The following is a 47,290-nucleotide window of genomic DNA, read 5'->3' as shown; positions in this document are numbered from 1 at the left end:
GCGATACCCCCAGTTGCTGTTCTCGCGGGCGAGACGCACGACGAGACGGCGTATCGAGGCGTGGGTCCGCGGCCGACCAGGCCGCCGCCTGGTGATGCTCACGCGGGCGTGAAGACCTCTCACCAGGTCGCGATGCCAGCGCAGCACTGTCAGGGCTGACCAGCAACCGCAGGCGGCACAGAGTGGCACGGGGCAGCGGGGCGAGCAGGGCGGCGAGGAAGGCCCGATCCGTCGGGGCGAACCTCACCCGCTCGGTGCCGAGTTGCCGCTGCAGAACGATCAGCTGATGCCGCAGCGCGAGGATTTCCGCGTCCTTGTCGCGGTCGGACATCGGTAGCGAACGCAGCGCGGCGAAGGCGTGAGTGACGGTCAGATAGGCCAGGCGAAGCAGCACGACGACCGATCCTGCCGCAGACGGCGATCATCGCCGTCGGCGGGGTGACCTGCACGGACGTAATAATCGGCACACTCAACGTCGGCGGCGGCGAACTGCTCGAAAACGGACGACGGGACGACAGGGCAGGAGACGTGGAGGTCATGCCCACCGAAGCCGCATGCGGAGGCGGACCGGCCGCCCGTCGGGTCAGCCCGCGGCCGTGTCCTCCGGCGGAAGGCAGGTGAGTACGCCGGACATGAGGTCGACGTACTCCTCGGAGTCCCAGTCGGAGTAGATCTGCGAGCCGACGGCCGCGCCGTCGGAGAAGGCGACGACGAGGGTTGCGATGTCATCGGCCCGGTCCGCCGAAGCGCCCGGCTGGACCCGGCGCACCCAGGCGGAGATCATCCGCTTGACCTGGAGCCGGCAGTCGAGAAACGCCCGGCGGGTCTTGGCGTACGTGTCGGCCTTCTCGAGGAGGACCTGCATCCCGACACGCATGAAGTCGGGGACCATGCCGAGGGTCCGGTACGACGCGCCCACGACATTGCGGACGCCCTCCCCGAGGGTCGTCCCGTCCTCGGCCTCCCACCGGGGGACCGTCACGAGCCACTCGGCGAAGCTGTGCCGGATCACCTCCGCGAAGAGTCCGTCCTTGTCCTCGAAGTGCCAGTAGACCGAGCTGACAGGCAGGCCCGAGCGGCGGCACACAGCCGCTATCGTCGCGCCGGCCACCCCGTGGGTCTTCGCCAGCTCCGCGGCCGCCGTGAGGATACGGTCGGCAGATCGGGCGGTCGGGGCCGCCTCCGTTGACACCGACTCGGGCTCGGCCGCCGACTGTTGCGGGTTCATGCCGCCGCTCCTGTCCGCACGAGGTGCTCGGCGAGGCCCCGGGCGGCGAGGTCGACGACGCGCTTGACGTCGCGGCCGGAGGTCGAGCGGACATGCATGAAGAGACCGTCCATGAGCATCATGTGGAACCGGGCGAGGCGCCGCGGCAGAGACGGATCCTCCGTCACGGCCTCGGGCCGGAGGACCTGGACCCACCAATCCGCGATCGCGCTCTCGGTGTCCTGCCGTACCTCGGCGTAGAGGCGGCGCGCGGCCGGCTCCTTGAGTCGCTGCTGGAGCGTGAGCAGGAGCCCGAGGGACCAGAACTCCGGCGAGGTCGTGAGCGATACGGCGGCCCGCTGGAACCGCGCCGCGACCTCCTCGGCGACCGAGCCGCTCTCGACAGGGCCGGCCCAGGTCGGGGCGAGCGCCCGCCACTCCCGATAGGAGAAGTCGAGGGTCGCGGCGAGCAGCTTGTCCTTGCTCCCGAAGTGCCAGTAGATCGAGCTCGCGGGCAGCCCTGTCGCCTCGGTCACGGCGGCGACCGAGGTCCCGTCGTAGCCGCTGCGCGCCGCGATCTCGAGCGTCGCCTCGAGGATCGCGCGCCGGGACTCGTCACCCTGGCGGTGACGGCGGTCGGTCTTGCGTGGCACGGCTCTGCTCTCCCCCTGCTGCCGGGCCCGGGCCAGGAGCAGCCGGGCTGATTTCACTGTAGCAGCAACTCCGGAAGAGCTTGATCTCTTACCTGTCCGGACATTGGCCATTTCTCGTTGTGGTGCATGCGAAGTCTTGCGCTACAGCACCAGATTCTCTACTTTTCATTGTAGTGATCGCTACAGAGATATGGGTCAGTGAGGAGACGCCGTGACCGAGTCCCAGCAGACCGGCGAGCCGGGAACCGTCGACCCCGCGCACTACCGGGAGGTCATGGGGCACTATCCCACCGGTGTGGCCGTGGTGACCGGGACGACCGAGTCGGGGGAGCCGGTCGGCATGGTCGTCGGCACCTTCACGTCGGTTTCGCTCGACCCGCCGCTCGTCTCGTTCATGCCGAAGACGACGTCGGGGACCTTCGCCCTCATGCGCGACTCGGGGACCTTCTGCGTCAACGTCCTCGCGCACGACCAACTCGAGCTGTGCCGGACGATGGCCGTGCCGCGGCCGGGGAAGTTCGACGACGTCGCATGGTCCCCGTCGGCATACGGCGCGCCCGCCCTCGACGGTGCCGTCGCGCACATCCACTGCACCCTCGACCGGGTCGTCCCCGCCGGCGACCACCTCGTCGTACTGTGCCGTGTCCAGGACATGGCGGTGACCCGGCCCGCAACGCCGCTGCTCTTCTTCCAAGGCGGCTACGGCGGCTTCTCGCCGCGCGGCCTCGCGGCGCGCGGTGACGCCGAGCTCATCGAGGCGGTCCTGCTCGCCGACGTTGGGCGGACAGCGGTCGAGCGGCTCGCCCGGGAGCACCGGTGCGAGGCGGCCGTCCTCGTCGCGGTCAACGACCACGAGCTCACGACCGCGGTGAGCGCCTTCGGCGGCTGTGCCCGGCCGCAGGAGCAGCTCGGACAGAGGGTGCCGCTCATGCCCCCGCTCGGCGAGGCATACATCGCGTGGGCGCCCGAGGAGACGATCGGGGCGTGGCTGGGGCGCGCGTCCTCGCAGGAGCCGGAGGTCGCCGAGAAGTACCGCCGCCGCCTCAAGACGGTCCGCGAGCTCGGCTACGCGATGTCCAGGATCCAGCCCGAGGGCGGCCCGCAGTACGCCGAGCTCACCGACGCGATGCGGGAGTACGCCGGGGGTGAGCTGACGCCGGCCCGCGAGCGCGCCGTCCGGGCCGTGATCTCCAGTGCCTCCCCGTTCTACGAGACGTGCGAGATCGTCGACGGCGAGACCTACGACCTCGGCGCGATCATCGGACCTGTCCTCGGCCCGGACGGCTCGGTCGTGCTGTGCCTCCGGCTCGGCCAGTTGCCCCGCGGGGCCGACGCGCACCAGGTGCGCCGGTGGATCGCGTCACTCAAGGAGGCCGCGGCCAGGATCTCGCGCAGCCTCGAGACGAGGGCGGGCGACCAGTACGCCGCATGGCAGGCGACGACCGGCGACTACCTCATCTGAATCTGACTGCTCCCCTTCCTGAAGGTGAGGGGATTCCTGGCTCAGGCCACCTCCTGGAGCAGTGCTCCAGGAGGTGGCCTGAGCCCTCGGCGCCGGCCGGGTCCGGACCAGTCTTCCGGTACTTCTTCGAACGCGGCCTCTTCGACTCCTGGCAGCCCTCGGACACGAGCTGCCCCTTCTTCGGTCTGCGCCGGGCCGTCATCCGGTCGTCACGGCACAGCTTCTCCTCGGCCTTTCTGCCGTGTTGGGCATGCGGAAGACCGTGGTTGCCGGGCCCTCCTCGCAGCAGACGGGGCGAGCCTCAGGCGAGACCGGCGGCGAGGTCGTTGCCGACGATCCAGCCCATGCCCATTGCGGCGAGCAGCCCGTTGCCCGAGCTGTAGCCGGAGGAGTCCGGGCCCGCGAGGCCGACGGCCGTCCCGCCGCCCGCGCGCAGGCCGGCGACGGCCGAGCCGTCCTTCCGGAGCACCCGGCCGTGCGTGTCGATCGCGGCTCCGCCCTGGGTCGTGAGGACGCCGTGGGTCAGCCAGGCGTAGTGGAACGGAGCGACGAGGCGACGACGGCCGGGGAGCGGCTCGAGGGCGCGATCGAGGAGGAGCGCGTCCATGCGTACGTCCGCGGCCAGAGTCGCGAGGTCCGGAGCACTGCCGAGGGCCCTGGCCTTGGCCGAGTCGCGCATCATCTCCGAGTGCGAGGCGACGAGGTCGGCCTCGGCGTCCCAGACCATGAGGGCACGCTCGTTCGGCTGGGCGGCGACGTGCGGCGCGAGCCCCGAGTAGCCGTACGCCTGTTCGTCGACGAACCGCTCGGCGCCGGTGTTCACGAGGACGGCGCCGAGCCAGGGCAGGTTCGGGTTGACCCGGGTGCCGTGGATCGTGACCTGGCCGTGGCGCAGGCAGGCGCCCATATTGCGGAACTCGGCGCCGAGGTCGCGCAGCCACGCGACGGCGTCCCCGGTCGCGGTGCTCACACCGCCGTGGAACGGGTCGCCGAGTTCGGCGCAGAACTCGCGCATGAGCGCCCGGTTGCTGGCGAAGCCGTCCGTCGCGAGGACCGTCGTCCCCGCGGAGACGGTCACGTCGGCGCCGCTCTGACGGGCCGTCACCCCGATGACCCGGGCCTTTGGTCCCGAGCCCTCGACCCGCAGCCCGGTCACCGGCGCCTCGTCCAGGAGGGCGACGTTGGGGCGGCCGGCGAGGATCTGGCGGAGGTGACTGACGAGCGGGCCGCCACCGCGGCGCAGCGGGTCGGTGTGCAGGCGGGGCACGGAGATCCCGTGCCGGGTCATGTCGAGGCCGACCTCGAGCGGGTAGCCGAGGGCGTCGGCGATCCAGTGGACGTAGCGGGGTGCGACCGCGGTCAGCGCCTCGACGAGAGGGCGGTGCCGCTCGTCGCCGTTCTCGACGAGGATGTCCGCGGCGTGCCGGGCGGGTGAGTCCTCGATCCCCGCGGCGGCCTGGAAGCGGGTCCCCCCGGCGGCGAGGCTGCCGCTCGACACCTGCGCGTTGCAGCCCTCGCGGGTGCTCTTCTCGAGGACGGCGACGATCAGGTCGGGGTTCTCCGACGCGCGGAGCCCGGCCAGCAGGCCACAGGCCCCCGCCCCAGCGACGACGACGTCGACTTCGAAGTCCTCGGCCATGGTCATCGCCCGCCGGCCGGGACACGGCTCGTCCCATAGAAATCCCGCGCCCGGTCGACGAGTTCGCGCGGCGGCTGCTCGTGGTGGAAGCCGACGCGGGAGGCGACGAGCCCGGTGCTGTGGTACTGCCGCGCCCGCATCTCCGCCACCTGGAGGCAGGTCCCGAGGGAGTCGAGGACGGGCACGTCGTCGACACGGCTCACACCATGGTCGGCGAGGAAGACGTTGAGCGGCCCCTCCCCGGGCACGATGACGCTCGCGCCGGCCGCGATCGCCTCGCGGGCCGCTTCGGTGAACGCCGCGAGCAAACCGTCCGGGGACGCGTACGCGGCCATGACGTCGGTGAACTCCGCGGCGACCTGGCGGATCGGCCCGACGATCCGGTCCAGGCCGTAGACCCGCATGTTCCGGCGCAGCTGCGGTTCGAGGGCGCCGATGAAGTTGACGATCCCGACCGTGCCGCCGAGGGTCGCGGCGAGGAGGACCGAGGTCTGCCCGAGCGCCACGACGGGGATGTCGACGAGGCTGCGGCACTCCTCGTACGCCGTGTCCGGGATCGTCGCGATGAGGAACGCGTCGTAGCCCTCGTCCTGAGCGCTCAGGGCCGCGTGGACGAACTGCTCCTTGTGCAGCCCGGAAAGGTAGGCGTACCGGATGTGCGTCCCCGGATAGTCGCTCGGGTAGGTCCCGGGAGCCATCCCGTGCAGGACGACCTCCGTCCCCGGAGCGGCGACCGAGGCGAGGTGCCGCGCCAGGGCGTCCCGGTAGTGCGGTACGTCGTCGAGGACCGTGAAGGACTGGTGCCAGATCCGCATGTCAGACCGTCCTCGTGGCGGCGTGCGCGCCCGCGATCTTCCCGAACGTCGCACCGCGCAGGACCGAGGTCGAGCCGGTGTAGTTCGAGTAGTACAGGCCCGTCATCTCGCCGGCGGCGTAGAGGCCCGGGATGATCCGGCCGTCCTTGTTCACGACGCGCGAGGACGCGTCGGTCTTGAGCCCGCCGAAGGTGAAGACGTTCGCGGCCATGACGGGGTAGGCGACGAAGGGTCCCTGGGAGATGGGCCGGGCCCAGTTGGACTTCGGTGGTGTGACGCCGGTCGTTGCGAGTCCGTCGGGCCGGGTGGGGTCCCACTCACCGTCGGGGCAGGCCGCGTTGTACGCCGCGATCGTCTCGGCGAGGATGCCCGGGTCGACATCGATCGCCTTCGCGAGTGCGGTGATCGAGTCGCCCCGGACCGGCTTCTCCTCCGTGCGGATCGCGGTCTTCAGGTTCGGGATCGCCTGGCCGGCGGCGTCGAGGATCATCCACGCCATGCCCGTCGGCTGGGCGTGGATGTCACGGGTCGTCCGCTCGTACCACGCGTCGACCGGGCCTCGGGCCTCGTCGACGAACCGACGTCCCTCGACGTTGACGAGGACACCGTAGGTGAATGCCATGATCGCCGCCTCCGGGTCGCCGGAGCGCGGGTCGACCGGCTCGGCGTGGAAGAGGCTGAAGTTGCCGGCTGTCGCTGCGCCGACGGCGATCGCCATCTCGATGCCCTCGCCCTTGTTGTAGTTGCCGCCACGGGCGACCGGCCGGCAGGTCATGCCCTTGTCGCCGTGGTAGCGGGCCATCATCTCGGCGTTGCCCTCGTAGCCGCCGCAGGCGAGGACGACCTGGCCCGAGAAGACGGCCCTGGCCGCGGTGGCGTCGGTTGCGACGAGGCCGGTCACCTCGCCGGAGTCGGTGACGACGAGGTCGCGGGCGGTCGTCTCGTAGAACCGGTCGACGCCGAGCTCGACGGCCTTGCGGCCGAGGGTCTCGACGAGCGCGAGCCCGCCGCCGACCGGGGCGAGGCGGGTCGTCGAGACGGTGAGGAAGAGCGTCGGCAGTTCGGCGAAGGAAATGCCGTGGCCCTCGAGCCAGCGCAGCGTCGGTCCCGCGTTGTCGGCGAACGCGGCGACGTAGTCGAGATCGACGACGGGGTGGGCGCGCAGGAGCGGGTTGCGGCGCTTCCAGTCCAGACCCGAGTCGGCGGTGATGCCCGGGTCCGGGTGGCCCATGAAGTCGTCGACGATCGCCTCGGCGAGGCCGTCGGCGACCTCGTCGAGCGACTTCATCCGCAGATACGCCTCGGTGTAGCGGGTGTTGCCGCCGCTCTCCTTCTCGGTCGCGCGGTCGAGGAGCGCGACGCGCGCCCCGGACTCCCGGGCGCTGATCGCGGCGCTGAGCCCGGCGATGCCGCTCCCGGCGACGACGACGTCGTACGCCTTTTCCAACATGCTCATGCCCAATTCCCGATGATGTCGTCGGCCGAGGAGACCGTGCCGAAGAGTGGAAGGGTCGCAGTGACGGCGTGCTCGTGCAGGGCGGGCGCCGGGGCCGCACACATGTCCTCGACGACCGTGACCTGCAGGCCGGAGTCGGAAGCGTGCCGGGCGGCGGACTCGACGACGAGATGCGTCGCGATACCACCGAGGACGACGTGCCCGACGCCCTCGGCCGCGAGCACGTCGCGAAGCGGCGTCCCGATGAACGGGTTGACGCAGCCCTTGTCGACGACCGGCTCACCGTCGGCCGGCGCGAGCTCGTCGACGATCCGCGCCTCCGGCGAGTCGCCGAGCATCGTGCGGTTCGCGGGATAGCCGGCGAAGCGTGCAAGGCGGTTCGTGCGCAGGCCGTACGTCGTCTCGAAGGCGAGCCGGACGTGGAAGACGGGGATCCCCGCGGACCGGGCGGCGTCGAGGACCCGGCGCGCCGTCTTGAGGACGCCGCGCTCGTGGACGGCTGCGGCGAGCGGGGGTGCGAGGCAGAGGTCTCCCTCCTCGGCGAGGGCGACCTGGTAGTCGAGCAGGAGCAGTGCGGTGCGGGTCATCGAGCGATCCTCGGGTCGGTTGCGGAGGGACGGGGCGGTGGCTGGGGAAGCGGCGGTCACCATGCGGACCAGCCGCCGTCGGCGTAGAGGACCTGGCCGGTCACATAGGCCGAGGCGTCGGAGGCGAGGAAGACAACCGGTCCGGCGAGGTCGGTAGCGGGATTGCCGAGCCGGCCGAGCATGGTGCGCTGCTCGAACCACGTGAGCCGGTCCGGGGTCTGCGCCAGCGGCGCGGTCATCGCGGTCGGGTAGAAGACGGCCGGGGCGAGGGCGTTGACGGTGACTCCGGAGCGTCCCAGCTCGGCGGCGAGGGAGCGCGTCACGTTGACGACGCCGGCCTTGCTCGCGTAGTAGGCGCTCTCGGGAACGGGGCCGACGCGCTCGGCGTAGACGGTGGTGAGGTTGACGATCCGGCCGCCGCCGGCCGCGGCGAGCCGGGGGCCGAACTCGCGGCCGACAAGCCAGGTGCCGGTCAGGTTGACCCGGACGACGCGCTCGAACTCCTCCAGGGTGGTCTGCTCGACCTCCTTGCGGAGCATGACGCCGGCGGCGTTGACGACAACGTCGATCCGGCCGTGCGCGGCGACGACGGCGTCCGCGAGGGCGTGGACGGACGCCTCGGAGGTGACGTCGACGGCGTGACACGAGGCGCCGCCGCAGCTCCGGGCGGTCTCGGCGAGTCCGCCCCGCTGCGCCTCCAGGTCAGCGAGGGCGACGGTCGCCCCGTGGCCGAAGAGCCCACGGGCGGCGGCGGCACCGAGCCCCCCGGCCGCGGCCCCGATGACGAGCGCGACCTTCCCCGTCAGGTCGAACAGGGTGCTCACCACTCCAGCTCGCTCTCCTCGGCCGCCGCAGACGCGCCCGCGACCCGGCCGAAGACCGCGGACTTCCCGATCGAGGTGCCGGTCATGTAACCGGCCCCGTGGAAGCCGCCGACGAGCTCGCCGGCGGCGTAGAGGCGAGGGATCGGCTCGCCGAAGACGTCGAGGACCCGCATCGTCGGGTCGACCGTGACGCCGCAGTACGTCGCGAGGACGACCGTTCCCGACAACTGGGCGTAGAAGGGCGGGGTCTCGATGCGGCGGCGCTCACCGACACCGCCGACGAGGTGGACCCGGCCGAACAGGTCCGGCTCGCCACGCGCGATCCGGTCGTTGTACTCCGCGACCGTCGCCTCGAGGACGCCGGGCTCGGTCCCGAGCCTGACGGCGAGTTCCTCGATCGTGCCGGCCGTCTCGAGCATCCCGGCCCGCAGACGGTCGCCGAAATCGTAGATCGGGACCTCGTCGTTCGAATCGGCCATCGTCCTCGCGTCGAAGACCTGCCAGGTCCGGGCCGTCGGCTGGGCGAGGCTCGCATCACCGAGCGCCTTGTAGGGGATCGACTCGTCGACAAAGCGATGCCCAGCGCGATTGACGGCGATCGCACCCTTGTAGACGGCGAGGATCCCCGTGCCGTCCTCGCCCGGATGCGGCTCGTGGTAGATCCCGTACGTCCCCTTGACGTACGGCAGGTCACGCATGCCCGCGCCGAGCTGCCACGCCATGAGCAGGCCGTCGCCGCGGTTCTCGCCGCCGCCCGCGAGGAGCGCCTCCTTCATGAGCGGCGCAAAGCGGGCCAGCATGTCCCGGTCGCGGGAGAAGCCGCCGGTCGCCAGGACCACGGCGTCGGCCCGGACCTCGCGCCGCCCGCTGCCGCGCTCCACCTCGACGCCGACGACCCGGCCGTCCTCCCTGAGGAGCCGTCGCACGCCGGCGCCGGTCACCAGGCGCGCGCCGAGCCGGCCGGCAGCCGTGAAGAGCGCCCGGAGCATCGCGGTGGTGTCGCTCGGGTGCGACCTCGGCACGCTCTGCCCGGAGGCCGCGTGGATGTCGCCGTAGCGGACGCCGAACCCCTTGAGCCAGCGGTACGTGTCGAGTTGGCGCTCGCAGTACAGGTCGACGAGAGCGGGGTCGTTGACGCGCCCGCCCGTGGTGAGGATGTCCTCGCGCAGGAGGTCGACCGAATCGGTGATGCCCTGCTCGGCCTGCTCGTCGGTCCCTGCGAACGCCGACAGCCCGGCCGACCGCACGGTCGACCCGCCGACGGTGTCCGCCTTCTCGAGGAGGACGGCGTACGCCCCCGCCTGTGCGGCCGAGAGAAGGGCGGCCGCACCCGCGAGGCCTCCGCCGAGGACGAGGACACCGACCCGGTCGGGCAGCTCCGTCTCGACCGGCAGGCCCTCCGCCGGGAGACCGGGTTCGGGGCTCACGGGCGGACCCCGGCGGCGTCGAAGTGGGCCTCGGCGGCACTGAACTGGGGGAGATGGAACAGGTCCTGGCGTTCCTGCCAGGTCGCGATGCGGTCGGTGTACGTCGCCGTCCGACCGTTCTCGCGAAGGTGGGCGAGCGCCTCGGCGCCGGCGCGGATCACCGCGCGCAGGAGGAAGTTCGCGTAGAGGACGACGCGGAAGCCGAGACCGGCGTACTCGTCGAGGGTGAGCTGGGGTGTCTTGCCGCCCTCGACGACGTTCACGACGAGGGGGACGCCGGCGAGTTCGCGACCGACCCGCTCGAGCTCCTCGACGGTGCGCGGCGCCTCGACGAAGAGGACGTCGGCGCCGGCGTCGGCGTAGCGGGACGCGCGCCGGATCGCCTCGTCGATGCCGAGGACGCTGCGCGCGTCGGTCCGCGCGACGATGATGGTCGCCGGGTCCTCGAGTGCCTGCCGGACGGCGACGAGCTTGGCCGCCATGTGCTCGGCGGGGATGAGGGCGTGGCTGTCGAAGTGCCCGCACCGCTTGGGCATCTCCTGGTCCTCGAGCTGGATCGCGGCCGCGCCGGCCCGCTCGAGCATCCGTACCGCGCGCATCGCCGCGACCGGCCCGCCGAAGCCCGTGTCGCCGTCGACGACGACCGGCAGTGCCGTGGCGGACGCGACCCGGTCGACGTGGGCGGCGACCTCACCGAGTGAGACGAGGCCGATGTCCGGCACGCCGAACTGGGCGTTCGCGAGGCCGGCACCCGTGGCGTACGCGGCCTCGAAGCCGGCCGACTCGACGAGGCGGGCCCCGAGCGCGTCAGTGACCCCGGGCAGCACGAGCGGACCGGCCGAGGGGTCGGTGAGGAGGGACCGGAGCCGGGCGCGCCGTGCCGCCGGGGCCGGCGCGGGGCCGACCCCGGTCAGCGCGCCCGCGTCCGGGAAGGGCGCAGTGCTGTTGGCCATGTCCGGATCAGTCCTTCACGCCGGCGGGCGGCTCGGGGAGCGGGTGCATGATGCCCGGCGGGCGGCCCTGGCCGTCCGGGTGCTGTTCGTGGCCCCAGACCGCCGTGCGGTCGTAGACCTTCGGCACCCACGTCTCCTCGTCGACCTCGAGACCGCCGAAGCCGTACTCGACGTGGAACGAGCTCGGCGTCGAGTGGTAGAAGCTGAACTGCTGGTCGTTCGTGTGCCGGCCGAGGGTCAGCGTGATCGGGACTCCCATCTCCTTGGCGATCTCGTAGCCGGTGCCGACGTCGTCGAGCGAGCCGACCTGGATCATGAGGTGGTTCAGACCCGCGACACCCGGAGGGCACTGTCCGAGCGCGAGCGTGTGGTGGCGCGCGTTGCAGTGGTAGAAGCGGGCGTTGAGCCGGCCGGGGACGATGATCTTGTCCGAGAGGCGGAAGCCGAGCCGGGTGAAGAAGCGATGGCCCTCCTCGATGTCCGGCATGAGCAGGAGGACGTGTCCGAGGCCCTGCTGGCCGGTCACGAAACCGGAGATCGCGCGGCCGGGGCGGAACGTCGCCCGCTGGGCCGTACGGCCCCACGTGACCTCGTGGCGGAAGCCCCACGGGTCGGTGAAGAAGAGGATCCGGTTGACGTCACGGGCCGCGGCGAGCTCCGCGTCGCCGCGCTGGGCGCTGATGCCGGCGTCGGCGAGGGCCTTCTCGACCGCGTCCAGGTCCTCCTCCCAGTCGACGCCCCAGCCGATGTAGAGGGTCTCGTCGTGGTCGGCCGGGTGGATCTGGATGCGCCAGGGCGCGTCGTCGAACTTGATGCGGACGGCCCCGTCGGGGCCGGGGTCGGCGACCATCGCGCCCCACATGCCGGTGGCCATCCGGGGCCACTCGTCCTTGTTCGGGGAGCCGACGCCGACGTAGGCGAGAGAGGTGATCATCCTTGGTCTCCTGGCGGTTTCGTGGTGGTCGGGTCAGGCGAAGGGCGGGGGCGGCGGGAGCTCCCCGCCGAGGTCGTCGGCGGCCCAGGCGACGCTCACGGCTTCGGTGAGGTTGCAGATGTGGCTAAGGCCGGACTGCAGGTCGCGCCAGTACCGCTCGTTCGGCAGGCGCAGGTGGATGCCCTGGGCGCCGGAGAGCTTGTAGAGGCGGTCGACGGCGTCGGTCGCGCGGCGGACGGCGCGGACCCCGTTGCGGCGGGCGGTGAGCCGCTGGGTCCAGCTCATCTCGCCGCCCTTCTCGACGAAGTCGAAGAGCTCACGCATGTCGCACAGGAGATGGGCCCTGGACGCGGCGACGTCGGCGGCGGCCTCGGCGTAGGCGTTCAGCTGGATCGGGTCCTTGCTCGCGACGCGGCCGTCGGCGGAGACACGCTGGACCATGTAGTCCCGGTAGACGTCGAGGGCGCCCTGGGCGATGCCGATGGTCGCGCTGTTGATCGCGGCGGAGAAGACCACGGGGAACTTCAGCCTGTAGAGCGTCTTGCCGGGCCGGCGGTCCTCGTAGGCCCCGTCGTGCATCGCCATTCCCTCGACGACGCGGTAGTCGGGGACGAAGACGTCATGCATCTCGACGTCCTTGGAGCCGGTGCCCTTCAGGCCCAGGGTGTTCCACGTGTCCTCGATGACCGTGTAGTCCTCGCGCGGGATCACGAAGTGGCGGATGTCCGGCGGCGTACCGGGGTTGCCGTCCTCGTCGACGACCATCCCGCCGAGGATGACCCATCCGGCGTGGTCGGTGCCGGTCGAGTAGGGCCAGCGGCCGGAGAAGAGGAAGCCGCCGTCGACCGGCTTCGCCCGGCCGAAAGGCGCGTAGGGCGACGCGGTCCACGTGTCCGGGTCCTCGCCCCAGATCTCCTCCTGGAGGCGGTGGTCCATCATCGCGATCTCCCACGGGTGAACCCCGACCACGCCGGAGACCCAGCCCGCGGAGGGCGAGGCCGCGGCCACGGCCATCGCGGCCTCCATGAAGTCGACCGGGTGTGCCTCCTCACCGCCGAACTCGACCGGCTGGTACATCCGGATGATGCCGGTGTCGCGGAGGGTCGCGGCCAGCTTGTCGGTCAGCCTGCCGAGTTCGTCGCTCGGGACGGACTCCTCCTTGAGGACCGGTATCGCGGCCTCGATCTTGTTCTTCACATCGCTCATCTGCGTATGACCTTCCTGGGGCGTGCGCCGGGTTGCCGTCGCGCGGGATTTCGGGACTGTCAGTGCTGGGTGACGAACCCGGTCACGAGCCGGTTGAACTCGTCGGCGTGCTCGACCTGCGCCCAGTGGCCGCACTGGTTGAGCAGGACCAGCCGCGAGTTCCGGATCCGCGCGAGGAGGGTCAGGGAGTTCTCGAAGTGGACGACCCGGTCGTCGCGGCCGTGGACGAGCAGGGTCGGGATGTCCATCGAGTCGAGGGCGTCGAGCGAGAACCACTGGGCGATCGCGCCGCCGCGGGCGAAGCCGTCGAGGTAGTTCGCGAGGTGCTCCGGGTGCTCGGCGGCGCCGGCGGCGCGCTCGGCCGCGAGCTCGTCGGTCGCGAAGCGCGCGTTGTCGAAGGTCATGACCTCGGTCAGCCGCTTCATCGACTCCGTGGACGGGTCGCGGTAGGCGGCGACGAGGACCTTCATGCCCTCGGACAGCCCGCCGCCCGGCGTGAGGAGCTTGGGCTGGGGGCCGGAGCCGGGCCCCATCGTGACGACGTGGCTGACACGCTCGGGGTACTCGGTCGCGAGGCGGAGGGTCGTGATGCCGCCCATGGAGTTGCCGACGAACGCGGCCTTCTCGATGTCGAGCGCGTCGAGGAGCTGGACGGCGGCTTTCGCATGGTCGCGCTCCTCCTTGGTGACCGGGTCGGACTCGCCCCAGCCGGGCATGTCGGGCGCGATCACGCGGAAGTGCGCGGACAGCGGCTCGAGGTTCGTCTTGAAGTTGCTCCAGCCCGTCGCGCCCGGTCCGGAGCCGTGGAGGAGGACGACTGCGGGGGCGTCCTGAGAGCCCGCCTCGTTGTAATGGATGTTCCAGTCCTCGGTCTTCACGGACCGGCTGGTGTCCTCGTACGTCAGCGCCATTGCTCAAGTACTCCTGATATCAAGTGTGGTGACGGTCATTCAGGTTCGGGGAGTGTCGCCGCCGGGGGAGGCGGGGCGGCGTTCGCCTCGGGGGATCGGGGCTGATCAGTACTGCGCGGTGGGCGGTATCTCGCCGCCGAAGTGGTCCAGGCCCCAGGCGAGATAGCAGGGTTCGCGGCTGTTGCACACGTGCGTCGCCGCGACCTGGAGGTCTCGCCAGTAGCGCTCGAGCGGCGACGCCTTCTGGATCGACGAAGAACCCATGAGCCGGTAGAGCTCGTTGACCGAGCCGATCGCGCGGTCGGTCGCCCGGACCTGGTCGCGTCGGAAACGGAGCCGGTCCTTGACGGTGATGTCGCCGCCGGAGCCGACCGTGTCGTAGAACCCGGCGATGATCGCCCGGACGTGCGCGATCCCGGCCTCCACATCGGCGTGCGCCTTCGCGAGCGCGTCGAGGACGAAGGGGTCCACCTTCGAGACGCTGCCCTGGGCGGAGACCCGGCCCTCGATGTGCTTCTCGGCGACCGCGACGGCTCCGCGGGCGATCGAGAAGGTGCCCGCGCTGATCGCGAAGGGGAACATGACCCCGAACCGCATGGCGTACAGGGGCGCGCCCGGCCGCCACCGGTCGCTGTACGTGTTGTCCCGGACCTCGACGCCGTCGAGGACGCGGTGGTCGGGGACGAACGCGTCGGTCATCCGGACGTCCTTGGAGCCGGTGCCGGACAGGCCCATGACGTTCCACGAGTCGGGGACGATCTCGTAGTCCGACCGCGGCAGGATGAAGTGGCGCATCGTCGGCGGCGTCGTCGGCCTGCCGGATTCGTCGGCGAGCAGGCCGCCGAGGATGACCCACTCGCAGTGATCCGTGCCGGTGCTGAAGGGCCAGCTCCCGCTGAACCGGTAGCCGCCCTCCACCGGCACCGCCCGCCCGAAGGGGGCGTACGGCGAGGCGACCCAGATGTCGGGGTCCTCCCCGTAGACCTCTTTCTGGAGCCGCGGGGAGGCGATCGAGATCTCCCACGGATGGATGCCGACGACGCCGGCGATCCAGCCGGCCGCCGGGTGCTGCTCGCCGACGGCGAGGACCCAGTCGAGGAAGTCGTTCGGGTGGGCCTCCAAGCCGCCCAGGTCCTTGGCCTGCAGGAGGCGGATCCCGCCCGAGGCCCGGAGGATCTCGGCGGTGCGGTCGGTGATCCGGCCGAGTCGGTCGCTGGGTTCGGCCTCGGCGCGCAGCGCGTCCGCGTGCTCGAGAATGTACGCCGTTGCCGGGTGCATGGTCGGGGTTCCTTTCGGCGTGGGGGAGTTCTATTCGGTCGTCCGGTCGCGGACGACCTTCGCGAGGGTGACCGCGACGACGAGACCGGCGCCGTAGAAGACGTTCTGGATCCAGCCGGAGAAGCCGAGCAGCTGGAGGCCGAAGATGCCGGTCGTGAGGAAGTAGATGGCGATCATCGTGCCGATCGGGTTGAACATGCCCGGCTGAACGACGGCCGTGCCGAGGAAGACCGCGGCGAGCGCAGGCAGCAGGTACGTGGCCGACGACGAGGAGTCGAAGCCGCCGACGGTCGCGACGAGCATGACCCCCGCGAGGCCGGCCATGAGCGCGCCCGCGAGGTACGCACCGATCCGGATCCGGCGTACGGGGATGCCCGCGAGCCGGGCGACCTCGGGGCTCGCGCCGACGAAGATCATGCCGCGGCCGAGCGGCGTCCAGCCGAGGATGTAGGCGAGGAGTGCCGCCAGGAGGATGCCGTAGTAGAACGAGATCGGCATGCCCAGGACCTCATGCAGTGCGAAGGCGCTCAGCGACGGGCTCGAAACCGAGACGATCGTCGACCCGGAGATGGCCTGGGCGACTCCCATCAGCAGCGTGCCCATGCCGAGGGTGACGACGAAGCTGGGCACCCCGATGACCACGACGAAGAACGCGTTGACCGCGCCGGCGACGAGACAGACGAGGAGTGCGAAGAGACACGCACCCCAGACGTTCCAGCCATGACTCGTCACGAGGACCGGGATGAGGGTCGCGGCGATGCCCATGACCGAGGCGATCGAGAGGTCGAACTCCCCGACGACGAGGGTGATCATCGCCGACATCGCGAGGAAGACGAGGACCTGTTGGGAGCCGAAGATCGAGGAGATCGTCGCGGTGGAGCCGAACCTGTGGGGCATGAGGATGTAGTAGACGAGTGCCATGAGCGCCCACACGACGACGAGGGCGTACCTGCTCGCCATCGTCCCGAGCCAGGGCATCCGGCCGCGGCCCGTCGTCGCGGCGCCGCCTGCTGTCGCGGCCGACCGGTCGACGACCGGTTCCTGGTCGGCTTCAGCTGCGAGGACGGAGTCGGCACGTCCCGTGGAGTCCGACATGGTCACCTCCCCTCGGTCCCTGTGGACCGGTCGTCTCGTACGTCGGCGGTGGGGCCGGTGGGTGCCGGCCCGGTGGGTGCGGGCTCGTCGTAGACGGCCTCGAGCACGTCGTCCGGCTCATGGGTGCGCAGGGTCTGCACCCGTCCGTCCCGGCCGACGACGAGGATCCGGTCGCAGGCGTCGACGAGGTCGGTCGGCTCGATGCTCACGAGGAGTACGCCGAGGCCACGGGACGCGGCTTCACGGATCGAGCGGAGGATGTCGGCCCGGGCGCCGACGTCCACGGCCTGGGTCGGCTCGTGCAGGACGATGACGTCCGGTGCGACCGAGAGCCACTTCGCGAGGAGGACCTTCTGCTGGTTGCCCCCGGAGAGCTCGCGGGTCAGGGTCTGCGACGAGCGGGTGCGGATGTCGAGCCGGGTGATCGCCTCGGCCGCCGTGGAGTCCTGCCAGCGGCGGCCGACGAACCAGGACCTGCCGCGGTGCCTGATGTTGGGGATGGCGATGTTGTCGCGGATGCTCAGTTCGAGGGCGAGCCCCTCGACGATGCGCTTCTCGGGGACGAGCGCGACACCGGCCTTGAGGCATTCGCTCACGTCGGCCCGGCTCAGATCGACCGTCCGCCGGCCGGTGGTGAGGGTGCCGGCCCTCGCGTGCTCGACACCGGCGACCAGGCGGGGCACCGACTCGAACCCGGTGCCCGGCAGCCCGGTCAGGCCGACGACCTCCCCGCGCCGGATCTCCAGCGCGAGGTCCCCGAGGCCCCGGGCGGTGAGCCCGGAGACCGTCGCGACGACCGGGACGCCGGTGAAGTCGCGTTCCTCGCGCGCCACGGCATCGACGGTGCGACCGAGCATGTGCCTGGCGAGGTCGTGCTCGGCGAGGCCATTGATCGCGAGTGTCCCCGCCGCTACCTTGCCGTCCCTGAGGACGGTGACCCGGTCGGCGAATCGGAGTACCTCCTCCAGGTTGTGACTGACCATCAGGATCGACGTTCCCTCGGCGACGACCCGCCGGAGCAGGCCGTGGAACCGGTCGAGCTCCTCGCGGGGCAGGGCCCGGGTCGCCTCGTCCAGGACGACGAGGCCGCGCCCCGGCTTGAGGTCGCGCAGCGCCCGTGCGATCGCGACCTCCGCCCGGCGCGTCGGGGAGAGGGACGCGACCGGCGCGGTGGGGTCGATCGGCACCCGGAGGCGGTCGAGGACCGTGCGCGCTATGTTTTCCTGGGCACGCCAGTTGATCCTCCGTGTCGTCCTCGAGTGCTCGTAGCCGCCGACGCCGATGTTCTCCGCGACGGTGAGGTGATCGAGGAGCCCGAGGTCCTGGTGGACGACGGACACCCCGGCCGCGCTCGCCTCGCTCCACCGCACGGGCAGGCTCAGCCCGGTCCCGTCGATACTGATCGAGCCGCCCGGATCCGGCGCGTGGTAGCCGGTCAGGATCTTGACGAGGGTGGACTTGCCGCACCCGTTCTGACCCACGAGGGCGTGGATCTCACCGGGCGCGATGGCGAGGCCTGCGTCCTCGAGAGCGTGGGAGCCGCCGTACGTCTTCGACAGCCCGCGCGCCTCGAGCCGGAGTTCGGTCCCCATCGGTTACTTCAGTCCCCAGGCGCTGAGGAACGTGTCGCGGTAGCCGCTGCCGCCGAACCAGTCGTCGGTGAGGTACTTCTTTGGTGTCAGGGTCAGTTGGCCGACGTTGTCCTTGGTGAAGTCGCGGGTCACGAGCTGGTCGCCCTTGGACACCTCGTCACCGGCGAGGAGTTGCATCATCGCGTGGGCGAAGCGCCACCCCTCGTAGAGGACCGGGGTGCCGAGGTCGGAGGCCTGCCGGCCGTCCTTGACCCGTTGGAGCCCGGCGAGGTCGGAGCTCGAGGAGAAGACCTTGACCTTGCCCGCCTTGCCCGCACTCTGGATGCCCTGGAGCGCGGAGGGGACCATCGTGTCGACCGGGACGACGATCGCGTTCGTGTCGGGGTTCGCAAGGAGCGCGGCGCTGATCGCCAGGCCGAGCTTGTCGAGGGTGACCGTCGTGAACTCGACGCTCTCGATCTGGCAGCCCGGGCAGAGCTCCTTGAACTTCGCGATGCCCTTCGCACTCGCGGACTTGGTGGTCGTCGAGTCCATGAGCTTGGCCCAGACAACCTTCGCCGAATCGCCGAGCTGGGCGATCGCGCTCTTCGCCATCGCCTCGTGGAGGGCGAAGACGCGCGGAGTGTTGTCGTAGAACGCGAGGGTCGCGTCGCTCGTCCTGCCGCCCGAAGGGGCGACGCCGCCGACGACGACCTTGACGCCCTTGCGTGCGAGCTGGTCGAAGGCGGGTCCGGCCATCTGGTAGTCGACGAACGACGTGATGACGCCGTCGACCTTCTCGTCGCCCGCTGTCTTGAGGCAGGAGGCGACCGAGGTCGGGTTGAACTTGCCGTCGCAGGTGTCCACCTTCGCACCTGCGGCGGACAGCGCCTGCTGTACACCGACACCGATGCCGTGGATGACCGGTACCTGGTCACCGAGGGCGACGTAGGTGAACCTCTTGCCCTTGAGGTCGACCTTCTTGCTCAGCTTCGGGACGTCCGGCCACTGCGGGGCGTCGGCCCAGGCGGCGACGTCCTTCTTCGCCGCGCCGGTACCGGCGCGGTCGGCCGCGCCGCCGGCCGAGGTGGAGGTGCCGCCGGACGAGTTCGTGTCCTTCGAGCCCTGCTCGCCCGCGCCGCAGGCGGTGAGGAGGAGGGCGGTGACGGAGGCCGCGGCGAGGGCGGTGAATCTCCGGGTCGAGAGGGGAGGGGTCATGGGTTCGGCTCCTTTGCCGGTGCGTGCCCGGTCCGGCGGACTCAGGCGGCGCGGGTTCAGCGGAAGACGTGTCGCATCCGCCCGATGCCCTCGACCCAGGTCTCGAGGACCTCGCCCGAGGCGAGATAGCGGGGCGGGTTCATCCCCATCCCGACGCCGTCCGGCGTCCCCGTGAAGACGAGGTCGCCCGGCTGAAGTGTGAGGATTTTCGACAGCTCGGAGAGTGCGCGCGGGATGGAGAACAGGAGTTTGGCCGTGGTGCCCTCCTGGACGACCTCGCCGCCGACCGAACAGCCGAGCCGCAGGTCGTTCGGGTCGTCGAGCTCATCGAGGGTGACGACCCACGGTCCGATCGGCGAGAAACCGGGGTGGGACTTCGCGAGACCGAACTGCGGTGCGGGCCCGGAGAGCTGACGGGTGCGCTCGGAGATGTCCTGTCCGACGGTCAGGCCCGCGAGGTGGTCGAACACGTCCTCGGGCGCGACGTCGTGCATGGGGGCTCCGACGACCGCGACGACCTCGACCTCCCAGTCGGTCGTGCCGTCCTCGGGCAGGACGATCTCGCCGTACGCCCCGGTGATCGACGAGGGGAACTTCGCGAAGACCGGCGGAAGTTCGGTCGGCGCCTCGAAGCCGGCCTCGGCCGCGTGCTCGGCGTAGTTCAGGCCGATCGCGACGATCGCCCCCGGCTTCGGCACCGGTGCGTCGAGCTCCTCGGGGCGTACGGTCTCGGCCACGGTCCCGGAGCAGGCGGCGAGCCACTCCCGGATCTCGGCGACACGGGCGTACATCGCCATCGGGTCGGCGGGGAACCGGCCGCCGCTCGCGGACCGAAGGTCCCAGCCGGACGACTCGTCCCGCAGGACGAACGCGCGGCCTCGGCGGCTGGCGAGCCTCATCGGGCCACCTCCTCGAGCTTGTTCAGGATGCCGGGCGGGTTGTCCCGTCCCCAGTCGGTCAAGTCGTGGCCCCACAGGGAGGGACGATCGTTCGTCGAGGCGACCCAGGTGCGGTCGTCGACGACGAGTCCGCCGCAGCCGTACTCGATCTGGAACGAGGACGGCGTCGACATGTAGAAGCTCGTCATGAGGTCGTTCGTGTGACGGCCGAGCGCCCGGACGATCGGATGGCCCTGCTGACGGGCGAGGTCGTACCCGGTGCCGACGTCGTCGAGGTTGCGCACCTCGAGCATGAGGTGGTTGAACCCGACCGTCCCCGGCACCTCGGCGATCCCGAGGGAGTGGTGCCGCCCGTTGCAGTGGTAGAAGCGGACCTTCATGAACTCCTCGTCCACCCGGTCCGAGAGGGTGAAGCCGAGCAGGTCGCAGTAGAACGCGTCGGCCTCGGCCAGGCTCGGCGCGATGAGGACGATGTGGCCCAGGCCGAAGTCGTCGCTCACGAAGCCGCTGATCCGCCGGCCCGGCCAGAACGTGCCGGGGTGGCGCTGCTGGCCCCAGACGAACTCGTGACGGGTCCCCCACGGGTCGGTCACCCACCACATGCCGGCGACGGCGCGGTCGGCGCACTCCTCGGGGGTGCCCTCGGCGACCCTCAGTCCGGTGCCCCTGAGGCGCGCGACGTATGCCGCGAGCTCGGTCTCGTTGACGAAGCCCCAGCCGGCGGCCTCGAAGGCGTCCGCTCCCCCGGGCGAGACCGTGATCCGGTGGGCCGCGTCGTCGACGCGGAGGCGGACCGAGCCGTCGGCTCCGCGGGGGGCGAGCTGGCAGCCGAGGACCTCGGTGGCGTAGGCGACCCAGTCCTCGTGGCGCGGAGAGGCGACTCGGAGGTACGCGAGTTCCCTGATCATCGAATCTCCCTTGATTCTGGACCACGACGGACGCGACATCGGCGTCCCTGTAGTGGTTGCACCAGAGGATGCAGGACCCGTAACGCGAACGCAAGAGGCGGAGAATCAGCAATTTTGGAGGATGAACAGGCCTTGTGGCTGTGTTGACGCAGTCATAAATTGGAGTGCTTGATTCAGAACGAATCGCATTACATGCAAGCGTGAAGGAGTCGCCCATGACCACCGTGACCAGCAGCGACGTCTCCGTCGGAGACGTCACCTACCGGCTCCACCGGACGGGTACCGGGGCCAAGGAGGCCCTCCTCTTCCTCCACGGCTCGGGACCGGGGGCGACGGGGACGTCCAACTGGAAGGCCGTCATCGAGGAGCTCGGCGAGCGCTACTACTGCCTCGCGCCGGACATGATCGGCTTCGGCGACTCGACCCATCTCGAGGACCCGCCGACCGGCATGGGCCCGCTCAACCTCGTCCAGGCCGACACCCTGTGGGACCTGCTCGACGAGCTCGGCGTGGAGAAGGCGCACCTCGTCGGGAACTCCATGGGCGGGATGATCGCACTCCGCATGGCCCTGAGCCGGCCGGAGAGCGTCGGCACCATGCTCCTCATGGGATCCGGCGGCGCGCCCGACCTGCCGATCACGCCCGGGCTGGAACACCTGCGCACCTTCTACGCCGACCCGACGCCGGGGCAGCTTCAGAAGCTCCTCGCGTCCTTCGTCTTCGACATGGGCACGCTCTCCGGGGTCGTCGACCGCGTCGTCGCCGAGCGCATGCCCTACATCGAGCGAGCCGATGTGAAGCGCTCACACGCAGCGATGTTCGCGCCCGGCACGAAGCCGCCGGCCTTCACGGTCGAGGAACTCACCTCACTGCCGCACAAGACCCTGTGCGTCCACGGCCGCGACGACATCATCGTCCCCGTCGAGTCGAGCACGTATCTCGCGAAGACACTGCCGAACGCGACGCTCCACATCATCCCCAAGTCCGGCCACTGGACCCAGATCGAGGCGCACGACGTCTTCGTCCACCTCCTCGAGGACCTGCTGCACGACCGGATCTGAGGCGACTCCGACCGAGGCCCGTGGCCCGTGGCCGGTGGGGCCACGGGCCACGGCCTGTCCGGGGCGCGGGCGGCCGGCCGGCCGACCAGGGTCCCAGGCGTCCGCGACGTCACCGTCAACCGGCTGTGCGTGTCCGATCAGAAGGCCGTCAAGGCCCGGGTGTGGGCAGTGGCTGTTCGGTCCAGATGGTCTTGCCGTGGCGGGTGTAGCGGCTGCCCCAGCGTTGAGAAAGCTGAGCAATCAGGAACAGCCCGCGGCCGCCCTCGTCAGTCAGCCGGGCCCTGCGCAGCCTCGGCTGGGTCTGGCTGGGGTCAGAGACCTCGCAGATCAGCGCTCGGTCCCGGATCAGCCGCAGACCCACCGGGCCGCCGGCGTACCGGATGGAGTTGGTCACCAGCTCACTGGCGATCAGCTCGGTGGTGAACGTCAGCTCCTCCAGCTGCCAAGCGCTCAGCTGCGCCGTCACCATCTCCCGGGCCCGGCCCACCGCCTGCGGATCCGGCGGGAGCTTCCAGATGGCTGTGGAGTCCGGGGGCAGCGCGTGCAGCCGGGCCGTCAGCAGCGCCACGTCATGGTCGGGCGCCTCGGGCAACAGATGCCGGAGCACGGTACGTCCGGTCTCCGTCGGTGACCGGTCCTCCTGCACGGCGGCCTCCACCTGCTCGCGCAGCTGCCGCAGCCGCTCCTCGGTCCCCTCCACACCGTGCGCCAGCAGCTTGCCCGTGCAGAAGGCGAGCAGCGCCCCCGGCTCCATCGCCAACTCCACCGGCTCGAAGGGCAGACCGCCCACCCCGAGCGGCGGCCCCGGCCTGACCGCGGCGAAACCGGCCCCCGGTCGCCCGGGGACGGACAGCACCGGCGGTGGGTGGCCCGCACTGGCGATCGTGCACACCCCGGTGATCGGGTCGTACACCGCGTACACACATGTGGAGCCGAGTACGGTGCCCTGCCCGCGGTTCGGCCCCGGAGCGGCGGCCTCCGCCGCCGACAGCCGGATGACCAGGTCGTCCAGGTGGGTCAGCAACTCCTCGGGGGGCAGGTCCATGTCGGAGAGGGTCTGCACCGCCGTCCGTAGCCGTCCCATCGCGGCGGCTGCCTCCACGCCGTGTCCCGCCACGTCGCCCACGACGAAGGCGACCCTGCAGGAGGACAGCGGGATCACATCGAACCAGGTGCCGCCGATCCCCGCCGTGGTGCCGGCCGGCACATAGGAGCCGGCCGTGTCGGCCGCGCTCATCTGGACGACCGCCTGTGGCAGCAGACTGCGCTGCAAGGCCTCCGCGGCACGGTGCTCGCGGGCGTATCGTCGCGCGTTGTCCAGGCTGATCGCGGCCCGGGAACCAATCTGCGTGCCCAGCACAGCGTCGTCCTCGTCGAAACGGGGCCGGCCGGCGCAGCGCCACAGCACCGCTGCCCCCAGCAGCAGCCCGCGAGCCTGCAACGGCATCATCAGCAGCGACGCCGCAGCGTCGGGCAGCACCCGGCGCCGCCCCTCGACGTCATCCGCCAGCGCGATTCGCAGCTCGGACAGGTCCGACACGGCCAACGCAAAGTGCTGGTAGACGAACTCGCTCTCCGGATCCCGGACCCGCAGTGAGGCCCCGACCGGCAGCAACTCGGCCGGCCAGGCGCCACCCCTGGCAGTTGCCGCGACCCGCCGCAGCGGAGCCCCGAGGGAGAAGTCACCGGGCTCCTCACCCACCAGCGCCGCCTCCGCGAGGTCCACCGCCGCCAGGTCGGCGTACTCGGGCACCAGCACCCTGGCCAGCCCTTCGGCGGTGCGGACGATGTCCAGCGAACCCAGCAGCAGCTTCTCGGCCCCTCTGACCAGACCCAGGCCGCGCTGCGCCTGTTGCCGGTCGGTGATGTCACTGAAGATGACCGCGACCCCGGTGCAGCGGCCCTCCCGTTCCTCCAACCGCAGTGCCGACAAGGAGATGGTGCGCTCTTGCTCGGGTGCCTTCTGGTAACGCACTCGGACCACCTGGTTGGTCATCGGCTTCCCGGTCTCCGCGACCTGGCGCAACTGCTTCACGAGGGCCCCGGCGTCCGCCGGTACCAACACCTCGTCGAGTGCCACACCGACCGGCCCGGCCCCGGTGCGGGCGAGCGGGCCGACGGCGCCCTGGGGGCGGTTGGTCCGGATAATCCGCAGGTCGGCGTCGTGCAGCGCCAGCCCTACCTCGGTCTGCCTGAACAGCGCGCGCACCAGGGCATCGTCCTGTTCCCGGTCTGCGGCCGCCGCCGCCGGAACCGCCCACACCAGGCAGAAAGCCTGGGAATCGCCGCTCAGCGGTAGCACCTCGAGCTGCACCTGCACGGCCTGGCCACCGTAGTGGCGCAGCGTCGCCGGGCCGCCGGGCGGGAGCAGCCACTCGCCGGGCTCGGCGAGCAGGTCAGCGAACGGTCGGCCGATCAGCTCCCTGACCCCTACGCCGAGCAACTCCTTGACCGCGGGCGTGCACGCCACCATGATCCCGCGGTCGTCCAGCACCATCGCCGCTCCGTCGCTCAGCAGTCGCCCAGCGATATCGGATACAGGGTTCGCACTCGTCTGCCTCACCGCCTTGCATAGCGGCTGCCTGCTTTCCATTCAACTCGCCTGCGCGTGTCACCTGCATCCCGAAGCGGGCTGTTCGGCTGCCGGGTGGCCCGGAGCGGAAACCCGGGTGTCTGCGCCGTGTGGCGGCTGTGCACTGGGGTCGGTCGCAGAAGGACATCCCCATTGACGACCTGTGCTGCGGCCCCGCAAACCGCCGACCCCGGCGCACCCGCACCCTCGGCAGAGCCATCAACGAATACCGCTATACGCCTTGACCTGCAGCAACGACTTTCTGCCCCTCACAGGTTCGCTGCGGCCTGGGCGAGATCCGCCTGGCGGGTGGCTTCCGCTGACTTCAGAGCTGTCCTCACCTGCCACCTCACCCCGGCGGAGCCATTGCCCTGGGCCAAAGGTGATACCACTGGTACCGTCGGTACCATGCCAGAACCGAAGGCCATGAACCTGCGTTTCCCCGACCCCGAGCAGCGGGCCGCGATCGCCGCCGCAGCCGCGCAGGAAGGAGTGAGCCTGCAGGAGTACATCCTCTCCGCGGCCTACGCCCGCGCGACCGCCGTGGAGCAGCGGTTCCTGGACGGCTTCAAGGAGTCGATGGCCCGCAGCGGCGCCGCGTTCGCCGCCGAACCCAGCAGCACCGCCCCCTCCCCGGAGCAGCGAGCCGCCGAGCAGCAGGCCCGTGCCGAGCTTCGGCAGCAGGAGCGGGGCCAGGCTGCGTGACCCAGCCCGAACCGCTGCGCCCGCTCGACATCACCTTCCTGCTGCACGCCGCCGAGCTCCTCGACGGCGACCCGCAGGTCGACGACCTGGGACCGCTGTACGCGGCCGTCGCGCGGGTCAACGCCAGCGCCATGGAACGCGACATCTACGGCTCCGTGCACCTCAAGGCCGCCGCACTGTTGCAGACCCTGTCAAAACTCCCCTGCCTCGAGCACTCGGGCGAGGCCTTCGCATGGCACTCGACCGAGGCGTACCTCGCCCTGAACGGACACCGGCTCGACTACCCGCCCAAGGCGGCCGTCGCCCTCGTGCGCGACGCCGCCACAGGGACGCTGGGCGTCGCCCGCCTCGCCCGTCAGCTGCGCGACTGGACCATCGACTGACCTGGCCGAAACGAGCGCCGGCCAGTCACATGACCCGCCGGACAAGCCGTAGAGGAACGATGCAGAGCAGGGCGGTTCTGCTCGGCGGTTAGGCGGGAACGCCGGCCCGGTTCAGGACGGCGGCGATCTCGGCCTCGAGGAGCGCGGGGTTGGCACCTGCGCTGGAGGCCAGTTCAGGGACGTCAAGGGTGGAAGTCCTCCTGGACGACGGCTACCTCGGTCTGCGACGCGACCACCCCGGTCAGGCCATCACCCCGCCCAGGAAGCCGAACAAAATCGCCCTCCCGCATGTCCACGCAGCCGGAGAACGACTCCGCCACCAGCACTCCTCCAAGCGCATCACCGTCGAACACGCCCTCGCCGACCACAAGCGCTGCAAGCAACTCACCCGCTGGACCCACCGACGAGACCGGCTGCCCGCCACCTACCAGGCCATCGCCGCCCTCGTCTCCGACCGCACCGCGGCCATCTGAACAACGACCCTCAACAGGCGAACACGACCCACCCGCTGTCACCCACCAACTCGTAAGCTGATGCGACACACGGACGACAAGCGGTTGCCATCTGTTGTCACGCACTCCAATGGACGGAGCAGGTGAATCCCGTGGCCGAACCAACCCCATCCAAGGGGCGGCGCCCGCCGACGATCTATGACGTCGCACGGGCTGCGGGGGTAGCCGCCTCGACGGTCTCCCGGGCCTTCTCGCGGCCGGGCCGGGTGAACGCCGAGACCGCCGAACGGATCCGGCAGGTCGCCGCCGACCTCGGCTACCGCACCAACCCGCTGGCCCGCGCGCTTCCCACCGGGCGCACCTCGATGCTCGCCTTTGTGATCGCGGACATCACCAACCCGTTCTACGGGGAGATCATCCGCGGTGCGCAGTCCGCCGCGGCTGAGGCGGGGTACGTCATCCTGCTGGTCGACGCCCAGGAGTCGGACCGGGTGGAACGGGAGGCGCTGGAGCGGGCACTGCCGACTGTGGAGGGCGTTGTCCTCGCCAGCTCGCGGATGTCGGACTCGGCGATCCGGGTGATCGCCAGGCAGCGGCCGATGATCGTGCTCAACCGGCACGTCGCCGACGTGCCGAGCGTCGTCACCGACAACGTCCACGGAATGCGGTTGGCCGTTCAGCACCTGGCGGACCAGGGGCACCGCACCATCACCTACGTCTCCGGGCCGGAGGCGTCGTGGGCTGACGGCATGCGGTGGCGCTCCCTGCGCGAGGAGTCGGCAGAGTTGCAGCTCCGGGTACACCGGACAGGGCCGTACCCGCCGACTGTGGCCGGGGGGACCAAGGCCGCCGAGGAGTTCGGTCGGCATGGGACGTCGGCCGTCATCGCCTACAACGACCAACTGGCGATTGGGCTGATACGCGGCCTGCAGGCGGCGGGGCGGCGGGTGCCAAAGGACGTCAGCGTCGTCGGCTTCGACAACATCTTCGGCGCGGAGCTGGTCACCCCAGGTCTGACGACGGTGGCGGCACCACTGCGGGCCCAGGGGTACACGGCGGTCCGCGATCTGCTCTCGGTCCTGGGTGGCGCCCATGCGAGCACCGGCCGACCGGTGGTGCTGCCGGCCCGGCTGGTGGTTCGCGGGTCCACCGCCCCGCGCGGTCGGGGGCGACCCCGTCCTGCAGCCGTGGACGGGCCCTCTCCCGACCTGCCACGACAGGACCTGCCCGTCGGACCATGCACCTGCGGCCAACCAGGCACCCACAGGGAGTGAGTTCGTAGGGGCAGTCGGGAGCATGAGCAAAGCCGTATCGAACCGAGCCGGCAAGCTCGATCGTTTACGGCCGAGTGGTTGGCAGGTCGTCCCGAGGACGCTGACCCGATCTGCTGAGATACCCGGACCGGTGAAGTCGGAGCGAGTTGAGGCCATGCGGGGGATGCGGCAGCTCGACATCCAGGCTCTTGTCGACGCGTACGAGCAGTGACGCTCCGCCTGCGGTGACGGGCCATCAAGCAGTCCGGGACGTCGCGACGAGGCCCGCCCCGTGCGGACCGTTGAGGGATCGGGGTCCGGACGGGACGGGCGGGGTCGGAGAACGGCCGGCTCAGCCGACCGTGCGGTACGAAGTGCCGTAGCCGAGGCCGTAGGCCGTGCCGTTGTGGTCGCGGTAGACGTATCCGGGGCCCTCGTCGTATCCGGGGACGTCCGGCTTGCTGATGTCGACCGCGTGCTTGTCGGCCGGCAGGGTGATGGGCAGTTTGCCGCTGGGGGCGAAGCGGCCGCGGACGATGTCAAGCAGTGCCTCGGACTTCACGTCGAAGGTGCCCAGCACCGCCGCGGCTCCGGGCTCTATGTCCTTGATGATCCACGGGTTGGTGAGGTTGACCGCCAGGACGGTCGGCACCGCGGCCTCGATGGCCTTGATCCGGGCCACGTCGATGCCGGTGTCGGCATTGAGCTCCAGGGACTGGCCCTCCGCGTCGGAGACGGTGAAGGTGTTCGGCCTCGCCCAGACCAAGGCGTTTGTCGCCTCGCCCAGGTTGTCGGTGAGGACCACCGACGGGTCCGTCCTGCGGATCAGCGCCTTCAGCGCCTCGGTCTGGGCGGCGCTGCCCGTCTTGGTGGCGACCTCCACGAACAGCTTGCCGCTTCTCGCCTTGCCGTCGGTCATCGGCAGTTGCCCGCGGTCGTTGCGCAGCAGCACGACGGACTTGCGGTTCGCGTCGTCGGCCTTGGCCTGGGAGGCCGGGTCGGTGGCGATGGCCTGGGCCCGGCCGGGGTCGACGTAGGGGTTTTCGAAGGCGCCCACCCGGAAAAGCTCGGTCAGCAGCATCTGCGCCGACTCGGTGAGCCTGCTCTCCGGTGCCAGCCCCGAGGTCACCGCCTGGACGAGCAGGGCCGGGTCGCCGGTCACCGAGAACAGGTTGCTGCCGGCGTTGAGGGCCTTGGCGTACCGCTGCGGGACCGTCAGGTTCTCCACGCCCCACGGGGTGGTGGTCATGATGCCGCTGTCGGTGTTGACGTAGCCCTTGAAGCCCAGCTGCTTGCGCAGCAGGTCGGTGATGATCGCCTTGTTGTAGGCGCCGCCCACTTCCTCGAACGGTGCGCCGCCCTTCAGTTGGGGAACGCTGAGCGCGTTGCTGGGGGCGTTGTAGTAGCTCATGATCGAGGTCGTACCGGCCTTGATCGCCGCCTCGAAGGAGGGGAGTTGATACTTCGTCAGGCTTCCGGGGGTGGGGTAGGCGGCAAACCGGCCGGATGCGAAGTGCGGGTCGAGGCCCTTGTCCACGGCGCCGTCGCCGGGAAAGTGCTTCACGGTCATCGAGACGCTGTCCGGGCTGAGCGTCTTTCCCTGGAAGCCCTCGACCAGCGACTTCGTGATCTCCGCGACCAGCTGCGGGCTCTCACCGAAGGTGCCGCTGACGCGGGTCCAGCGTGGTTCGGTGGCGACGTCCGCCTGGTACATGTAGCCCTTGTGGATGCCGGAGGCGACCCACTCCTTCGCGGCGATCTGCGCGAACTGCTTCACCAGCGCGGGGTCCGCCGTCGCGGCCAGGCCCAGCGTGCCGGGCCAGGTAGAGAACTGGCCGGTCGCCTCGCTGATGCCGAAGGCCTGGTCGGGGTTCACGTGATTGCGCGGGTTGGAGATCATCATCGCGGGGATGCCCAGTCGGCTGCTCTCCGCCACCTCCTGAATCCGGTTGGTCCAGGTGGCCAGATCCTTCGCGGTCGGGTTGTCGCGGATGATGAAGTAGCGCTCGCCCAGGTCCTGGATGCGCTGGGTGGTCCCGAACGTCGCCTCCGCCCCCGACCTGCCGTTGCCGGTCTCGCACAGCAGCCCGGTGCCCGGGCCCGCCGGGCAGGATCGGCTCGACCCCATGTAGAGCGAGTCGGCGAGCAGCAGGCCGGCCTTCTCCTGCAGCGTCATCCGGGTGACCAGGTCTGCCGCGCGTTGCCCGGCCGGGAGCCGCCAGTCCTCGTAGCGGTCGAGTCGGCCGTTGCCGTTGGAGTCCTTGAACCGCTTCCCGTGGACGGCCAGCACGTTCTTCGTCCGTGCTCCGATCTGCGGGTCGTGGCCTTCGCTGCCGGGTGTTTGCGCGGGCGCCACCGCCGTGGCGTTCGTGCCGAGACTCACCGACAGCGGCAGGGCGAGCACGAGCAGGGACAATGTGGCCCTTCTTGCGTACGGTGCGAATGAGCGCATAGGGCATCTCCTTTTGGCCGTCATGTGCGTGAGGCCGTCGTCTGTGCCGGGGGAGCGGGGGGTGAGGCACGGCATGCGTCGGCCCGGGGCAGGGCGGACTGCTCCTGGGAGGATGTAGACCCCGGGTTCGGCAGCGGATCTTGAGCTGCGGCGGAGGGCGCCGGCGGGGGTTCTGAGTCGGCTGAGCCGCCACGGGTCGGTGCGGGGTGGGTGGCGGCTGTCGATCGTCGGTGTGCCGATTCTGAAATCGTTCGCAGGGCCCTGGCAAGGCGCGGGGCGATGAATCTTGTTTCATGTCAGACACGGAGGCTCGGGGACCCGGTGGAGGCCGTCGCGGCCGATGCCGGAACCGGCGCGAGGCCCGGAGTGGACCGTGGCTCCGGTAGGGGCAAGTTGTCCGCCGCCCGACACTCCCTTTTTCCGTCCGTCCGCCGGTCGGCGAATCCCGGCGTCTCCGAACCGTTCTGACGGAGGATCTGCCGAAGCAGTCTCCTGCCCGGTCCGGAGACAACAAATGGCAACCGGTTGCCAGGACGTTGCAGTTGCAGTCACCATCGTCCGCAACTCGGCGCCCCTACCCACACACCGCGACAGCCGGTGGCCGCGCACCGCTCCGAGCGGACCGTTCCGTGCGCCGTGTCGAGTCACTCCCGCACCTCTGCTCGCGGAACCATCAAGAAAGTTGGAGGCCCACAGTGCCAAGACCCCCCGGATCCACCGGACTGCGCACGCTGCGCAGACTGCGCCTGCTGTGCGTCGCTCTCAGCGCCGTCGTCGTCGCAGGTCTGGCGTCGCCGTCCTCGGCGGCCGCGGAGTTGCCCTGGATGAACGCCGCGCTCACGCCGGAGGTGCGCGCCGACCTGCTCGTCGGCGCGATGACGCTCGATCAGAAGATCCAGCAGATCGCCATGGACCCGGTCGCCAACACCGACATCCCGGGTTGCGACTTCTCGTCGGGCGGCCGCCATGTCGAGGGGATCCCCGAGTTGGCGATCCCGACGCTGCGGATGACCAACGGCCCGTTCGGGGGCGGGGACTGCCTGGTGGCGCCGACCTCGACCGGCCTCACCAGCGCGCTCTCCGTGGCCTCGTCCTGGGACACGGGTGTCGCGGCGGAATGGGGCGACATCCTCGGTGAGGAGACCAGGGCGAGTGCCCACAACGTGCTCCTGACGCCCGGCATCAACCTGGGCCGTGTGGCCAACGCAGGCCGTAACTTCGAGTACTTCGGCGAGGACCCGTACCTCGCAGGTCGGATGGCGGTCTCCCAGGTCAACACGGTGCAGGCGCACGGCGTCCAGTCGGTCGCCAAGCACTACGCGGCCAACGAGCAGGAGACTCAGCGGTCGCAGATGGATACGGTCGTCGACGACCGCACCATGCACGAGCTCTACCTGCTGCCGTTCGAGATGACCAGTCGGGACGCCGGTCTGGCCTCGGTCATGTGCTCCTACCCGCACCTCAACGGCGTATACGCGTGCGAGAACAAGCGACTGCTGAGCGACTGGCTCCGCGGCGACCTGGGCTTCGACGGCTATGTGATGTCCGACCGCGGTGCCACGCACAGCACCGCACCGGCCATCAAGGCCGGACTGGACCTGGAGTTCGCCAGTCCGCGCTGGTTCACCCCCGCACTGATCCACGCCACTCTGGACGCGGGCGACATCGTGACGGCCGACATCGACCGGATGCTCGAACGCCGCTACAAGGTGATGTTCAAGCTCGGCCAGTTCGACCGTCCCGTCAACTCGCTGACGCCCATCGACTTCGCCACCAACGGTCGGCGGATCCGCGAGCTGGGCGAGCAGGGCAGCGTGCTGCTGAAGAACGAGCGGAAGACCCTGCCGCTGGACGCAGGCTCGCTGCACTCGGTGGCGTTGATCGGCAGCCAGACCTTCGCAGGGCAGGCGAAGTTCAACTCCCAGGGCCCGTCGGACACCATCGTCGTCACATCCCCGTACACGGTGACGCCGAAGCAGGGGCTGGAGAACGCCCTGGGCAAGCTGGGCTCGGACGCGACAGTGACGTACAACAACGGGACCGACCCGGCCTCGGCCGCGGCCCTGGCGGCTGCGTCGGACGTCGCTGTGGTCATGGTGGGTGATGTCTCCCGTGAGGGCGTGGACCGATCCTCGCTCTCGCTGCCGGTCAGCAACGGGGTCGACCAGGACGCGCTGGTCTCCGCGGTGGCGGCCGCCAACCCCAACACGGTCGTCGTGCTCAAGAACGGCGGGCCGGTCCTGCTGCCCTGGCTGGACAACGTGCCCGCGCTGTTGGAGGCGTGGTACCCGGCGCAGGAGGACGGCAACATCGTGGCCAATCTGCTGTTCGGCGTCACCAACCCGTCGGGCAAGCTGCCGATGACCTTCCCCACCGGGCAGCGGGAAGGTGCCAACGCCACCACGGATCAGTGGCCCGGGGTCGACGCGGACGGCAGTGGTCGTCTCACTGCGACCTACAGCGAACGCCTGGAGATGGGTTATCGCTGGTACGACGCGAACCACACCAAGCCGACGTTCCCGTTCGGGTTCGGGCTCTCCTACACCGACTTCACGATGTCGAAGCTGGTGGTCACCCCGAAGACGTCCGACGGAACCAAGCCGGTCAAGGTCCGCTTCTTCGTGCAGAACACCGGGAAGGTGGCCGGCGCAGAGGTTGCCCAGGTCTACCTCGGCCTGCCGTCCGCCACGGGAGAGCCGCCCCGGCGCCTCGTGGCGTTCCAAAAGGTCCGGCTCGAGCCGGGGGAGAAGCAACAAATCGAGCTGACCATCGACCCCGCCGCGTCGAACCACCCGCTCTCCGTGTGGGACACCGGGGCCGACACATGGAAGACCGCGGACGGCGCCTATCGCATCCAGGTGGGCGACTCCTCGTCGAACCTGCCGCTCACCGAGACGGTCACGATCCGCGCCCCCAGGGGCCACCAGGAGTAGTGCCCCGACGAGGGAACCGGCTTCGTCGCTGGACCCGGCCGCTGCCGAGCGCTCGACGCTTCGGGGCCGGGTCCAGCGACACAGGTCTGTCCAAGGCCGAGGTGGCGACGCCGGCCGCCGATCCGCCGCACCAGGCCAGGCGGACGATTCGGGACGCGTGACTCCTCCCCCTCATCAATTGAGGGGGCTTCTCGCTATGCCGGTTGGGCTTCGCGACGGACCAGCCCGGCTCGTAAAACGTTGAGAGCCCCGACGGTGTCCGCGTGCGCGGTGTGGCCGCAGGCAACGCAGTGGAACTTTGCTTGTGTGGGCCGGTTCTCCTTGGCGGTGTGCCCGCATTCGGGGCATCGCCGGGAGGTGTTGCGGGGGTCCACGGCCATCACTTCCCGCCCGGCGTTCTCAGCCTTGGCGTTCAGGATCGCGAGGAACACCCCCATCCGGCATCGGCGATCGAGCGGTTCAGTCCGGCCTTCGCAGCGGCCCCGTTGGGCAGGAAGCAGCCCGGCTGGTCGGGGGCCGGCTTCGGGGCCGGGATCCTGCTCATGTTGCGGATCCTGAGGTCTTCGTACGCGATGGCATCGTGCTCGCGGACCAGGGCCGGCGCGGTCTTGTGGGCGTGGTCGAGCCGCTGACGGCGGACCCTGCCGTGCAGCTCGGCGACCTTCTCGACGGCCCGGCGGTGATTCGCCGTCCGCTTGTCCCGTCGGACACGAGGAAACCTGGCGAGTGTCTGCTGTGCTGCTTCGAGCCGTGCGGCAGCGCTGCGTCCGTGACGCGGGTTGGGGACGAACCTGCCGTTCGAGTCGGCGAGGAAGTTGGCTATGCCCAGGTCGATACCGACCATGCTGCCGGTCTTGGGCAGTGGTTCGGGCTGTGGCTGCGCGGCGGTCAGCACGACGAACGGTCGCCCTGGACCTCAGCACGGTGGCGGCGCCGCTGCGGGTGCAGGGCCGCACGACCGTGCAGCCCTGCACCCGCATCAGGTATCCGGCCGCCCGGGCGGGCAAGCCGGTGCTGCGCAGGTCCACCAGCCCCGCGCAGTCGTCAGCCGTCCCGACCCACGCCCGCGGCCGACAGGCCGGGGACGGCGCCCCCGGCCTGTCGGCCGACCAGGTGTCAGGGCTCTGGCTCTTCCTTCACCCTGGCCACCAGTTGGGTGGGGTTGACGAAGCGCAGCGCCGCCACCAACAGGACCAGCATCAGGGTCATGTACATCACGGCCATGGCGTCGACCGACTGTTGTGCCCGGATGCCGGAGGCCGACATCGAGTAGAACAGCGCGACCACCAGGGTCTGCGAGTCCGGCCCGGCCGTCAGGAAGGTCAACTCGAACATGCCCACCGTCCGTACCAGCACCAGGATCGCCGCCGCCAGGATGCCCGGCACCAACAGCGGCGCCAGGATCCTGGTGAACACCGACCCCAGCCGGGCGCCCGACATCCGCGCCGCCCGCTCGATCGCTGGGTCGATCTGCTCGATGAACGGTGTCATCGTCAGGATGACGAACGGCACCGATGGCACCAGGTTGGCGAGCACGACACCAGACAGGTGGCCGGCCAGGCCGAACTTGTAGAGGACGGTCGCCAGCGGGATGCCGTAGGTGATCGGGGGCATCAGGATCGGCAGCAGGAACGCCAGGTAGACGATGCGCTTACCGGGGAAGTCGCGCCGCGCCAGGATGTACGCGGCGGGGACGCCGACCAGCACGGACAGCATCACCACCGTGACGCACACCTCCAGCGTCACGGTGATCACCTGAAGCAACCCGAAGTCCTGCCACGCCTTGGAGTACCACTGGGTGGTCACCCCCTGCGGCAGCCAGGTATCGAACCACCGGGTCCCGAAGGAGTTGACCAGCACCGAACCGACGACGCCGAGCAGGCCGACCATGAAGAGGACCACCGCCCCCCACACCAGCCACGCCCCGGGGCCGGCCACGATCCTGCGCCGCGTCCGCACCGCCGCGCCGGCGTCGACGGGGGCGCCGAGTGTGCCCGCCATCAGCCCTTCCCTCCCGTCGATCCGATGTACAGGCGCGAGCGCCACAGCATGACCACCGCGATCACCAGTAGCTCGACGACGCCCATGATCACGGCAATCGCCGACGCGAAGGGGTAGTCGTACTGCTCGTACGCCGCCTGGTACGCGGCGATGGAGATCACCCTGGTCTCACCGCTCGGGTTTCCGACCAGGATCGCCGACGGGAAGACGCTGAACGCGAGCACGAACGTCAGGCAGAACGTCGTCGCCAGGCCGGGAGCCAGCAGCGGCAGGGTGATCCGGCGGAACCGCGCCCACCGGTCCGCCCCCAGAGTGGCGGCGGCGCGCTCCAGCGTCGGGTCGATGCCGGACAGGTAGGAGAGGATCAGCAGGAACGCGAACGGGAACCCGGTGATGACCAGGGAGAAGAAGACACCCCAGTAGTTGTTGACCAGCTGCACCGGATGGTCGGTGAGCCCGGCGCCCTGCAGGATGCGGTTGAACCACCCGGTGGGGCCGAGGAAGTTCAGCAGGCCCTCGGCGGCCAGCACCGTGCCCAGCGTGATCGGTACCACCAGCAGGGTTGTGACCAGTCGCTTACCGCGGAACCTGCCGCGCATGCGCAGCGCGATCGGCACCGAGACCAGCACGTTCAGCAGGGAGACCGGCACGGCCAGACCCAGCGTCTTACCGATGGTGTCCCGCTGGTAGGAGTCGGCGAAGAACCGCTGGTAGTCCGCGAAGGGACCGCTGCCCGAGGTCGGCTGGAACGACAGCCCCAGTCCGTACAGGAACGGGTACACGAACAGGCCGAGCACAAAGACCACCGCGGGCACCAGCAGCAGCAGTTGGCTGTCCACACCGCGCTCCGCCAGCCGGTGCCGCCGGCCGGGGCCGCCCGCGCCGCTGTGCGTGCGGGGGACAGTCTCAAGGGGGCGCGGCACCGTGCCGGTCACGACGCACCCCCGGTGGTCGCCCCGGCCGGGACGACCGCAGGGGGTGCGGCGGCCGCGTCGGGCGGCAGCCCGTCGTCATCCTTCGCCGGGAATGCCAGCAAGCGGGAGGGGTCGGCCGTCAGTGTCAGCATGTCGCCCGGCGTCGGCCGCTCGCGGCTCTTCAGGTGCAGGCGCAGTCCCTCCGCTGTGCGGGCCTCGATCGCCAGCTCGCGGCCCTGGTACTCCACCACTTCCACCACCGCCTGGAGGGTGTCCGACGGTGCGCCCGTGCCCGGGTCGCCGTCGGCGGACTTCGGATCCACTACCGTGAGGTCCTCCGGACGGACGCCCACCACGACCGGTGACCCCGCCGGTATCCGGCCGACCGGCGTGGCACGCAGCCGCAACCCGCGCCCTTCCACCACCAGCCCGTCCGCATCCCCGGCGCCTGCGGTCAGCGGCAGCAGGTTGCGGAACCCCATGAAGTCCGCCACATGCCGGTTCGCCGGCCGGTTGTGCAGCTCCTGCGGGGTGCCGACCTGCTGCACCCGGCCACTGCGCAGCACCACCAGGCGGTCCGCCATGGACAGTGCCTCCTCCTGGTCGTGCGTGACGTACACCGTCGTCAGTCCCAGGCTCTGGTGCAGCCGCCGGATCTCGGTGCGCATCTCCAGGCGCAGCTTGGCGTCGAGGTTGCTGAGGGGCTCGTCCATCAGCACCAGAGACGGTTCCAGCACCACGGCGCGTGCGATCGCCACCCGTTGCTGTTGGCCGCCCGAAAGCTGACCGGGCAGTTTGCCGGCGTGCTCCTCGAGTTGGACCAGGCGGATCGCCTCGTCGGTGCGACGCTGAACCTCCGGCTTGGGCAGCCGCCGCATCCTCAGACCGAAGGCGATATTGCCGCGCACCGACATGTGCGGGAACAGCGCGTAGTTCTGGAACACCATCCCGAACCCGCGCTTCTCCGGCGGCAGCACATCGATCCGCCGGTCGTCCTGCCAGATGCTGCCCGCCGTCAGCGGGAGCAGCCCGGCCAGGCAGTTCAGTGCGGTGGACTTGCCGCAGCCTGACGGCCCGAGCAGGGCGATGAACTCACCGGCCCGGATGCTGAGGTCCAACCCGCTGAGGGCGTCCTGGCCGCCGAAGCGGCGGCCGACTCCGTCGAGCCGCAGTTCCGCGAAGCGATTCTGAGCAGCCGTCACTTCTTCGCTCCACCGATCTCGCGGTCCCACCGGTCAAAGGCCTCGACGACGGACTTCGCATCCAGCGGAACCTCCTTGGGGTTGTCGGCGATGAGCGCGTCGTACTCCGGCCGCCCGAACTTCTTGATCGCGTCCTGGCTCTTCTGCGGTGCCATGGAGAGATCGACACCCTTCACCGCCGGGCCCGGATAGAAGTAGCCGTCGTCGTACGCCTTGGACTGCTGCTCCTTGGTGAGCATGAACTGGATCAGCTTCAGCACCGCCGACTGCTGGTCGCTCGAGGCGCCCTTGGGGATCACCGCGTAGTGCGCGTCGGTGACCCAGTGGAAGCCCTCCAGGGCGCCGACCTTCGCTTCCTTCGGCACGGTGCCGAGCACCCGCGGGTTGATGTCCCAGCCGGTCGTGGTCACGATGATGTCGGCGGTGCCGTTCGCCAGGTCCTTCATCGTCTGCGTGGTGCCGGAGGGGTAGGTGCTCACGTACTTGTTGAGCTCGCCCAGGTACGCCCAGGTCTTTTCCCAGCCGTTCACCGGGTCCTTGGGGTCTTTGTCGCCGAGGATGTACGGGAGGCCCATCAGGAAGGTGCGTCCGGGGCCGGAGTTGGCGGGGCGGGCGTACTCGACCTTGCCCGGATGCGCTTTGGCGTAGTCCAGCAGTTCCTGCGCCGTCTTCGGCGCCTTCGCCACCTTGCCCGGCAGGTACTCGAGTAGCGGGCCCGAGGGGTAGTAGGTCACGGTCACGCCGTGGTCCTTGGCGAGGTTCTGCATCTTCGCGGCGGGCTCCTGGTACTCCTTCATGTTGGTGAGCCGGTCCGTGTGTTCGGGCAGCAGTTGCTCCCACAACCCCTGCTCCACGCCGGCCGCCATGCCGTCGACGCCGGTCAGCACCAGGCCGATGTCGACCCGGCCGGCTCCCTGCTGCGCCTTGATCTTGCCGACCAGGTCGGGGGCGGGCGCGTTGGAGTAGGTCACTCTGGAGATGACTTTGGGGTTCTGTTTGACGAATTCGTCGATCATGCCCTGGGTGAGCTGCAGGTTGCCGGCGACGTCCAGCACGTTGAGGACGACCGGCTTGGACGGTGTCTCCGGGACGGCTCCGGAGGTCGCGCCGCGGTCCTGGCCGGAGGTGGCCGGGGCGCCGCAGGCGGTGAGGAGGCTGAGGGCCACCGCGGCGGATCCGAGCATGGCTGTGTAGCGGGAAGTGTGCATGAAGGGTCCCTTCTTGGCGCCTGCGCAACGTGTGCGGCGCGAGGGCCTGGAGGTCAAAAAGAGGGAACGGCGGTGGTGTTGCGGACGATCAGCCTGGTGGGAAGCTCCCGCTGCGGACGGGAGTCGGCCTGGGGGTCGCCCAGTAGCTGCACCATGAGATCGACGGACACGCGTCCGACTTGCTCCTTGGGAACGCAGAGGGTGGTGAGCGAGGGGTGCACCATGGCAGACGTGGGGATGTCGTCGATGCCGATGACGCTCAACCGTCGCGGCACCTCGATGCCGCGGGAGGCCAGGGTCTGGATCAGCCCCAGTGCCATCAGGTCGTTGTACGTGATGACGGCGGTGATGTCGGAGGCGAGTGTGGCGTCGGTTGCCGCGACACCGCCCTCGAACTGCGGGGCGAAGTTGCCGATCTCCACCAGCTCCACCCGTACCGCCTCGACGGCCGCCCGCAGCGCGCGCAGCCGCTCGCCGTTCGACCAGCTGGAACGCGGGCCGGCGACGAAGCCGATCCGGCGGTGGCCGAGCGCGACGAGGTGGTCGACCGCCTCGCGCAGCCCGCCGGCGTTGTCCACCAGGCTGGCGGGCAGCAGTCCGGAGCGCCGGTTGGCGAGGACGACGGGTACGTATCCGGCTGCCTCGCGCAGTTCGGCGTCGGACATCCGAGGGGAGCACAGGATGATGCCGTCGACCTGTACGGCCAGGGCGCGCACCAGACCGATCTCGAGGGCGGGCTTCTCGTCGCTGTCGGCGAGGAAGACCGCGTAGTCGGCATCCATGGCCTGCGCCTGGATCCCCTTGATGACCATGGGGAAGAAGGGGTTGGCCAGGTCAGGGACGATCAGCCCCAGGTTGCCGGTGCGTCCGGTGATCAGTCCACGTGCCGCCCGGTTGGGTTGGTAGCCCAGCTGGTCGGCGGCCTTCAGCACCCGTTCGCGGGTGCAGGGGTCGACGATGTCGGGCAGTGACAGTGCTCGTGACACCGTGGAAGCTGAGACGCCGGCCGCCTTCGCGACGTCACGGATGGTTACCGCCATGCCGGTCCTCTTCGGGGATGCGGGGATGCGGATCGGGTGTGGAGCTGATCGCACTGCACTCTGAAACCGTTTGCAGGCTGTGTCAATGGCTCGCTCAGAATTTCCTCTGCGATCTCGCCGGCAGAGTTGATAGCGCGTCAACCAGCTCTGATGGCTTGCGGCTGGCATGTGCAATCCTTCGCAGCCGCACGGGTCGTGAGTGGGTGCCATGAAACAAGATTCATGGTTCAACGACCTTGTGCGCGCCCGGACGAGAGTCCATCCTCGGAACTGGCAGTGACGGAACTGCGGACGGGAGAAGTGTCATGCCCGATGGGTTCACCGACGACGTGGTGAAGACGTGCATGAAGGAGCTCACTCTCCGGCAGCTGTCCCTTGATCGGGCAGCCGAACAGCGGTCTCGGAAGTCCGACCAGCCATCGACCTCTACCTACTGACACCCGTCACGTCGCCAACCACCGCGGACAGCATCGATGACAGGGGCCGGCTGCGGCAGGGAGCGATGAAGCGCCTGTTCACCGGGGTGAGGGCGCCATCCGCGCCGGGCCGTTTCCTGCGGTCCTTCACCCACGGGCACGTGAAGCAACTACACGCCGTCTTGTGCCGGGTCCTGCCATGCCTGGCCGCGCACACCCCGCTGATGCCTGGCATGGACACGGTTGCCTACCTCGATCTGGACGACAGCATCAAGCCGAGGCGGGGTTGGTCGTGACGTCGGCGGTGATGATCTGGTGCGCGTCGTCCACCACGGCCTGGGCGCTGTAGGCCTGGATGAACGCGCCGGCCCCGTTCTTCATGACGCGCGATTCGGGGTCGGTGAAGTTGGCCTGCGCCTTGTCCGTCGGGCGCGCGGTTTCGGCCGCCAGGTCGCCGACTTCGGCCACCGCCTCGGGTTCGTCGGTCCCGGCACGCTTTTGGCGTCGCCGCTCCTTGTCCTCGGCGTGCTTGCGGGCCTTCTCGGCGGCCTCGGCCTCGATCTGCGCGCGGGCGGCCCGCAACCTGGCCAAGCGCTTTTCCCTGCGGTCGAGTTCGGCGGGCAGGTCTGTGTCCTTGCCGTCGGGCCCGAACCGGCGTCGGGCTCAATCGCCTGATCGACTGCCAAGATCCGCGGACAGCGCCGCGTAGATGTACTCGCTGCCCCAGCGATCCCCGTCGAGGTCGTTCTCGACCAGGTGCGCCTCCCGGCGCATCCCGAGGCGCTCACAGACCCGCACAGACCCGGTGTTCTCCACATCCAGCCGTGCGTAGAGCCGGTGTACGCCCAGCGTGTCGAAGGCAAACCCGGCCAGCGCCGCGGCCGCCTCGGTCGCGTAGCCGTGCCCCTGGTGACCTGGGTCGAGAGTCCAGCCGATCTCGGCCTGGGCGGCGCGGGCATCGGCCAGGCCGAGGCTCACCTCGCCAAGGACGCCGGGTTCATCGCGTCGGCAGACGGCGAGCGCCAGTTTGTCCCCGTCGGCGCGCCAGGCCGTCTGCGCCGCGCGCTCGGCGGCAACCTGCTCGCTGCGCTCACGCGTGTGCGCCGGCCGGTACAAGTAGCGCGCCACGCTCGGCAGGCTCTGGTAGGCGTACAGGTCGTCGGCGTCGCCGGGAGTGAACAGACGCAGCGACAACCGGGCGGTGGTCAACGGCAGCAGCGAGGCGACGTCCATGCGGACCTCCGGGACGCGGATGTGGATCAAGTTGCGGACTGATTTTCGCATCACGACTGCCCGGCAGCCACACCTTTTCAAGAGCAGCGCTCGGCAGCCGCACTTCACCACGAGGCGCGGCATTCCAGGAGTTGTCTACTGACCCACGCCCCAGCCGCGCCGGCCTTCAATCTCACCCGCGCCTTCCACGCCTGGGCCACCTGCGCGACCATCCGAGACCGCCTGATCAACGTGCCTGTCCGGCTGGCCCGTTCGGCTCGACAGCCCGTGTCTTCCACAAACCCGGCACCGTCGAGGCCAACGCCTGGGTCGACAAATATCTGACGGCTATCCTCACTGGAGGGACTGCGCGGTTCTCGGTCCCTGACGTTCCGTCCCTGCTGTTTGCGCAGGTCAGGGCGATTGCGCAAGTCCTGACAGGGACCATAGGGACTGAAGAACGTAATTATGTTGTAGGTATAGAGATGTTTTCGTAAACACGCCCATACAAACACATATCGAACTCGGCTCATAGTGGCGAAGTCGAGTCCCTGCAGTCCCTCCTTCGGTGGTCTTCATGTCGAAGTAGCGCCCTGACCTGCGCTGGTGTCAACCCCCTTGCCAGGGAACGCACCTGCGCTCAGGCCCTGAGCCTTGGTCCCTGAGCCTTGGTCCCTGGGACCTCCTTCGGGCCGGGCGTCTTCTCCCTCGCGCTTGCCCCGGCCTCACTCGACGACTCGCATCGCGTTCGTCGGTCCCTCCAGCCCTCCAGGGTTCGGACAGGGATCCCCCGGTCAAGGGACCCAAGGGACCAAGGGAACGATAGGACGGCACACGTCGAGCAGGGCACACCTCATTTTTCGAATATGAGCCGTACACTCTTTCGCATCAGAGTCCCTTCGGCCCCTGACCGGGCAACCGCGCCCATGTCAGGTGTGAAGTGATCGGGCAGGCAGAAGTGACGAGGACGATTTCCGTGCCGCTCGAAGGTGTGAACCACGACAGGCCCGCCAGGATCGGGCCTGCTTCACCGCGCTCCGTCGCGCGGTGGAGTGTCGCGCAGGGCCGGCCTGTCCATCCCCTGGCGCCGGGGCGCAAGACACCTGTCGGGAATTGCCCTGCCCGCAGGGCGAGCAAGCACAAGCAGGCAGCGTGCCCCTGCCTGCCCGCGGGCCGCCCCTGCCACGGCTTCCACGCGGCGACGACCGCCCAGGGTCTCATCGAGCAGCGGTGGACCAAGACGCCCGCAGCAGGTGTGGGCGTTGCCTGCGGACCCGCAGGCCTCGTCGTGATCGACATCGACGCCCACCAGACACCTGTGCCCGATCGGGAACGCCTACTACCGGGTATCCGCATACCCGAGCACGTCCGGCTGGACGGCCTGGCCTCCGGTTTCGACACGTTGGCCCTGCTGGCCGCCTACCGGGGCGCGAACGATCCGGCGCAGGACGAGAACACCTTGCGTGTGCTCACACCTTCCGGCGGCCTGCAGGTCTGGTACCGAAACCCGGAGCCGGCCACCCACTACCGCTGCTCGACTGGTTCCAGTCGGTACATGGCGCTCGCCCGGCAGGTCGACGTACGTGCGGAGGGCGGTTGGATCGTGGTCCCAGGCACCCGTACCCCCAAAGGGGTCTACCGTGCTGTGGGCCCGGCTCGGCGCCCCGCTGTGCTGCCCGAATGGCTCCGGCGGGAACTCCGGCGCACCGGACATGTGCTGGACGGCCGGACACCTGCCGCATCCGCTGAGCCCGTAGCGCCTGTGCCCGGCCGCCGGCACACGGCGAGTGCACCTCAGGTCATCGATCCTCTGATCGCGAGGGTCGCTGAGTGCGCCGCGGCTCCGGACGGGACCGGGTTCTCCGAGAGGCTCAACAGAGCCGCGCACACGGCCGGAGGCCTGGTCGCTGCCGGGTATCTCGACCATGCCGCCATTCGTGACAGGCTTGTCCGTGTCGTCTGCTGCGCCCGCCCTTGGCAACAGTCCCGGAATGAAAAGATCGTCGACGACGCTCTTGCCGTAGGGACCGTCCGCCCTCTCCACCTCAAAGGACGTACATGAGCAGCACCGCCGAAGGCTCACTGCATTTCGATCCGCAGGCGGCCGCTCAGCAGATGCTCGACCTTCAAGCGACGGAACCGCTCCCCGAAACCCCGCACCTTCCCGCCCAGGGGCCCGTCGCAACCCTCGTAACTCCTGCCGTACTGGGCGCCGTTGCCCCCGCCCCGCTGCCTCCATCTCTCTCCGACCGGGGGAATGCCCGTCTGTTCGTGCAGCTGCACCGTGACCAGTTCCGCCATGTGGAGGGACTGGGCTGGTTCGCCTGGGACGGGCACCGGTGGAAGCGCGGAGGAGGAGAGAAGGCCGCACTGTGGGCCGCGGGGGAGATGGCTGAGGACATGGCTGCCACCGACCCGCGAGGCGTCTTCAGCGACCGCGAGCTCGCGCAGCACAAACAGCGTACGTTGTCCACGACTGGCCTCAAGGCCCTGCTGACCCAGGCGAAGGCCTCGCCGGACATCACAGTGGACCCCGACAGGCTCGATGGGGATCCCTACGCCCTGTGCACCCCCATCGGAGTTGTCGACCTGCACAATGGGCAGTTGCGCAAGCCCGACCCCACCCGTGACTTCCACTCCCGTGCCACCAGCGTCGCGCCGCAGGACATGGAGACCCCGCGTTGGCACCGGTTCCTCGCCGACACCTTCGGTGACGACGACGATGGCCGGGAGATGATCGACTTCCTGCATCTGCTGCTCGGGTACTCCATCACGGGCGACGTCGGCGCCCAGGTTCTGCCCTTCCTGCACGGTGAGGGAAAGAACGGCAAGTCCGTGCTGCTCGACATCATGATCCAGATCCTGGGTGACTATGCGGACGCGGCTCCGCCGGGCTTTCTCATGGACCGCGGGGCCGTCTCGGAACACTCCACAGAGCTGACCGAACTGCACGGCCGCCGCCTGGTCGTCTGCAGCGAACTGAAGCCCAACGACAAGTTCGACGAGGCCCGCGTCCGCCTGCTGACCGGCGGCGACAAGATCAAGGCCCGCCGGATGAGGCAGGACTATTTCTCGTTCACCCCCACCCACCATCTGTGGCTCCTGGGCAATCACCGACCCGAGGTCTCCACGGGCGGCTTCGCGTTCTGGCGCCGCATCCGCATGCTGCCCTTCACCCGGACCGTCCCGGCGCAGCACAGGATCGACAACCTCGCCTTCGAACTCGTCCGCGACGAAGGGCCGGGCATCCTGCAGTGGCTCATCGAAGGGGCGCAGCGCTATCTGCGCACGCGTGATCCCCTGGAGGGTCCCGACCGGGTCCGTATCGCCACGACGGCATACGCCACCACCGAGGACCACATCGGCCGTTTCCTGGCCGAATGTTGCACGCGGGACGCCGCCTCGGGGAAGGATCTTCGGGTCGAGCAGGGACTGCTCTACGCCGAGTACAGCTCCTGGTGCAACGCGGGCGAAGGGATTCGGCCCGCCACGCCCCGGGCCTTCGCCAACCGGGTCCGTCAGGAGGTGGGCGTGACCTCGCCGACCGACATGATCAAGTCGAACGGGCGCAAGTACTATCCGGGTATCGCGCTGCTGGAGCACGCATGACGGCCGTCGCAGGTGAGCTGTGCGCAGGACGTGCCCTACACCGCTGTCGTTGCGCGCCCTACGATGGTGGACAGGCCTCCCTAGGCGGTGGCCCCCACAGAGCGGCTCGTCACCTGGTGGTGTGCGGGTCGGAGCGGAACGGCCAGATGCTCGGCCACGTCCCCATGGTCGGGGGCATGCCGACGAAGGAGGGGCTGCAGCCATGAGTTCGCTGTTGACCGAGAGCGATCTCCTCCACGAGGCAGAGGTGGTGTGGCTGGAGAACCTCGACACGCTGGACTACGTCCGTCAGGCACTGGACAAGACCAGGCGGCGGAACACCAAGCCACCGTACGCACGTGACGGACGCATGGTGGGGTACGCCCTGCTGGACGAGGGCGCCTCCCCGGACCCGGACAGCGGCCTGTACAAGCGCCGCGTGTTCTTCCTGCTGCCTCACGACCGGGACAGCCTTCCCGGCGGCCTCTACCGCGAGGGCGCGCCGGGCGAGGCAGTCGACCCGCGCACGATCGCCCCGAAGAAGCCGGGAGCGAAGACACCCAGGTCCCAGAGCGGTTCTGTGGCCGTAGCGACGTCGGCGCCCTGAGGCAGGACCTCGGGTCGGTCGGCCGGGGCGACACGCAGGCGCTCCAGGCGACGCGCGGCGCGGCGGAGACGACAACCCTTCATGAGGACAACTGGCCGTGCCTCTTGCAGAGTTCACGTGCGCCGGCCCTCCTTCGGCCGATGCACGTCACGGAAGTCCTCCCGTCGTCCTATGCGGCACGCTCTTGCCGCGTTGCAGTCCCGAGGACGAAGTCACCGACCGCCTTTGCGAACAACATGGGCTCCTCGATGTGCCCGAAGTATCCGCTGTTCTCCAGTACCAGCAGCCGCGAATCGGTACTCAGCTCGTTCAGCTCAAGACCCCAGCGCGGACCGCAGATCACGACCTGCTGCCCCACGACGACCAGAGCCGGTAGCTCCATTCCCTTGAGTGCGACGCGGTCGTCGATGACATCAGGCGTGAGGCCCTCGTCCAGGCCGGAGATGTGCGTGGCCCGGATCGCCTCCCGGAACGGGACGGGCTGCTCCGCGTTGCCCCGTAGTCGGCGAAGTACGACGGGAGCACCCCGCGGGCGACTGCCGCGGCCTCCTCGTCGCTGGAGATGGAGGACATGCAGCCGAACGCCGCCGGCACTGAGGACAGGCCGGGACGGACGCTGCGCTTCGCGGTGAACGCCTCCACCCAGCGCCCTGCCTCCGCGCCGTGCTCGGGGACGGGCGCGCCCTCGTACAGCAGGACGTCTGTATGCCCGCCGGGTCGGCCTGCGGACGCGTCACCGTCGCGTCCCCGCCAGCTATTTGTCACTCTCTGTGCAACTATTGTCGCGCACCGTGATCGTATCGATGTGAACCGAGTGGTTGGCGGCGCGCGTCCCCCTACATCCCGAAACAGAGGCTTCCGTCATGGCTCAGCAGGCCGAGATTCACGTCAGCCGCAAGATCTTCGAGGGCGCTCAGGCGCCCTCCGCCGACCAGCCCGCCGCGCCGGCCACCCGTCAGCACGTCTGGTTCGCCTCCGACTTCGGCGGCGGCACCGCACCCAGCCCCACCTTCGAGTGGCAGCTTCACGGCACCTACTCGCACCAGGGCAAAATCGCGACTGGCACCGCGCACGTCTTCCTCGCCCCCGGCCACCGCAACCTTGAGCGACCCCTCATCCTCGCCGACGGCTTCAACTACGGCCCCAGCGACCTGCCCGGCCTGTGGGAGCACTTCGACAAGAAGGAGGGAGGCCGCTTCCTCACCCGGCTCCGCGACTCCGGCATCGACGTCATCCTGCTCGGCTTCGACGAACGACACACCTACATCCAGGCCAACGCGGGCGTTGCCGCCGCCTGCATCGACCGTGCCGCCGCCGAACGCATCGGCAGCGAACCGCTGATCGTCGGCGGCGTCAGCATGGGAGGCATGATCACCCGCTACGCTCTCGCGCGGATGGAGTCCGAGAACCTCGACCACCAGACCGGCACCTACTTCTCCTGGGACACCCCGCACAACGGCGCCTGGATCCCGCTGATCCTCCAGCAGATGGCCTACTTCTTCGAGGCGTTCATCCCCGAGGACCCCGACCAGCCGAAGCAGGCCGAGCTCATCCGCAGCCCCGCCGCCCAGCAGCTCCTGTGGGCCTGGGTCGAGAACTCCAAGTACGAGGGGCCGGTGGCCACCGCCAGCCCGCTCCGCGCCGAATTCCTCCAGGAGCTGCAGAACTACGGCAACTTCCCGGCGCGGCCGCGGAAGATCGGCGTGGCCAACGGCCACGGTGCGGGCGTCGGCCTGAAGCTGACACCCGGCGAGACCGCCTTCGACTGGAAGGACCAGTACAACACCGTCAGCGCCAAGGCCGTGGTCCAGCCCGACATGGGGGAGAAGGAGCCCATCGGCAGCATGCACATCGCCCTGGAGATTCGTCGCAGCTCCACCACCGCCGTGCCCGCGCTCGACGGCGTGCCCGGCGGCACCCTCGGCTCGTTCGGCATGGTGGCGAAAGCGCTCGACATCGAGGTCGACGAGCGCTTCAACAGCACTTGCTTCGTGCCCGCGGTGAGCGCTGTCGCGCTGGACTTCGACCCCGCGACCTGGGACATCGACCCGGCACTCGACATCTCCACCATCGGCCGGGACCGCAGCCACCTCGACGACTTCCTGTGCGACAGTGAGAACTCACCGCACAGCGAGCCGACTCCGGCCCTGACGGACTTCCTGGTTGACCGATTCGTGAGCTGACGCGCCGACCCATCACTGGCGCGCGCCGCGTCCCCAGGGCCGGGCCGGTCGGACGACTGGCCCGG

At 69.8% G+C, this 47,290-nt stretch carries 37 protein-coding genes and 4 pseudogenes; 11 read left to right on the top strand and 30 right to left on the bottom strand.

Annotation, left to right across the window (positions count from 1 at the left end):
* The 3 genes and pseudogenes from ACFU6I_RS29910 to ACFU6I_RS29900 form a co-directional block, all read right to left on the bottom strand.
* Positions 1 to 394 (bottom strand): annotated as a pseudogene (locus ACFU6I_RS29910) (hypothetical protein); the annotation flags it as partial.
* A gap of 189 nt (positions 395 to 583) precedes the next feature.
* Entirely contained in the window at positions 584 to 1,228 is a 645-nt protein-coding gene (locus ACFU6I_RS29905) for a TetR/AcrR family transcriptional regulator (protein ID WP_384050882.1), read from the bottom strand.
* The gene (locus ACFU6I_RS29900; protein ID WP_384372284.1) at positions 1,225 to 1,860 is read right to left on the bottom strand and encodes a TetR/AcrR family transcriptional regulator; all 636 of its coding nucleotides are present in this window, start codon (positions 1,858 to 1,860) and stop codon (positions 1,225 to 1,227) included. The genes ACFU6I_RS29905 and ACFU6I_RS29900 overlap by 4 nt, the downstream gene beginning before the upstream one ends.
* A gap of 211 nt (positions 1,861 to 2,071) precedes the next feature.
* On the opposite strand from ACFU6I_RS29900, the gene ACFU6I_RS29895 reads away from it, so the two are divergent.
* On the top strand, positions 2,072 to 3,322 hold the full coding sequence (locus ACFU6I_RS29895) for a flavin reductase (RefSeq protein ID WP_384372282.1): 1,251 nt from the start codon (positions 2,072 to 2,074) through the stop codon (positions 3,320 to 3,322).
* Between the two features lie 301 nt (positions 3,323 to 3,623).
* Here ACFU6I_RS29895 and ACFU6I_RS29890 read toward each other — a convergent pair whose 3' ends face one another.
* The 16 genes from ACFU6I_RS29890 to ACFU6I_RS29815 form a co-directional block, all read right to left on the bottom strand.
* Positions 3,624 to 4,961 (bottom strand): FAD-binding protein, encoded by a 1,338-nt coding sequence (locus ACFU6I_RS29890; protein ID WP_384372280.1) that lies wholly within the window; start codon positions 4,959 to 4,961, stop codon positions 3,624 to 3,626.
* Between the two features lie 2 nt (positions 4,962 to 4,963).
* Positions 4,964 to 5,776, bottom strand: coding sequence for an aspartate/glutamate racemase family protein (locus ACFU6I_RS29885; RefSeq protein WP_384372278.1), 813 nt, complete (start codon positions 5,774 to 5,776; stop codon positions 4,964 to 4,966).
* A 1-nt stretch (position 5,777) separates the two neighbouring features.
* Positions 5,778 to 7,232 carry an FAD-dependent oxidoreductase gene (locus ACFU6I_RS29880; protein ID WP_384372276.1) on the bottom strand — a complete coding sequence of 485 codons (1,455 nt, stop codon included), beginning with the start codon at positions 7,230 to 7,232 and terminating at the stop codon, positions 5,778 to 5,780.
* Positions 7,229 to 7,819, bottom strand: coding sequence for an isochorismatase family cysteine hydrolase (locus ACFU6I_RS29875; protein ID WP_384372274.1), 591 nt, complete (start codon positions 7,817 to 7,819; stop codon positions 7,229 to 7,231). Before ACFU6I_RS29875 ends, ACFU6I_RS29880 begins: the two co-directional genes overlap by 4 nt.
* A gap of 56 nt (positions 7,820 to 7,875) precedes the next feature.
* Positions 7,876 to 8,646: an SDR family NAD(P)-dependent oxidoreductase gene (locus ACFU6I_RS29870; RefSeq protein ID WP_384372272.1), complete on the bottom strand. Its 771-nt coding sequence runs from the start codon at positions 8,644 to 8,646 to the stop codon at positions 7,876 to 7,878.
* A complete protein-coding gene (locus ACFU6I_RS29865; protein ID WP_384372270.1) occupies positions 8,640 to 10,070 on the bottom strand; it encodes an FAD-dependent oxidoreductase in 1,431 nt (476 codons plus the stop codon). Before ACFU6I_RS29865 ends, ACFU6I_RS29870 begins: the two co-directional genes overlap by 7 nt.
* Positions 10,067 to 11,023 (bottom strand): oxaloacetate decarboxylase, encoded by a 957-nt coding sequence (locus ACFU6I_RS29860; RefSeq protein WP_384372268.1) that lies wholly within the window; start codon positions 11,021 to 11,023, stop codon positions 10,067 to 10,069. The genes ACFU6I_RS29865 and ACFU6I_RS29860 overlap by 4 nt, the downstream gene beginning before the upstream one ends.
* Positions 11,024 to 11,030: 7 nt before the next feature.
* The gene (locus tag ACFU6I_RS29855) at positions 11,031 to 11,957 is read right to left on the bottom strand and encodes a VOC family protein (protein ID WP_384372266.1); all 927 of its coding nucleotides are present in this window, start codon (positions 11,955 to 11,957) and stop codon (positions 11,031 to 11,033) included.
* A gap of 33 nt (positions 11,958 to 11,990) precedes the next feature.
* Entirely contained in the window at positions 11,991 to 13,163 is a 1,173-nt protein-coding gene (locus tag ACFU6I_RS29850) for a hydroxylase (protein WP_384372264.1), read from the bottom strand.
* Between the two features lie 59 nt (positions 13,164 to 13,222).
* Positions 13,223 to 14,074 carry an alpha/beta fold hydrolase gene (locus ACFU6I_RS29845; protein WP_384372262.1) on the bottom strand — a complete coding sequence of 284 codons (852 nt, stop codon included), beginning with the start codon at positions 14,072 to 14,074 and terminating at the stop codon, positions 13,223 to 13,225.
* A gap of 105 nt (positions 14,075 to 14,179) precedes the next feature.
* Positions 14,180 to 15,352 (bottom strand): hydroxylase, encoded by a 1,173-nt coding sequence (locus tag ACFU6I_RS29840; protein WP_384372260.1) that lies wholly within the window; start codon positions 15,350 to 15,352, stop codon positions 14,180 to 14,182.
* A gap of 30 nt (positions 15,353 to 15,382) precedes the next feature.
* Complete coding sequence (locus tag ACFU6I_RS29835; RefSeq protein ID WP_384372258.1) at positions 15,383 to 16,447, bottom strand: ABC transporter permease; 1,065 nt, start codon at positions 16,445 to 16,447, stop codon at positions 15,383 to 15,385.
* Positions 16,448 to 16,449: 2 nt separating this feature from the next.
* Entirely contained in the window at positions 16,450 to 18,039 is a 1,590-nt protein-coding gene (locus ACFU6I_RS29830; RefSeq protein ID WP_384372256.1) for a sugar ABC transporter ATP-binding protein, read from the bottom strand.
* Positions 18,040 to 18,042: 3 nt separating this feature from the next.
* Positions 18,043 to 19,236, bottom strand: a complete 1,194-nt coding sequence (locus ACFU6I_RS29825; RefSeq protein ID WP_384372254.1) for a sugar ABC transporter substrate-binding protein — start codon at positions 19,234 to 19,236, stop codon at positions 18,043 to 18,045.
* Positions 19,237 to 19,292: 56 nt separating this feature from the next.
* Entirely contained in the window at positions 19,293 to 20,135 is an 843-nt protein-coding gene (locus tag ACFU6I_RS29820; RefSeq protein ID WP_384372252.1) for a fumarylacetoacetate hydrolase family protein, read from the bottom strand.
* Positions 20,132 to 21,043, bottom strand: coding sequence for a VOC family protein (locus ACFU6I_RS29815; protein WP_384372250.1), 912 nt, complete (start codon positions 21,041 to 21,043; stop codon positions 20,132 to 20,134). The genes ACFU6I_RS29820 and ACFU6I_RS29815 overlap by 4 nt, the downstream gene beginning before the upstream one ends.
* A 215-nt stretch (positions 21,044 to 21,258) precedes the next feature.
* On the opposite strand from ACFU6I_RS29815, the gene ACFU6I_RS29810 reads away from it, so the two are divergent.
* Positions 21,259 to 22,104: an alpha/beta fold hydrolase gene (locus ACFU6I_RS29810; RefSeq protein ID WP_384372248.1), complete on the top strand. Its 846-nt coding sequence runs from the start codon at positions 21,259 to 21,261 to the stop codon at positions 22,102 to 22,104.
* 148 nt (positions 22,105 to 22,252) lie between these two features.
* On the opposite strand, the gene ACFU6I_RS29805 is transcribed toward ACFU6I_RS29810, so the two are convergent.
* A complete protein-coding gene (locus ACFU6I_RS29805) occupies positions 22,253 to 24,601 on the bottom strand; it encodes a SpoIIE family protein phosphatase (protein WP_384372246.1) in 2,349 nt (782 codons plus the stop codon).
* A 483-nt stretch (positions 24,602 to 25,084) separates the two neighbouring features.
* Between ACFU6I_RS29805 and ACFU6I_RS29800 the strand changes: the two genes are divergently transcribed.
* The 4 genes and pseudogenes from ACFU6I_RS29800 to ACFU6I_RS29785 all read left to right on the top strand — a co-directional run bounded on the left by ACFU6I_RS29800 (position 25,085) and on the right by ACFU6I_RS29785 (position 27,490).
* Positions 25,085 to 25,381, top strand: a complete 297-nt coding sequence (locus ACFU6I_RS29800; RefSeq protein ID WP_384372244.1) for a DUF1778 domain-containing protein — start codon at positions 25,085 to 25,087, stop codon at positions 25,379 to 25,381.
* On the top strand, positions 25,378 to 25,764 hold the full coding sequence (locus ACFU6I_RS29795; protein WP_384372242.1) for a fic family toxin-antitoxin system, toxin component: 387 nt from the start codon (positions 25,378 to 25,380) through the stop codon (positions 25,762 to 25,764). The genes ACFU6I_RS29800 and ACFU6I_RS29795 overlap by 4 nt, the downstream gene beginning before the upstream one ends.
* A 101-nt stretch (positions 25,765 to 25,865) precedes the next feature.
* A pseudogene (locus ACFU6I_RS29790) lies at positions 25,866 to 26,237 on the top strand (hypothetical protein); the annotation flags it as partial.
* Positions 26,238 to 26,368: 131 nt separating this feature from the next.
* The gene (locus ACFU6I_RS29785; RefSeq protein ID WP_384372240.1) at positions 26,369 to 27,490 is read left to right on the top strand and encodes a LacI family DNA-binding transcriptional regulator; all 1,122 of its coding nucleotides are present in this window, start codon (positions 26,369 to 26,371) and stop codon (positions 27,488 to 27,490) included.
* Between the two features lie 331 nt (positions 27,491 to 27,821).
* Here ACFU6I_RS29785 and ACFU6I_RS29780 read toward each other — a convergent pair whose 3' ends face one another.
* Positions 27,822 to 29,921 carry a glycoside hydrolase family 3 N-terminal domain-containing protein gene (locus ACFU6I_RS29780; RefSeq protein ID WP_384372238.1) on the bottom strand — a complete coding sequence of 700 codons (2,100 nt, stop codon included), beginning with the start codon at positions 29,919 to 29,921 and terminating at the stop codon, positions 27,822 to 27,824.
* Between the two features lie 695 nt (positions 29,922 to 30,616).
* Here ACFU6I_RS29780 and ACFU6I_RS29775 point away from each other — a divergent pair.
* Positions 30,617 to 32,854: a beta-glucosidase gene (locus tag ACFU6I_RS29775; protein WP_384372236.1), complete on the top strand. Its 2,238-nt coding sequence runs from the start codon at positions 30,617 to 30,619 to the stop codon at positions 32,852 to 32,854.
* Positions 32,855 to 33,048: 194 nt separating this feature from the next.
* Here the strand turns inward: ACFU6I_RS29775 and ACFU6I_RS29770 are convergent.
* From ACFU6I_RS29770 to ACFU6I_RS29735, 8 genes and pseudogenes are all read right to left on the bottom strand, one after another.
* Positions 33,049 to 33,761, bottom strand: a pseudogene (locus ACFU6I_RS29770) (RNA-guided endonuclease InsQ/TnpB family protein); the annotation flags it as partial.
* Positions 33,762 to 33,970: 209 nt separating this feature from the next.
* Positions 33,971 to 34,855 carry an ABC transporter permease gene (locus tag ACFU6I_RS29765; RefSeq protein ID WP_384372235.1) on the bottom strand — a complete coding sequence of 295 codons (885 nt, stop codon included), beginning with the start codon at positions 34,853 to 34,855 and terminating at the stop codon, positions 33,971 to 33,973.
* Positions 34,855 to 35,790 (bottom strand): ABC transporter permease, encoded by a 936-nt coding sequence (locus ACFU6I_RS29760; RefSeq protein ID WP_384372234.1) that lies wholly within the window; start codon positions 35,788 to 35,790, stop codon positions 34,855 to 34,857. The genes ACFU6I_RS29765 and ACFU6I_RS29760 overlap by 1 nt, the downstream gene beginning before the upstream one ends.
* Complete coding sequence (locus ACFU6I_RS29755; RefSeq protein ID WP_384372232.1) at positions 35,787 to 36,971, bottom strand: ABC transporter ATP-binding protein; 1,185 nt, start codon at positions 36,969 to 36,971, stop codon at positions 35,787 to 35,789. The genes ACFU6I_RS29760 and ACFU6I_RS29755 overlap by 4 nt, the downstream gene beginning before the upstream one ends.
* Complete coding sequence (locus ACFU6I_RS29750) at positions 36,968 to 38,179, bottom strand: extracellular solute-binding protein (RefSeq protein ID WP_384372230.1); 1,212 nt, start codon at positions 38,177 to 38,179, stop codon at positions 36,968 to 36,970. The genes ACFU6I_RS29755 and ACFU6I_RS29750 overlap by 4 nt, the downstream gene beginning before the upstream one ends.
* 53 nt (positions 38,180 to 38,232) lie before the next feature.
* Positions 38,233 to 39,219, bottom strand: coding sequence for a LacI family DNA-binding transcriptional regulator (locus ACFU6I_RS29745; protein WP_384372228.1), 987 nt, complete (start codon positions 39,217 to 39,219; stop codon positions 38,233 to 38,235).
* A 689-nt stretch (positions 39,220 to 39,908) separates the two neighbouring features.
* A pseudogene (locus ACFU6I_RS29740) lies at positions 39,909 to 40,289 on the bottom strand (IS1182 family transposase); the annotation flags it as partial.
* Between the two features lie 9 nt (positions 40,290 to 40,298).
* Complete coding sequence (locus ACFU6I_RS29735; RefSeq protein WP_345512089.1) at positions 40,299 to 40,868, bottom strand: GNAT family N-acetyltransferase; 570 nt, start codon at positions 40,866 to 40,868, stop codon at positions 40,299 to 40,301.
* 919 nt (positions 40,869 to 41,787) lie between these two features.
* On the opposite strand from ACFU6I_RS29735, the gene ACFU6I_RS29730 reads away from it, so the two are divergent.
* The 3 genes from ACFU6I_RS29730 to ACFU6I_RS29720 all read left to right on the top strand — a co-directional run bounded on the left by ACFU6I_RS29730 (position 41,788) and on the right by ACFU6I_RS29720 (position 45,042).
* The gene (locus ACFU6I_RS29730; RefSeq protein ID WP_384372226.1) at positions 41,788 to 42,909 is read left to right on the top strand and encodes a bifunctional DNA primase/polymerase; all 1,122 of its coding nucleotides are present in this window, start codon (positions 41,788 to 41,790) and stop codon (positions 42,907 to 42,909) included.
* Positions 42,906 to 44,456: a phage/plasmid primase, P4 family gene (locus ACFU6I_RS29725; protein ID WP_384372225.1), complete on the top strand. Its 1,551-nt coding sequence runs from the start codon at positions 42,906 to 42,908 to the stop codon at positions 44,454 to 44,456. The genes ACFU6I_RS29730 and ACFU6I_RS29725 overlap by 4 nt, the downstream gene beginning before the upstream one ends.
* A gap of 202 nt (positions 44,457 to 44,658) precedes the next feature.
* Positions 44,659 to 45,042: a DUF6009 family protein gene (locus ACFU6I_RS29720; RefSeq protein ID WP_384372223.1), complete on the top strand. Its 384-nt coding sequence runs from the start codon at positions 44,659 to 44,661 to the stop codon at positions 45,040 to 45,042.
* A gap of 169 nt (positions 45,043 to 45,211) precedes the next feature.
* Here the strand turns inward: ACFU6I_RS29720 and ACFU6I_RS29715 are convergent, their stop codons facing one another.
* Entirely contained in the window at positions 45,212 to 45,424 is a 213-nt protein-coding gene (locus tag ACFU6I_RS29715; protein ID WP_384372221.1) for an alpha/beta fold hydrolase, read from the bottom strand.
* Positions 45,425 to 45,905: 481 nt separating this feature from the next.
* On the opposite strand from ACFU6I_RS29715, the gene ACFU6I_RS29710 reads away from it, so the two are divergent.
* Positions 45,906 to 47,225 (top strand): hypothetical protein, encoded by a 1,320-nt coding sequence (locus ACFU6I_RS29710; protein WP_384372219.1) that lies wholly within the window; start codon positions 45,906 to 45,908, stop codon positions 47,223 to 47,225.
* The last annotated feature ends 65 nt before the right edge of the window (positions 47,226 to 47,290 follow it).

Source organism: Streptomyces sp. NPDC057486, assembly GCF_042802415.1.
Classification (GTDB): Bacteria; Actinomycetota; Actinomycetes; order Streptomycetales; family Streptomycetaceae; genus Streptomyces; species Streptomyces yanii.
This window is presented reverse-complemented; position numbering and strand designations above follow the sequence as displayed.

What these genes read in the sequence shown, in the direction of transcription:
- ACFU6I_RS29905 (WP_384050882.1), bottom strand. Translation starts at nt 1,228, where the DNA reads ATGAACCCGCAACAGTCGGCGGCCGAGCCCGAGTCGGTGTCAACGGAG.
- ACFU6I_RS29890 (WP_384372280.1), bottom strand. Translation starts at nt 4,961, where the DNA reads ATGGCCGAGGACTTCGAAGTCGACGTCGTCGTCGCTGGGGCGGGGGCC.
- ACFU6I_RS29885 (WP_384372278.1), bottom strand. Translation starts at nt 5,776, where the DNA reads ATGCGGATCTGGCACCAGTCCTTCACGGTCCTCGACGACGTACCGCAC.
- ACFU6I_RS29880 (WP_384372276.1), bottom strand. Translation starts at nt 7,232, where the DNA reads ATGAGCATGTTGGAAAAGGCGTACGACGTCGTCGTCGCCGGGAGCGGC.
- ACFU6I_RS29875 (WP_384372274.1), bottom strand. Translation starts at nt 7,819, where the DNA reads ATGACCCGCACCGCACTGCTCCTGCTCGACTACCAGGTCGCCCTCGCC.
- ACFU6I_RS29860 (WP_384372268.1), bottom strand. Translation starts at nt 11,023, where the DNA reads ATGGCCAACAGCACTGCGCCCTTCCCGGACGCGGGCGCGCTGACCGGG.
- ACFU6I_RS29855 (WP_384372266.1), bottom strand. Translation starts at nt 11,957, where the DNA reads ATGATCACCTCTCTCGCCTACGTCGGCGTCGGCTCCCCGAACAAGGAC.
- ACFU6I_RS29850 (WP_384372264.1), bottom strand. Translation starts at nt 13,163, where the DNA reads ATGAGCGATGTGAAGAACAAGATCGAGGCCGCGATACCGGTCCTCAAG.
- ACFU6I_RS29845 (WP_384372262.1), bottom strand. Translation starts at nt 14,074, where the DNA reads ATGGCGCTGACGTACGAGGACACCAGCCGGTCCGTGAAGACCGAGGAC.
- ACFU6I_RS29840 (WP_384372260.1), bottom strand. Translation starts at nt 15,352, where the DNA reads ATGCACCCGGCAACGGCGTACATTCTCGAGCACGCGGACGCGCTGCGC.
- ACFU6I_RS29835 (WP_384372258.1), bottom strand. Translation starts at nt 16,447, where the DNA reads ATGTCGGACTCCACGGGACGTGCCGACTCCGTCCTCGCAGCTGAAGCC.
- ACFU6I_RS29830 (WP_384372256.1), bottom strand. Translation starts at nt 18,039, where the DNA reads ATGGGGACCGAACTCCGGCTCGAGGCGCGCGGGCTGTCGAAGACGTAC.
- ACFU6I_RS29825 (WP_384372254.1), bottom strand. Translation starts at nt 19,236, where the DNA reads ATGACCCCTCCCCTCTCGACCCGGAGATTCACCGCCCTCGCCGCGGCC.
- ACFU6I_RS29820 (WP_384372252.1), bottom strand. Translation starts at nt 20,135, where the DNA reads ATGAGGCTCGCCAGCCGCCGAGGCCGCGCGTTCGTCCTGCGGGACGAG.
- ACFU6I_RS29815 (WP_384372250.1), bottom strand. Translation starts at nt 21,043, where the DNA reads ATGATCAGGGAACTCGCGTACCTCCGAGTCGCCTCTCCGCGCCACGAG.
- ACFU6I_RS29810 (WP_384372248.1), top strand. Translation starts at nt 21,259, where the DNA reads ATGACCACCGTGACCAGCAGCGACGTCTCCGTCGGAGACGTCACCTAC.
- ACFU6I_RS29805 (WP_384372246.1), bottom strand. Translation starts at nt 24,601, where the DNA reads ATGGTGCTGGACGACCGCGGGATCATGGTGGCGTGCACGCCCGCGGTC.
- ACFU6I_RS29800 (WP_384372244.1), top strand. Translation starts at nt 25,085, where the DNA reads ATGCCAGAACCGAAGGCCATGAACCTGCGTTTCCCCGACCCCGAGCAG.
- ACFU6I_RS29780 (WP_384372238.1), bottom strand. Translation starts at nt 29,921, where the DNA reads ATGCGCTCATTCGCACCGTACGCAAGAAGGGCCACATTGTCCCTGCTC.
- ACFU6I_RS29765 (WP_384372235.1), bottom strand. Translation starts at nt 34,855, where the DNA reads ATGGCGGGCACACTCGGCGCCCCCGTCGACGCCGGCGCGGCGGTGCGG.
- ACFU6I_RS29750 (WP_384372230.1), bottom strand. Translation starts at nt 38,179, where the DNA reads ATGCACACTTCCCGCTACACAGCCATGCTCGGATCCGCCGCGGTGGCC.
- ACFU6I_RS29745 (WP_384372228.1), bottom strand. Translation starts at nt 39,219, where the DNA reads ATGGCGGTAACCATCCGTGACGTCGCGAAGGCGGCCGGCGTCTCAGCT.
- ACFU6I_RS29735 (WP_345512089.1), bottom strand. Translation starts at nt 40,868, where the DNA reads ATGGACGTCGCCTCGCTGCTGCCGTTGACCACCGCCCGGTTGTCGCTG.
- ACFU6I_RS29725 (WP_384372225.1), top strand. Translation starts at nt 42,906, where the DNA reads ATGAGCAGCACCGCCGAAGGCTCACTGCATTTCGATCCGCAGGCGGCC.
- ACFU6I_RS29720 (WP_384372223.1), top strand. Translation starts at nt 44,659, where the DNA reads ATGAGTTCGCTGTTGACCGAGAGCGATCTCCTCCACGAGGCAGAGGTG.
- ACFU6I_RS29715 (WP_384372221.1), bottom strand. Translation starts at nt 45,424, where the DNA reads ATGGAGCTACCGGCTCTGGTCGTCGTGGGGCAGCAGGTCGTGATCTGC.
- ACFU6I_RS29710 (WP_384372219.1), top strand. Translation starts at nt 45,906, where the DNA reads ATGGCTCAGCAGGCCGAGATTCACGTCAGCCGCAAGATCTTCGAGGGC.